Source organism: Pseudomonas sp. ML2-2023-3 (genome assembly GCF_037055275.1).
Taxonomy (GTDB): Bacteria; Pseudomonadota; Gammaproteobacteria; order Pseudomonadales; family Pseudomonadaceae; genus Aquipseudomonas.
In genome coordinates this window covers 1,620,901-1,678,043 of record NZ_CP146343.1, presented here as the reverse complement: position 1 = coordinate 1,678,043, position 57,143 = coordinate 1,620,901, and the positions used below count along the sequence as shown (strand labels likewise).

The following is a 57,143-nucleotide window of genomic DNA, read 5'->3' as shown; positions in this document are numbered from 1 at the left end:
TATACCCTGGACTGGCTGCAAGACGGCGTCAGTGCCCTGCATGCCCTGCGCAGCGAAAGCTTCGATTTGCTGCTGCTCGACCTGGGCTTGCCGCGCCTCGATGGCTTGACGCTGCTGCAACAACTGCGCGCCGAGCAGCACGACATACCGGTGCTGATCCTCACGGCTCGCGACGGTACCGGGGAGCGTATCGCCGGCCTCGATGCAGGCGCAGACGATTACCTGATCAAACCCTTCGACGTTGAAGAGCTGAAGGCCCGTGTCCGCGCCCTGTTGCGCCGCAGCCAGGGTCGGGCACAACCGTTGCTTGAGCACACCGGTATCAGCCTCGACCCGGCGACCCAGCAAGTCAGCTACCTGGGCCACGACATCATCGTCACCCCGATGGAATACCAGTTGCTTCATCAACTGATGGTGCGTCCCGGCAAAGTGATCACCCGCGAACGCTTGTCCCGCGCCCTTTATGGCTGGCAGGACCGGGTCGAAAGCAACACCCTGGAAGTGCTGATTCATAACCTGCGCAAAAAGCTGTCCGTCGAACTGATCCGCACCGTGCGTGGTGTCGGTTATGTGATGGAGCTCAAGCCATGAACTCGGTGCGTGCGCGCATTCTCATCCCGGTGCTGATCCTGATCCTGCTGGGCGATGCCCTGATCAGCTGGCTGGTGCTGCGCGACAGCCACCATGAAATCGAAGAAGTCTATGACGCCCAGCTCGCCCAAACCGCCCGTCTGCTGCAAGGCGTACTGAACCAGCACGAGCCGGGCGAAAACAACTGGGACCGCCTCTACCGGGCTTTTGACGACGCCATGAGTCGGGTAGGCGAGGACGGCCCGGCCCATCCTTACGAAACTCGCCTGACCTTCCAGGTCTGGCGTAGCGACGGCCAACTGCTCGTGCGTTCTGCCCAAGCGCCAGTCCTGGAGTCACCGCCCACCACGCTGGGTTCCCACGACATCATCGAGAACGGCAATGACTGGTGCGCCTTTCTGCTTGCCGACCCGCAACAGGGCTTGCTGATCTGGGTGGGCGAGCGCGATGACATTCGCCAGGACCTGATCCAGCGCATCGTGCGCCACACCCTGTGGCCCACCCTCATTGGCGTTCCCCTGCTGACCATCCTTATCTGGCTGACCATCGGCTGGGGCCTCACCCCACTGCGCGCGATGGCCAGCGCCATTCGAGGACGCAGTACCAACACCTTGCAAGCGCTGAATCTCAAGCCGTTGCCAAGGGACCTGGAGCCGATGCAAACCGCGCTGAACCAGTTGCTGGTGCAGATGGACAACCTGCTGGAGCGAGAACGGCGATTCATTGCCGATGCCGCTCATGAGCTGCGTACACCACTGGCCATACTGCGCATACATGCCCAGAACGCCCAAGGCGCCGCCACCCTGGAACAGCGCCAGGAAGCCCTTGATTTCCTGGTGAGCGGCGTTGACCGGGCCACACGAATTGGCAGCCAGTTGCTGACCATGGCACGCATTGAGCCGAACCTGAACACCACGACTCGCAGTACCGTGCAGTTGACCGTATTGGTGCGCGAAGAGCTGGCAGAACTGACTCCCCTGGCGATGGAAAAAGGCGTTGAGCTGATACTGGAAGGTGATGAGGAGTGCCGGGTTGAAACCGACCCTGTGGCCCTGGCCATTGCGCTGCAGAACCTGGTCACCAATGCGCTGAACTTCTCGCCAGCGGGTAGCGAGGTCAAGGTCCTGGTCTGCGCACAACCCTGCGGGGGCATCCATTTGCGGGTTGAAGATTGCGGCCCGGGTATCGAGGAACAGTGCGTCGAGCGGCTGTTCGAACGCTTTTACAGTCAGGGCCACGCCAACGGCGCAGGTCTGGGGCTGGCCATAGTGGAAATGATTGCCCGCAAAATAGGCGCCAGCCTGCAACTCTATAATCGCCCCCAGGGTGGCCTGTGCGCCGAACTGCGTCTGGAGCCGTGTATCCCGGCTCGGGTGGTGCCCTGTACAATCGCGCCAGCCCACACGCCCCTGATCAAACACTGAACTGACTAAAGGACCCGGACTATGGAATTGACGCTGGAGGCAGTCGCCCTTTTCTCTCTCAAACTGGTGCATGAGACAGACGGTGGCTGCCCGATTTTGCGCGACGATCCGGCCATGAGCGACTACCAGCGGGACGTCTTTGCCTTTGAGCTGAACAAGGGCAACTTCGACGCCATCCAGCTTAAAGTCGAGCGATGCCTGGACCTGGCGCTTGAGGCGCTGGGCGGTGCGCATACGGCCATGGGACGAGAGTTGCTCAAGCTGTCCGGCGATTTCACACAGGCCCAAACCCTGGAACAGATGCACCCCGCGCTGCTGACGCTCAAGGATTACCTGAAAGAGGTGCAGTGATCACTGCCCCTGAGCCCGCGCTCGTGCCCGCCAACCGCCCGATCACGCCATTGAGTTGCGGGCCAAAACCGTTCCGGGCGTTTTCCCCGATGCGGTGACAACCGCCACAGGTATGGCGTTCAAGATTGCGGAACGCGCTCGATATAAGACTTGAAACACTGCCCCTTCACCTTGTTGCTGAACTTTTCTGCAGCAGCCCATTGTTTTTCTTTTGTATCTTCTACCGGGTATGCCTGGGCTTCGCGCAAAAATTGCACGCGCATTTTCTTGGTGATGTCCGAAGGCTCATGGTAGGCATCGTAAACATAATCAACGGGCCTGCCCTCCTGTCGACTCAACATGATTGAGGCCGCATCAAGTGCCCAGCCGTCGCAATAAGACACTTCGCCGTTACTGAACTGGATAACGCCGTCCTTCATGGTCCAGGCCCCGGCTCCGCCCGCTACGAGCAAGCCCATTGCAGCTACCAGGGCTGACGCTGTCTTGCGCATGTTCATCTTCCTTCCCTGAAAAAACCGGAGGGTATCACCGCATCAACATAAATGCTGAAAGCCTCTCGTGCTGCCCCTTGGCTTTTTTTTCGCCAGCACAAAAGCGATGAGCGCCGCCCGGCATTAATGTGGAGGATCTTGTCGATGCAATTGCCACTGGAATCAGTCGCCCTTTATGCATTCAAGCTGGCATACGAGTCCGAAGGTTCGAGCCCGATTTTGCGAGACGACCCGGCCATGAGCGACTATCAGCGCGATGTCTTTGCCTTTGATTTGCGCAAGGGCGATATGGGCGGCGCGCAAACGGTCATGGGCCGCGAACTGCAAACGCTGGCCGCCGGTTTGAGCAGTGCACAGACCCCGGAGCAAATGCACCCGGCGCTGCTGACGCTCAAGGATTACCTCAAGGACGTGCAGTAATCACTGCCCCTGGACGGACTCAATATAGGCCAGCAGGTTGTCGATCTTCTCCTGGTCGCTGATGCCCCAGAAGATCATCCGCGTGCCGCTCACCACTTTTTTCGGGGCTTCAATGTAGGCGGCCAGTTTTTCCCGGCTCCACACCACGCCTGAATTTTTCATGGCGTCGGAGTACAGGTAGCCCTCGCTGGTGCCCGCCTGACGTCCGATCACGCCATTAAGCTGCGGGCCAAAACCATTGCGCGCGTTAAGCCCGATGCTGTGGCAACCGCCACAGGTTTTAGTGAACAGCTTGCCCCCCGCTTCAGCATCCCCCGCGGCTATCGCACCGTTACTCAAAAAAACGGCACAAAAGCTCAGGGTCAACACGGCTGGGTACTTCATCGGCAGCTCCATCAGGTGAGGGTGTTCAGGCTCAGGCGGCAATTATGCCTGTACGGCTGCGCCGACACCTTGCTGGCGGTCAAAATCTGCTCTTACCCAGCAAATCCGCCTTCATCCAGAAACGTGCGCTCCTGCCCGGTGGTTTCGCGCCCAAGCACATCATTGCGATGGGGAAAGCGCCCGAATTGGCGGATGATATCGGCGTGCTCTTGCGCCCATACGCTGGCTTGCGGGCCAAGGCTGTGATGCAGTTGCAACGACAGCTGCTGGTCGGCAGCGTCTTCGGAGTGCTCGAACGGCAAATAACAGAACAGCCGCAAGTCTGCTTCAAGCGCCTTGTCCATGCCGCCATCGATCATGTGCCGGGCGTAAAAGCGTGCCAGCGGGTCGGTGGCAAACATGTGCGCAGTGCCGCGAAATGAGTTTCGCGGATACTGGTCCAGCAACAACAGCAAGGCCAGCGCGCCTTCGGGCTGCGCCATCCAGTGCTCAAGCTCGCGCCTGGCGGCCTGAAAATGAGCCCGGTAGAAGGTCTCGCGAAATACAGCATCGAACGCCTCATCCTTGGCGAACCAGTGCTTTGGCCCTGCCTGCTTCCAGAATTCAATCACCGCACCCGGCGTTGTTTGCCCATTGCTTTCGGTGGTTGCCACGGTCTTATCCTCAGTAGTTGACCAAGCCTCAACTGTAGGTCTGCTCCGCCAGCAACACCACTGCAATCAGAACCATCACCGCGCCGGACACCCGGCTGACGTTTTTCGCAGCAGCAGGCCGGGTCTGCAACACGGCCCGGGCGCTGAACCCGACCATGAGATACACCACCGCGCAACTGACCGCATGCAATGCACCCAGGGCAATGATTTGCGTGGGTATTGGCCAGGTCGACAGCGGGTCGGTAAATTGCGGCAAAAGGGCAAGAAACAACAACAGCACCTTGGGGTTCAGGCCGCTCACGCACAAACCTTTCCAGGCCCAGCGCGACCACGAGTCGGATACTTGCCCCTGCCCCGACTGAGGTGTCGCGGGGTCTCTGAGCATGCAAACCCCCAACCACAACAAATACACGGCCCCGGCAACTGTCAGCCCGGTAAGAATCATCGGATTGCGCGCCACCAGCCCCCCCACACCCGCCGCCACAATCACCGTGGCCAGCAGATGCCCCGACAACATGCCCGCCACCGCAGGCGTCACCAACCGTCCGCGCATGCCCGCAGAAATGGCGTAAGCCCAATCGGCGCCGGGAGTAATGATGAACAAAAATGACACCGCCCAAAAAGCGGCCAAGACGCTGAGAGTCAAAGGGATTTCCTTTCTACGCTGGAATCGTGATGGTTTTTCAGGCGCCGCAGCCCCCTGCCTCTGCCAGCGTTAAATGCGCCAGCGAGTAAAAGAAGAATAAGGAAATGCTGGTAGGATTATCTTTCGTTTATCCCAATCTATAGCCATCACAAGGGAAGGTTCTTCCACGTGGACCGAATAGACAGAAAGATTCTTGCGCAGCTACAAGCCGACGGCCGACTTTCGGTTACCGAACTGGCAGAACGGGTTGGCCTTAGCCTCTCGCCCTGCCATCGCCGCGTGCGGGCGCTGGAAGACTCAGGCGTGATCCTGGGCTATCGGGCCCTGCTGGCGCCCAGCGAGTTGGGCCTGAATTTTTCCGCGATGGTGTTCGTTACCCTGCGTGAAGTGACCCGTCAGGCGATTGCTGACTTTGAAACGGCGGTCATCGAAACCTCACAAATCGTCGATGCCCAACGGCTGTTCGGCGACCCGGATTATCTGCTGCATGTGGTCGCAGCCGACCTGCCAGCCTTCCAGCAGCTTTACGACGAGCGCCTGACCTCGCTGCCCAACGTCCAGCGCCTGACCTCAACGCTGGTGATGAAGCGGGTCATTCAGGACCGCATGCTGCCGCTGTGAGGCTGCATAAAAACATGTGGGAACTGGCTTGCCTGCGATGCAGACGATGCGCTGTCACTGCAAAACCGCAGTGATCCAATCGCGAACAAGCCCGCTCCCACAGGGCGAGTGCAACCCGAACATTAATCCGCCAACGGCATCAACCCTGCTGCCAGGGCATCCAGCAAAACACGGACCTTGGGTAATGCCTGACGGCTTTTTGGCCACACCAGATTGATCGCCAAACCTTCGCTCGCCAGGTGGGGCAGCACTTCGACCAATGAACCCTCGGCCAGATGCTGCTTGATCAGCCAGGTGGGCAACTGGGCGATGCCGCACCCCGCCAGCACCGTCATCACTTGCCCTTCCCCATCGCCTACGATGTACCTGGCGGGCATCACCCGGCGCTCTATGTCTCCGGGGCGGCTGCCTGCGAAGTTCCAGGGGCTGACCGTGCCGTCGGCCCGCCCATAGGCCACACACTGGTGATGCTCCAGATCGCGGTCGGTCAAAGGCGTGCCGTGAATGCTCAGATAGGCTGGCGCGGCACAGAACACATGGCGCTCACGGCCCAGAAAACGGTGTTCCAGCGCAGCAGGCCAGATATCCGGCCCACCCACCCGCACGACGATATCCACACCCTCTTCGACCGGATCGATAAAGCGGTCCGAGAACGAAATGTGCGGCAGCAACAGGGCATGTTTCTGGACACACTGCAAAATGACCGGCAACGCCTGCAACCGCCCAAAGGCTGCAGGCAAGTCGATGCGGATCCTGCCTTGCGGCTCTGCATTATCGGCCTGCATGGCCAGCTCGGCCTCTTCCAGCTCGGCCAGCACCCCGGTGCACGTGCGATAGAATGCCGCCCCGGCATCAGTCAATGCCAAGCGCCGGGTGGAGCGCTGAAACACACGTACCCCAAGCCTGTTTTCCAGGCGTGCGATGGCCTTGCTGATCGCCGAAGCGGTCAGGTTCAAGCGCTCGGCAGCCGCCCTGAAACTGCCTGAATCCGCAACACAGACAAAGACATCGATACCCTTCAAGCGCTCGGAAGAAAACATGCACGCCCCGCCATTAATGAATTCAGTTCATCTCATTCGATAGAATGTATCGCAAATACGCCTGCACTTCCCCAGTAAGCTTGGCGCCAAGCCCTTACCCAAGCATCAGGCACTTTTTATGACCTCGCACAAACCCACCGTTTTAATCACCGGCGCCACGGGCCAGATCGGCGGCGACACCCTGCGCAACCTCATGGCCGACGACACCATCACGCTGGTCGCGGCAGTACGCTCCCCCGCCAAGGCCAAGCCCTTTGAAGACCAGGGCATTCGCACCGTGATCCTGGACTTCGATAAAGAAGAGACCCTGGCCCCGGCGCTGCAAGGCATCGATCGCGCCCTGCTCGTGACCGGCTATACCGTGGACATGCTGCGCCAGAGCAAGGCGTTTCTCGATCAGGCAAAACAAGCCGGGGTGCAGCACATGGTGCATCTGGGCGCCTGCGGGCGTGACGACACCACCATCGGTCATTGGGCCTGGCACCAGTTCGTGGAGCGCTATATTGAATGGTCGGGCTTTTCGTTCACCCACTTGCGGCCCGAGTGTTTCATGCAAAACCTGCTCAGCTACGATGGCACCCAGGCCGTAAAAGCCGGGGTCATCGAGCAATACACCGGTGATACGCAATTCAGTTGGGTAGATGGCGAAGACGTTGCCCGAGTAGCCGCACAAGCACTGCTCAACCCGGCCAAACATGGGGGCCAGACCTACCGCTTGGGCTACGACGTGCAATCCTATGGCGATATCGCGGCCATCATGACCCGGGTGCTGGAGCAGCCGTTCAGCTACAACGCCCAGTCACCGGACGTATTTTTGGACAACATGCGCGCAGCCGGAGCCGAAATGGCCTACATGACGTGCGTAAAAGACAACTTCGCACGCATGGCTGCCGGGCAGATTCCCGGGGCCGACGAGACCTTTGACAACTTCTTCGAAATCACGGGCCGCCAGCCGGTGCGCTGGGAAGACTTTGTGCAAAAGCACCGCAAGGTTTTTGCCTATTGATACAGCCCTTTAGCCGCTGGCACAGGCAGCGGCTAAAGGGTCTGTGATGCAGGCCGCAGGGCGTTACGCCAGTTGCTGACGCATCGCCAGTTCAACCCCGCGAATCTCGGCCAGGCCTTTGAGGCGACCGATCAGCGAATAGCCGGGGTTGCTCTTGCGGTGCTGGTCATCGAGCAACTGGTGGCCGTGGTCCGGGCGTAGTGGCAAGCGCGGACCGCCTTCACGTTCACGGCGCAGGTCCTCAGCAACCAGCGCACCAATCACCCCGACCATGTCCACATCGCCACCCAGGTGATGAGCTTCGTGGAAGCTGCGCGGATCCGCTTCGCGGCGGGTCGAGCGCAGGTGGGTGAAGTAAATGAAGGGCGCAAACTGTTTGGCCATCGCCACCAGATCATTGTCTTCACGCACGCCATAGGAGCCGGTGCAGAAGGTCAGACCGTTGGCCGGGCTTGGCGCAGCATCCAGCAGCCATTGCGCGTCTGCCGCGGTGGACAGGATACGCGGCAGGCCCAGCAGCGCCCGCGGTGGATCGTCCGGGTGAATGGCCATGCGCACTCCCGCCTCTTCCGCGACCGGGATCACTTCACGCAAGAAATGCCCCAGATGCTCGCGCAATTTCGCTTCGTCAATATCGGCGTAGGTGCGCAGCAAGGCGCGGAAATCTTCCAGCGTGTAATGCTCTTCGGCACCCGGCAGGCCCGCAATCAGGGTGTTGACCAGCTTCTCGCTCTGCTCGGGGGTGAGTGTGTCGAAATAGGCCTGGGCCTGCTGGATATCGTCAGTGCTGTACTCGGCCTGTGCTCCCGGGCGCTGGAGGATAAACAGGTCGAAAGCGGCAAAGGCGGTCTGGTCGAAACGCAGCGCCCAGCCACCATCTTCCATCTCCCAGGCCAGGTCGGTACGGGTCCAGTCCAGCACGGGCATAAAGTTGTAGCAGACAATATCGATACCGCAGCTCGCCAGATTGCGCACGCTCTGCTGGTAGTTGGCGATGTACTCGTCACGACGGCCACAACCGCGCTTGATGTCCTCATGCACCGGAATGCTTTCCACCACCGACCAGGTCAGGCCGGCGTCTTCAATCATTTGCTTGCGTGCGGCAATCGCTGCCACTGGCCATACCTGACCATTGGGGATGTCGTGCAATGCAGTGACAATGCCGGTCGCTCCGGTCTGGCGCACATCTGCCAGCGAAATCGGGTCCTGGGGGCCAAACCAGCGCCAAGTCTGTTCCATGTCTATCTCCCTTCTTGTTAGTTGTGTGCTGCAAAGTTTTTTAAGTGGCCAGCCATGCCGGTGTGTTCAATGGCGCTGTAAGCGCGGTGAACCGCATCACGAAAGGCTGGACGCGCCGACAGTTCGGCCGCAAATACCTGCTGCAGATCAAGAAACCCGTCGACTCGCTGAGCACCTTCCAGGCTGCCCGCCACGTCGGCGAAAACGGCGTTTAGCGGGTCATCAACGACGTGCGGCAAAGGCTGCGTGCAGTAGTGGATCCAGGCCGCAATCCCCAATGCGATGCAGTCAATATCACGCCCCGCATCAAGCAGCTGCTGCGCGCCTTGCAACCACCGCTGCGGCAGTTTTTGCGAGCCGTCCATGGCGATCTGGCGCAGGCGATGTTGCAGGCTGTCGTTGGCAAACCTCGCGCAGAGATCACGGGCGTAACCTGCGGTATCAATACCCGCGGGCATGGACAGGGTCGGCGCTGCTTCCTCGCCCATGTAACACTGGATAAACCGCAGTAGATCAGGATCGCTGATCGCGTCGAACACCGTCTCGTACCCCGCAAGCAAGCCGATATAGGCCAGCAACGAGTGACTGCCGTTGAGCATGCGCAGCTTCATGGTTTCGAACGGCCGCACATCAGCGACCATCTGCACGCCCTCCACTTCCCAGTCGGGGCGGCCCAGAGGGAAGTGGTCCTCGATTACCCACTGGCTGAAGCTTTCGCACACCACTGCCGCGGGGTCCTGGCAACCGAGCTGCTGCAGACCGCTGAACGCCTGCGCGTCCATGGCCGGAACGATGCGGTCGACCATGCAACCGGGAAACGCCACCTGCTGCTCGATCCACTGCGCCAGCTCGCTGCCTGGCTCCTCCAGCCCCATAACGGCCTGACGGGTACGCTGACCGTTATCCGGCATGTTGTCGCAACACAGCACGGTAAAAGCCGGGATGCCTGCCGCATGTCGGCGGCGCAAGGCCTCCAGCACAATTCCCGGTGCCGTACGCGGTGTCTGCGGGTGGGCAAGGTCATGGACAATCGCCGGATCCTGCAGGCGCAACTGCCCCGTAGCCGGGTTCAGGCAGTAGCCTTTTTCGGTGACCGTGAGGGTGACAATCCGCGTGCGCGGGTCGGCCATACGCTGCAACAGTTGCTGCAACTCCTCACCGCCATCACCCACATACAGGGCTTCGCGCATTACCCTGATATCGCGCAATGTCACCTGTTCGCGGTCACGGTATTCAGCCACCGTATAGCGGTATTGCTGTTCGCGCAGTTGCTCCACCAGCGTGCGATTGGAGCGCAAATTGGCACTGCACACCCCCCACGGGCTTGCACCGTGGCGATTGAGATGGCGCTGCAAATAGACCGCTTGGTGGGCGCGATGAAACGCCCCCAGGCCCAGGTGCACAATCCCGATATCAGCCGCTGTGGCCACCGAAGGTACTCGTTCAACGACAGGCATCGACCTTCTCCTCACGCCGAAGCAGGCAAGACGCTGCCCGCTGGCGGCAGGGCGTCATCGATGACCGGAAGCGGTTTGACATAGCGCGCCACACACACTGCACCGATGATGGTCAGCAACCCCGCCAGCAGGAAGGCGCTGGTGAACGAGCCGGTGAACTGCACCAGAAAACCGGTCAGGGTCGGGCCGATGATGCCCGAGGTATTGGCCAGGAAGTGCATGAAGCCGCTGACACCACCGACGCGGGCGGCAGGCACCGTGTCCTGGATGATTGCCCAGTAAATGGCACCGGTGAGGTACAGGAAGAACACCGCCAGCGCCACCAGAGCGACCGCCGGATACAGGGTTTTGACGATCCCGGCAAAACCGATGCACACGGCACACGCCAACAGACAGGTCACCAGCACTACCTTGCGCGAAAACATCATGCGCCCGGTTTTCTTGAACACGAAGTCGGAGATAAAGCCGCCCAACGCCAGGCCAAGGAAGCCCAGTACCCAAGGAATAACCGTGGCGATACTCATCTCCTTGACGTTAAGGCCGTGGGCCATGGTCAGGTAGCTGGGAAACCAGGTAAGGAAGAAGAACAGCGTGTAGTTGTACGAGAAGAACGCCAGCGAAGTGAACAGTACTGTCGGTTGCTTGAGGTAGTAGCGCAATGGATGAACCGGCTGGGCTGCCAACTCGCTCTGGCCTTCGCCCTGAGCGATCTCTTCAGCGATTTTGCCGGTTGGCTTGTCCTTGACGAACTTGTACCAGACCGCGGCCCATACCAGGCCAATCAGCATGATGATGATAAACGACACTTTCCAGCCGTAGCTGATGGCGATAAAGCCCACTACCGGCCCGGAAATCGCACCCCCCAAAGGGGTACCGGACATGGACGAGCCTAGTGCCCGCGCCCGCTGCTTGGGGGTGTACCAGTTGTTGACCATCTTGCTGGTGGTCACGCTGAGCGGGCCTTCACCCATGCCGAACAGGATGCGGATAAACACCAGCGACATAAAGCCCACGGTCAGCACCGTAAGGCCACTGAACAGCGACCACAGCACCATGGCCAGCAGCAGCGTGGTTTTTGCGCCGTAGCGGTCGGCCGCCCAGCCGCCGATAAAGTTGAATGCCGCATAACCGACAAAGAAACTACTGAAGATCATGCCCATCTCACCCGTGGTCAGACCGTAGTCTTTCTGGATGAAGGGGGCGGCGACGGACAATGCCGAGCGATCCAGGTAGTTAATGACGCCTGCCAGGAACAGCATGATGATGACTAAGGTACGACCTTGACCAAACATTGGAACCTCCCGCTTGTTGTTTTATTCGGTGAGGGTGCTCGCTGGGAGCACGTGAAACTGTGTGCGGTACGCAAAACTCGTAGCAGTTGCCGAAGACTGCGTCCGGCAGCGAAGCTGTCGTAAGGTCAGGTTCCCCGGTGTATCAGGCAAACCAGGGACCCTGGATTTACGATTGCTGCGCAACCGAACGTAGCCTGCGGCAACTGCTACAAAATCTCCTTGGGGTTGAGTTGCACCAGCACCTTGCGCGTCTGCTCGGGATGGTTCTCGATCAAGGCAATCGCCTGCGGCATTTCATCGAAGTGGATGCGGTGGCTGATCATTTCCTGAACCTGCAATTTGCCGCTGGCGATCAACTCGATCACCCGGGCGAACTTGCGGTTGTTCAGCCGCGAACCCACCAGGGTCAGTTCTTTCTTGATCATTTCCAACTGCACCAGATCGGTTGGCGTGGTGCTGAATCCCAGCAGCCCGATACGCCCCGCCGCTGAGGCAATGCGCACCATTTGCGGCATCAATGCGGGAATGCAAGCGGCGTCGACAATCAGCGGCACACCTTCGCCAGCGGTCAATTCGCGCATCGTCGCTTCGACGTCCACGTCCTTGCCGTTCAGGGTGCGGCTGGCCCCAAAGGCACGGGCGGTTTCAAGGCGTTCGTCAATCACATCGGTCACGGTGATGTCGGTCAGACCCAGTGCCCGCGCCATTTGCACCAGGGTCAGGCCGATCACACCAGCGCCGTAAATCAGCAGGCTGTCACCCGGCTGCGGCTGCATACGGTCAAGCACGTTAAGGGCGATGGAGTACGGCTCCACTAAAGCCGCATGGCTGAGTGACATGCCGTCCGGCAAGCGATGAACATTGCTCGCCGGCACGCAGACCTGCTCACTGAAACCGCCGTCACGGTGTACGCCGATCACTTGCAGCTTGGTACAGACGTTGGGGCGATTGATCCGGCAGGGGTAGCAGGTGCCGCAGCTGATCACCGGGTCGATGCACACGCGATCACCGACCTTGATCTGGGCCACATCCGCACCCACGTCACTGACCACTCCGGAGAACTCATGGCCGGTTACCCGCGGGAAGCGCACAAAAGCGTTCTGGCCGTGGATGATATGCAGGTCAGAGCCGCAGATACCGGCATAGGCCACATCGACCTTGACCTCATTGCGCGCCAGTTGAGGGGCGTCGACCTGGGCCAGGCCGAACTCAAAGGGAGCTCTTACTTGAAACGCTTTCATCGGGTAACTCCTGCCAGGGCATGACGCCCCGTTTTTTATAGTTATTAAACAGTCGAGCAATAAGCTTTTAAGCGGTATTACCAGTGCCAGAGCGTGCCGTCTTCCAGACGATTGACCGGCAGGCTGGCGCGTTTGTAGGGGTATCTGGCCGCCAGTTCTTCGTTGATGTCGACGCCATGGCCCGGTGTTTCACCTGGCGTGAAATGACCGTCCTCAAAGCGATAGGCATGGGGGAAGACTTCATCGGTCAGCGGGTCGTGAGGCATGTGCTCCTGGATGCCGAAATTGGGCACCCAGGTATCGAAATGCAGCGCCGCGCCCATGGTCACCGGCGACAGGTCGGTGGCGCCATGAAAGCCGGTACGCACCTGATACAGCGCGGCAAAATCAGCGATCCGCCGTACATGAGTGATGCCACCCGCGTGAACCAGGGTGGCGCGGATATAGTCGATCAACTGCTCCTGAATCAGCTCGCGGCAGTCGTGGATCGAGTTGAACACCTCGCCCACCGCCAGCGGTGTGGTGGTGTGCTGGCGGATCAAACGGAAGGCTTCCTGGTTCTCGGCCGGCGTACAGTCTTCGAGCCAGAACAGATTGAACGGCTCCACCGCCTTGCCCAAGCGCCCCGCTTCAATCGGCGTGAGGCGATGGTGGACGTCATGCAGGATGTGCAGGTCGTCACCAAAGCGCTCGCGCACGGCGGCAAACAGCTTGGGCACATGGTTGAGGTATTTGGCGGTGTCCCACACATGCTCTGCTGGCAGGTCGCTATCGGCTGGTTCATAGCGTTCGCCGCTGCGCTTGGCTACGCCATAGGTGGTGGCAATGCCGGGTATACCGCATTGCACACGCACCGCCTTGTAGCCCAGTTCAACATGACGGGCGACTTCGTCCAGGCAACCTTCGATGTCCTTGCCGGTGGCATGCCCGTACACCATGACCCGCTCGCGGCTCTTGCCGCCAAGCAACTGGTACAGGGGCATATTGGCGGCCTTGGCCTTGATATCCCACAGCGCCACGTCGACAGCGGCAATCGCGGTCATGGTGACCGGGCCACGGCGCCAGTAGGCACCGCGATACAGGTATTGCCAGATATCTTCGATGCGTTGGGCATCCCGCCCGATCAGCGCAGGCAGCACGTGTTCTTCGAGGTAGGCAACGACTGCCATTTCGCGGCCATTGAGGGTGGCATCGCCGATGCCGTAGACCCCGGAATCGGTGACAATTTTCAGGGTGATCAGGTTGCGACCCGGGCAGGTAACAATCACGCGCGCTTCAACAATCTTCATGGGTTCAGGCCTCGGCGACAGAAGAAAAGACAGGCATGTGCAGGTTCGGCATGGCGCCTGCCGGGATCAGTGCGCCGGGGTGCTGCACCACCTCCGCCGCCAGCTGGTGCCCCCAGCGCGCGGCCAGTTGTGGCGTACCGCCTTGCAAGCGGCAGGCAAGGTAAGCCGCACTGAATGAGTCGCCTGCCGCCGTGGTATCAACGATTCGCTGCACCTTCTCGGCGGGCACCTCGTAACGGCCGGCGGCGCACTGGATCAAGCACGAATCCGGACCACGCTTGAGTGCCACTTCGCCCACCCCAAACTGGGCATAAGCGCGAAACAAGGCCTCGTGATCGGCATAACCGAACAACGCGGCGTCATCTTCCCAGGTGATCAGGGCCAGATCGGTCAGGCGCAGCATGTCGCTGTATGCCTGGCGCGCTGAAGGCGCATCGGACCATAAATGGGGGCGGTAATTGTTGTCGAAGACGATGCGCATGCCGCTCTCGCGGGCCAGACGCAGGGCCAGCATCAGGCGTTCGCGGCCGCCGGGGGTAAGGATCGCCAGGCTGATGCCGCTCAGGTAGACATAGTCGTAATCGGCCAGAGCACGCAGAACGGCATCCGCCTCAGGCCCGTCGAAAACCCGCCGGGCGGCGGCTTCGCCACGCCAGTAGGCAAAACGGCGTTCACCCTGGTCATCGGTCTGAATGAAGTACAGGCCCGGCAGCGCATCCTTGATCACCCGCACATGCTGATCGCCGACACCTTCATCGCGCCACAACTGACGCATGGCCGTGCTGAAAGCGTCCGCGCCAATGGCGGTTACATAGTCGGCAACAATTCCGTTGCCGGCGCCCAGGCGGGACAAGTACACCGCCGCATTGAGCGTATCGCCACCGAAGGTCTGGCTGAACACGGCACCCGGCTGGCCGCGCATCTCAATCATGCACTCGCCCACCAGTGCCACCCGCAGGGGCTGGGTCAAATTGGCCTGTGGGCAATGCCCGAGGGTTACCGTCATCTCTGCGCGCCTTGTTTTTATGGGTCGCTTTGCGTCGACACAGGCACCGGAGAGTGACAGTGCGTCGAGCTGATTATTATTTTTGGAACGGCGTTTCATTTTTTCGCTTGAGGCCGAGTTTAATCAAAATCCGAACACCGTCAAGAAAAATGAAACAGCGTTTCGATTCTCTACGGTATATCCTTGGTTTTTTAAATTGCGTTGGAGCCTTCATGGACAACAGCACCACCCAGAACAACGAACTCGTCTCTGCCGTCGGCCGGACCATGGCTGTGCTTGAAGCCCTGGCCGAACACCCGGAAGAGAGTGGCGTTTCCGAAATTGCACAGAAGCTGGACATGTCAAAGAGCACGGTCTATCGCTTTTTGCAGTCACTCAAGGCGCGTGGTTATGTGGTTCAGGATGCGGAAGACCGCTACCGCCTGAGCGTGCGGCTGTTCGAGTTGGGGGCCCAGGCCCTGCCCCATCTGGATATCGTGCGTGAAGCCGAACCTGGCATGCGCCGCATCAACGAACTGACTGGCGAGACCGTGCATCTGGGCATCCTCGACGAAGGCAGCATCGTCTACGTGCACAAGATCGACTCCAAATACAACTTGCGCATGTACTCGCGCATCGGGCGCCGGGCGCCGTTGTACTGCACCGGCATCGGCAAGGTACTGCTGGCCTGGCTGGAAGAAGACGAACTGCTTGCGCTCCTGCGTGAAGAAAGCTTCGAGCGGCGCACCGCCAACACCCTCACCAGCATCGACGCCTACCTGCAGGAACTGGCGCTGGTTCGCGAGCAGGGTTATGGCGAAGACCATGAAGAATTCGAAGACAACATGCGTTGCCTCGCAGCCCCCATCCGCGACCGTTTCGGCCATGTGATTGGCGGCATGAGCGTGTCGTTCCCGTGCTTTCGCTTTCGCGAAGAACTGAAACAGGACTATGTGAAGCAGCTGATGGTGGCTTCGCAGCAGGTTTCAAGCCAGTTGGGCTGGCATCCGTAAGGGTGAAGCAAGGGGCTGCTGCGCTGCGCAGGAAAGTGCAGCACTTGCCTCTAACGCGAATAAAACCCAACTGCAACAAGCTCCTTGAATGCGATAAACTGCCCGCCGTTTAAAAGTCGGCAAGGACTCTACCCGGCCTGCCTCTCGCACAAGGATCGTCATGTTAAAACCCTCATTCCCCCTCGTCCTTGCCGCCCTCCTGGTGGCTGGCTGCCAATCCAGCACCCGCGCCCCGGACAAACCGTCCAGGCTCACCCCAGCCCAGGAAAAGGAGCAGGCCCTGCAACGCGGGGTTTATGAAAAGCTGATCAGCAAGGTGCTTGCCCGAGAGGCTGATCTGGCTAACGCCCAGGGCCGCAATGGCAGCTTCAACCTGGTAATGACCGTTGACGACAAGAACCGCATCATCGGTTGCGACACTCAACCCAACACGAAACTGGATAACCGGATCTACCCCTACAACCGAACACTGGCGACCGATCTGGTGTCAATCTGCTGGACCGCGGTGTTCCCCGAACTGCCTTCGTCATTGATCAATACCAGGACCAGAACGGCTAAAGTCGTCGCTCCGGTCGCGGTTTATCCCCTCACCGGGCTCAGTGCCGAGGACCGCGAACAACGCGCGGCAGCGTTGCTGGACAAGGCGCAAAACGATTTTCTGTTCAAGCACTTGCTTGCCCCGCTGCCCATCGACAGCATCGGTGTCGCCACGCTCATGATGATGAGCGACAGCACAGGCAAGGTGCTGGAATGTGCGGCCAGTCTGGATCCCCATGCTCTGCGTCCCGCTGAGTTCAAGCAGGACGATACCTTGCTTGCCAGCCTGGTCCAGCGCTGCAAGCAAATGAACCTGAGCACCATGCCGGGCTTTGAACTCAACGCCAGAGGGATAGGCAGCGCATTCCACAGAATCGAGTACTCGCCCTGGAAAGCCGGACTCAAGCCCCATGCGACGTCAGATTCCGAGTGATGCCATCGCGAGCAAAAGGGGCCGTGTGAAGCGCTGTGTTCTCACAGGCTTCTCACACTCACAAACCCGGAGGTCAGCCCGAACACCTCAACCCCTTGGGCAGTGGATTGGCCAATTGTGACCTCGCGCCGCACCACTGGCGCGTCCAGGTTTTCACGGTGCTCTACGAACATGGCATCACCGGCCTGTTCCACGGCTGCGTGGGGGATGATGAAACTGTTCTCGTTGCGGTATGTCACGATGGTCATGTGGACACTCATGCCCAACCGGACATTTTTGAAGTCGCCATCCTCGGGGGCATTTACGGTGATGGTGACCGGGAATCTGGCAGCACTACCTGCGTTGTCATCCTGAACGGCCAACTGACTGATGGCGCTGACGTAACCACTGAGTTGCCGTCCCGAAAAGCCATCGCCGGCTATAGCTACGTCCTGGTTCAGGACAAATTTGTTCACGTCCGACTCCGCCACTTGGGTAACAACCTTGAGACCTTTCAAGTTGCCCAGCTTGATGAGCTGCTGGCCTGTAGCCAAAAGAACGCCCCGGTGCAGCCCCCCGCTTCGCCCGCTGTCGACTGCGGCGCCCCAAGGGACAACACAACACCCGAAAACGGAGCATGGAGCGTCTTGTGTTCCAGTAAGGCGCTTAGCTGTTGATGGGCGATGGATGCATTCTGGTACTCCATATCGGCAATGGTTCTGGCCTCACCCTTGCCGGCTGCCTGCACATGCTTGAGCTCGATTTTGGCAGCCGTCAGCTCAAGCGACTGCAGGTTATGTTGCTGCTTCAAGGCATCGCGCTCGTTACGCGGAACAATACCTTTTTGATACAGCTCCTCGACCTGAGAAAGCTCAAGTTCAAGACTGCCCGCATACAGTTCGGCCACTCTGAGCGCTTGCCTGGCTCGCATCATCTGCTGCCCCGTCGCCCATGCCTCGTAGACTTCAAAGGCCTGCTGCATTTTCAGTTTGTTGGCCAGAGCATCCCTGACCTTGATTTCTAGCAGCGCCGTATCGAGCGACAGTAATGCCTGCCCCTGTTCGACCTGCATACCGGGCCGCAACTCATTGGCCAAGGCAAAACCTTCAAAAGGAGCAGTGATGATGGTTGTCTCAACCGGTTCGATTTTGCCGACCAGGCCGATTTCATGCTCCAGCTTCTGACTACTGACCGCCACCCAGGTAACGGGGCCGTCCGGGGTCGCCGGCAGGAGCAAAACCAGGGCCAAGGTCAGCAGCAGGCCCAAAGCTGCAAAATACTTCCAGCGCCCCGCCAGGGCATTGGACCGATCAAAAACTCTCAAGTGATATCTCCCAGCTCTCCAGCATCACGCCCAGCAGCACATCCAGCTGGGCTCTGGCATCCAGATATGAAATCTTCGCGCTCAAATTGGCATCTTCAGCCGCACGTAAGTCGGCTTCAAAACTGATGATTTGAAAGTTGCTGGATCGGCCAGCATTCAACTTGTCGTTCTCGATGGACAGCTTGCGTCTGGACAGGTCCATGACCCGCTGGGAAATTTCAAGCTGACGCCAAAGAGTGTTCAGGCCCCGAACGGAATCGGTGATCTGACGCTTCAAATCGATAAGCGCCTCCTCCTGATACAACTGCTGCTGCTCAACCAGAGTCTGGGCATTGACCTTGGCCTGGCGGATGCTGATATCTCCAATAGGAATCTCCAGCTTCAGACCTGTGTAACTGTCCCACGTCCGATTGGAGCCATTGATGCTGTGATTGTCCCGTTGCTGATTGACGCCTGCCACCAACGACACATCCCAACGCCCCCGGTCTTGCGCGACCAACAGGTTGATCGATGCCTGTTCGCTCTGTAACAGTGTCGCCAGGTATTGCGGCTGCCTGGCCTGCGCCACTTTCAGCGCAGTCGCCTGATCAATATCAAGCCGAGTCACTTGCAGGGTGTCACTGGCACGCACAGGCGTCTCCAGATCGAGTGCCAACAGCTTGAGCATCACTAATCGACTCGCCTCCAACTGATTTTTCGCCTCTTCTACCGCCAACTCCTGTGTCGCGATATCCGCCTCGATCTGGACAACGTCAAACTCCGCTACTCGACCCGCACCAATCAGCTGTTTGTTGATATTGAGCAACGAGACGGCCCGACCAAGCGCCTCCATAGCAAGCGTTACCTGAGTCTGGGATTTCATCAGCGTACGGTAGGCCGCGATGATGTCGTACACGGTTTTGGATACGCTCGCCTTCACATTCAACTGGTTGACTTGCTCGGTCAATTTGGCCAGGCGCAAGGGTGCCGTCGTGACTTCTTTACCTGCCCCCCTGAGCAACGGTTGAGTCAACGTCAGCCCCAGGCCATCACTGCTCATGTCACCCGAATTTTTCGTGGCATTGAGCTGCTGGTTCCAGCTCAGATCAATGTTGGTCCCATACTCACCCAGCAGGCTCACCTTGGGCGTAATGCCAGTAGAGCGACTGCTGTCGACGCTGCCCCTGGATAGCCGGTGAGTACCACTGAGCTTGAGTTTTGGGTTGAACAGGTCATCTGCCACGAGCAAATCGAACTTCTCCCGCAAACGCTGGAGCTTGAGGCTGCGGATGCTGTAGTTGCGGCGCAGGCCCAACGAAACAGCTTCAGCCAGGGACAGATCGATGGAGTGCTGACTCAACAAGTCACTGCGCAACTCGCTCTGGTGCGGCACGCCGGCGTCGACTCGAGCCGGGGCGGCTGCCAGCTGTTTCGACAGGATCAAAACACAGCACGCAGCGCTTGTAACAACCGCTAATTTAATAATCACGGAGCGCCTCTACAGGCGTAAGGCGCGAAGCCGCAATTGCAGGTTTCAACCCAAAGAAAACGCCGACCAGTAACGTGCTTAAAACGCCCAACGGGATGGACAGCATCGCCAACTCAAATGCCCACCCCGATATCACGGCATACAGCCAGGCCAGCGCTATACCCACGCCCGCACCCAACACAGCACCCAGCGTACTGAGCGCGAGCGCTTCGATTAGAAACAGATTGCGTATGTCCTGGCGGCGAGCGCCAATAGCCATCCGCAAACCGATTTCAACACGTCGCTCGGAAACGTTCATATACATAACATTCATAACAGCCACACCGCCGCCCACCAGAGCAATAGCACCGAGTGCTATCAACAGATAATGGAACGTTCTATTTTGGCGATTCATACCCTCGATTATCTGTTGTGGAACCATTATTTGAACTGAACGAAATTCAAAAGCACGGGCCAACTGATCATGTAACCGCAGGGCAGCGATTTCAATATTGAGCGGGGGAGGAACACGGACAATCAGATCACGCAGCGCGGTCTGGCTTTCTACTCGGGAAATAGCATGCAACGATATAAAGACCGAATCGTCGACAACAACAGGACTGACGATCGAGTTCGTCTTCGATTTCAAAATACCCACAACCTTAAACAAGTAGTTATTGATATTAAGCCAATCACCTACCTGGATTCTAGAACCGGCCTCACTCAACGAGACGGCGACTTGATGACCGAGAACAACAACGTTTTCTTCACGATCAAACTCATGCAGGAATCGCCCCTTAAGTAACGATAGCGTGATCACATCAAACAAAGAAGACTCGGTACCGACAAGGCGGGCATTGACTGAACGATTATTAAATACCAGGCTGATGGAGGCGAATACTGTCGGTGTTATCTGCAGCCCAGGGAGATCCAACCCCTCGATTTTCGCAGCATCTATGGAGAGCAACGACACCTGCGCATCCTCTTTATCCGGCAACTGTGCGACTAACGTATCGGTCCCCATACCCTGAAATATAGAGGCAGCATCGAGTCCCGCGTTGTGCCCGATATTGATGATCGCAACAATGGAGGCGCTGCCTATTACGATACCCAAAAGCGCCAAGGCCGAACGTCTGGACAATGTACGAAAACTGTCAAGTGCATCTTCAACAGCCTGATTCAATGGGAGCATTATTAACGTACTCAAAGGACGGATGCTCCCATCTCCTCAACCCTGCCACCACGCACCCTGATTTTTTTTTGCATCAAATGCGCAACTTGATTGTCGTGGGTCACAATCAACAACGTGACCCGTTGTTCTTTTTGTATCGACAACAATAACTCAAGTATTTCACGGGCAGTTTCACTGTCCAGGCTACCCGTCGGTTCATCGGCAAGAATCAAGGAGGGTTGACCTATGAGCGCGCGTGCAATCGCCACTCGTTGCTTTTGTCCCCCTGACAAATCGGCAGGTTTGAAGCGGGCACGATCCGCCATACCAACCCTGTCTAATATCTGCATGGCTTGTTCTAGAGCGCGCGCACGATCAACCCCCCTATAGCGGAGCGGTAAGGCCACATTCTCCAGAACACTCAAGCGGGCAATTAAATTATAATTCTGAAAAACAAATCCTATTTCTGACTTTCTAAGCATTGCCAGCTCATCACTCTGAGCATTTGCAACTGAATGCCCCAGCAGTAGATAGTCGCCCTCATCAGGAAAATCCAGCAAACCGATAATACTCAGAAGCGTACTTTTACCTGAGCCAGACGGCCCAACAATAGCGCATGTTTCTCCCACACCCACCTGAAAATCGACATGTTTGATAACCTGAAGGGTCTTTGCGTCATGACGGTAACTTTTACTGATACCTTTCATAGAAATACATATCAAATTATCCATGACAACCCTTAACCCTTTAAAAACAGTGACTCATTGTTAGCCCAGGAGAGGGAGAGCACGCGAACACGACAACTGCATGACAGGAGAACGCAATCACTACGCTTCAAACATAAAGCCATTTCTTTAGATACACATAACAACAGCGAGGAATTTTACTTTTCAAACCGCGCGCACCTGCTTGTGACGTCACACCGACAAGAGCGCGCGGCCACTACACTATCCGCAGGCAGCCATCAACACTGTCCGCACAGACATAAATAACTTACAGAGCAAGTACTGTAGAAGCCTTACACTTCGGATCTTTCCCAGACTTATCAAAAACAAACTCAATACCCACACTAATCGGATAGCCTGGAACCTGAGGCAACCACCGGCTCAAAGACACCTCACGCCAATAGTCGTCCTGCTTCAAGTTATCCGCCGAGTAAACAGTCATAGCCGTGGAAGTACTCGAATGGCTCATGCCCATATTAAGATTGGCTTTATTACCACCGCTCTGATTCTTAAACTTGAAAATTTTGTACTTTTGTATATGCGCCGAAACGGTACGCGTTTTCGGGCCTATAGTATAGACACCCATCGCACGCCCACCAAAATCACCACCGTTACAACCAATCACAAACTCTTTGGTTATCAAATTAGAGTTAGCACTCGCAGAAACACTTACAAACATAGCGCTGCTCGCAAGCGTACAAGCCACCAAGGCCAACCTAAAAGATCGATCAATCATCATGCGCACCTTAATTTATAGTTGTAATTAACTTAGTTCATAGACTGAAACTAAGAACGTCAATTTGATCATCTCACCGCATGGATATATGCAAGTAAAATCTGACCGATATGTAGGGCAAAAAACCACGGCAAGTCCACGGAGAAAGCGGGCGCAGCCCCCAGGATCGGAAGACCCGCTATTTCACCGTGGTGGTTTGCTCGCCAAATGACAGCTCGACGATCGTCGAGGCTTCAGCGGGTCTTTTCGGCGCAGCCTATACCGGAACAAACGCTGGCAGCGTTGCAGGCACTCCTGAACAACCTGGGCTTTGAACGACTTGGGAGATGAGCTTCGTTGGCGCATTTAAGGGCTATCGCGTCCGCTTAAAATGGACTGCCCCCGTTTCGTATTGCGCAGGGTGGGCCGCTATCGCCCAGGCGATACGCTCCAGCTTATTGGCCAAGGCTCACGCCACTTAATTGGAGTGATTAGCCGTTTTGGTGCGCTCGTGCACCAGCGTCTCGCGCCTACGGTGCAGCACGGAGAGGGTTTGCCGGGATTCGGTTTGGGGCGCAACCAAAAGCATCGAGGAACGCGAGGCCTCCATCACCACGACGCAGCGCGGCATGTTGCCGAAAAATTGCATCATCTGCGCTCGGGAGCATTTTTTGCGAAACACCTCGCGGCCCGACTTGTCCTGGCCGTGAAGGCGCACAGTATGTTTGCCCAGATCGATACCGATCAGTGCGGACTCGCTCATGATGATGGCCACCGAAAACAAAACACCCTGTGAAAGCGAAGCCTTCACAGGGTGTTGGGGGTGACCACCTGATTAACCCGCGCTCCTCTCGAAGGCGGGTTTTTTCAGTCTGGCTATCTTAGTGCGCGTAAGTCAGCAGCAACTCGGCGGGCGCTTTGAAATCCAGGGACATCATGACGCTCAGTGCGGTAATGGTGAAGATCGAGAACACGAACAGCTTGCGTGCCCAGACCTTGTCGTCGACAGCCTTGTAGCCCGTCCACGCCATGTACAGCCAGTACATGCCCATCGCAGCAGCCACGGCCATGTAGCTCATGCCGGCGTAACCGCCGAGGGTGAGCATCAGGGTCGCGATCAGGAACGCGAGGATGTAGAGCAGGATGTGCTTCTTGGCAACTTTGATCCCGCGCTTCACTGGCAACACCGGAATCGATGCAGCCAGGTAATCGTTGAAGCGGAAGATCGCAATGGCGTAGGAATGCGGCATCTGCCACAGGCTGAACATCACCAGCAGGGTCAGTGCGGCCATGTCGAAGCTGTTGCTCACTGCGACGTAGCCGATAACCGGTGGCATCGCACCCGACAGACTGCCAATCAGCGTGCCGTGAACCGACTTGCGCTTGAAGTACAAGCTGTACAGACCGACGTAGATCACAAAGCCGATCGCTGCGAACAGAGCCGCCAGCGGGTTGGCTACGCGATACAGCAGGGCAAGGCCGGCGACCCCCAGCAAGGTGGCGTAAACCAGTGCCACCTTGAGGGAGATCAGACCCTGGACCAATACGCGGTTCTTGGTGCGGTCCATCTTGATGTCAATGTCGCGGTCGATGCAGTTGTTGAACACACAACCGGACGCTACCACCAGGGAGGTGCCGATTACCGCGGCCAGGAAGAGGGCAAGATCGAAATGCCCCTTCGAGGCCAGGAAAAACCCGCCTGCCACAGAAAGCACGTTACCGAAAATGATCCCCGGTTTGGTGATTTGGATAAAGTGCTTAAAGGACATCGGGTCTTACCTCACTTCGCCATCATTTCAGTGTGGATGCTGAACATGATCCACAGGGACAAGCCCACCAGCAGCACAATAACCAGGGCCGCGAATACCAGCGCCGTGACGTTGTTGCGTTGAGCAGGCGAGCGGTCCAGGTGCAGGAAGTACACCAGGTGAACAACTACTTGCACCACGGCGAACAACAGTACGATCGCCAGCGTGGTGAATTTTGGCAGCGATGGATACATCACCAGCCCAAACGGAATAACGGTCAGGATCACCGACAGGATGAAGCCGATTGCATAGGACTTCACGCTGCCATGATTGGCGCCGTCGGAATGTGCGTTAGCCATTACAAAGTCCCCATCAGGTAAACAACGGTGAATACGCAGATCCAGACCACGTCCAGGAAGTGCCAGAACAGGCTCAGGCAGCTCAGACGGGTCTTGTTGGTCGAAGTCAGGCCATTTTTCTGCACCTGATACATCATGATCGCCATCCAGATCAGACCGCTGGTCACGTGCAGACCGTGGGTACCTACCAGGGTGAAGAACCCGGACAGGAAGCCCGAACGGCTAGGGCCGTAGCCTTCGGAGATCAACAGGTGGAACTCGTTGATTTCCATGGCGATGAAGCCTGCACCGAGCAGGAAGGTCATGCCCAGCCAGAACAGCACTTGCTGCTTCTTGCCCTTGAACAACGCCAGCATGGCGAAGCCGTAGGTGATCGAGCTGAACAGCAACAGGGCGGTTTCACCCAGTACGTATGGCAGCTCGAAGATGTCGTGGCCCGACGGGCCGCCCGCTACGTTGTTAACCAGAACTGCATATACCGCGAAGATCGACGCGAACAAAATGCAGTCGGTCATCAGGTAGAGCCAGAAACCAAATATGGTTGTCTCGCCCGCGTCGTGGTGTTCCTCGTGCTCATGGTCGTGACCATGAGCGTGTCCAGCAGTGGTCGCTAAGTTCGACATGGTTTAAGCCTGTTCCAACTTGGTTTCAACACGGGAAGCCGGGATTGCTTTGGCGGCTACCAGACGCTTGTGCTGCTCAGCCTCGATACGCTCGATGGTCTCAACCGGCACCATGTAGCCTTGGTCATCACGGGCAGCGTGGGCAACGAAGACCACGACAGTGCCGACCAGGCCAACGATAGCCAACCACCAGATGTGCCAGATCATTGCGAAACCGAACACGGTCAGCAAAGCACCCATGTACACACCAGTTGCGGTGTTGTTAGGCATGTGGATGGGCGAGTACTTGGCCGGGGCCTTGTACGCAGTACCGTTTTCCTTGGCTTCGGTGAACGCGTCGATGGTGTCGACTCGTGGCACTACAGCGAAGTTGTAGAACGGAGGTGGCGACGAAGTCGACCATTCCAGGGTGTGGCCATTCCACGGATCGCCGTGCTCGCAGGCGTTCTCTGGCAGCTTGCGGTCACGCACGCTGACGTACAGCTGGATCAGCTGGCAGGCAATACCGATAGCGATCAGTGCTGCGCCGAACAGAGCAACGTACAGGTAAGGCACCCACTCAGGGTTGGTGCTGGCGTTCAGACGACGGGTCATGCCCATGAAGCCCAGCGCGTAGAGCGGCATGAAGGCTACGAAGAAGCCGACGCACCAGAACCAGAACGCTGCCTTGCCCCACTTCTCGTTCAGTTTGAAGCCGAACGCTTTAGGGAAGTAGAAGCTGAAGCCTGCGATGTAACCGAATACCGCGCCGCCGATGATCACGTTATGGAAGTGAGCAATTACGAACAGGCTGTTGTGCAGTACGAAGTCAGCACCCGGGATGGCCAGCAGTACGCCGGTCATGCCGCCGATAGCGAAGGTCACCATAAAGCCCAGGGTCCACAGAACCTGGCTGGTGAAGCGCAGACGGCCCTGGTAGATGGTGAACAGCCAGTTGAATAGCTTGACCCCTGTAGGGATCGAAATCAGCATCGTCGCCAGACCGAAGAAGGCGTTGACGCTTGCACCCGACCCCATGGTGAAGAAGTGGTGCAGCCAAACCATGAAGCCCAGTACCGAGATCGCGCCGGAGGCGTAGACCATCGAGTGGTGACCGAACAGACGCTTGCCGGTGAACGTGGAGATCACTTCGGAGAAGATACCGAACGCCGGCAGAATGAGGATGTATACCTCAGGGTGACCCCACGCCCAGAACAGGTTGACGTACATCATTGGATTGCCACCAAGTTCATTGGTGAAAATGTGGAAATCCATGTAGCGGTCAAGTGTCAGCAGCGCCAGGGTAGCGGTCAGGATCGGGAACGAAGCCACGATCAGAACGTTTGCCCAGGTGCAGGTCCAGGTGAAGATCGGCATGTCCATCAGCTTCATGCCAGGAGCGCGCATTTTCAGTACGGTCGCCAGGAAGTTAACCCCGGTTAACGTCGTACCTAGCCCCGACAGCTGGAGAGCCCAGATGTAGTAGTCCATCCCCACGCCAGGGCTGTACTGCAAGCCCGACAGCGGCGGATAAGCAACCCAGCCGGTCTTGGCGAATTCGCCGACGCCCAGGGACAGGTTGACCAGAACAACGCCGGACACCAGCAGCCAGAAGCTCAGGGAGTTCAGGAACGGGTAGGCCACGTCACGGGCGCCGATCTGCAGCGGCACTGCAAGGTTCATCAGGCCGGTGAAGAATGGCATCGCCATGAAGATGATCATGATCACACCGTGAGCGGTGAAGATCTGGTCATAGTGCTCAGGTGGCAGGTAGCCAGGCGAACCCTCGGTGGCCATGGCCAGCTGGGTACGCATCATGACGGCGTCGGCAAAGCCGCGCAGCAGCATGATCATGGCAACGATGATGTACATCACGCCGATTTTCTTGTGGTCGACTGACGTTAGCCATTCGGTCCACAGGTAAGTCCACTTCTTGAAGTAGGTGATTGCCGCAAACAGCGCCAGACCACCGAGCGCGATCATGGCAATGGTGACCATGACAATCGGCTCGTGGAACGGGACCGCTTCCCAACTTAATTTACCAAACATCGTTTACTCCTCTGCCCCGGCAGCTGAATGCGAACTTGTGTCCACGCCATCGATCACGGCTACTTCTTTCTTCTCGTGCTTGACCGGCTTGCCTGGCGTCATACCTTCGTACTTGTCGACGATTTTCTGAAACAGGTTCGGTGTGTACGAGGAGAACAGCTCAACCGGGTTGTTCTGGCTTGGTTTGCTCAAGGCTTCGTATTCAGCTTGGTCAAGCTGTTTAGGTGATGCTTTGACTTCACTGACCCAGGCATCAAAGTCAGCCTGAGTAGTCGCGATCGCTTTGAATTTCATGCCGGTGAAACCAGCGCCGCTGTAGTTGGCAGAGATGCCTTCCATTTCAGCGTTGCGGTTGGCAATCAGATGCAACTTGGTCGTCATACCGGCCATGGCGTAGATCTGACCGCCCAGGCCCGGAATGAAGAACGAGTTCATGACCGTGTCAGAGGTGATACGGAAATTGACCGGGGTATTGGCCGGGAACACGATCTTGTTGACGGTGGCGATACCCTGTTCCGGGTAGATGAACATCCACTTCCAGTCCATTGCCACCACTTCGATGGTAATCGGCTTGACGTCAGATTCGAGCGGACGATACGGGTCCAGCGCGTGGGTCGATTTGTAGGTGATCACGCCCAGGGCGATGATGATCAAAATCGGCACGGTCCAGATCACAACTTCGATCTTGGTGGAGTGCGACCACTTCGGTGTGTAGGTAGCGCTGGTGTTCGACGCACGGTATTTCCATGCGAAAACCAGGGTCATAATGATGACCGGCACTACGACCAGAAGCATCAGCAATGTTGCAGTGATGATCAGATTACGCTCTTCGACCCCGACCTGCCCCACCGGATCCAGTAGTGTCCATTTGCAACCTCCCAGCAGCAACATGCCGAAAAGTGGCAAAAAGCCAAGGAGTCTGGGGTACCTTTTTTTAGTCATCTCACGACCTCTAAAACAGCTTGCACAATGCAGTTGGTTTTTTTCGCCAACACTTCGCCCTGCCAAGGGTTGGCTCTTTTCCGGAATTGAATAAAAGCCTGCTCTATCACCATCAGGCGAACGGGCAAATTCCGGGTTAGCAGTGATTTCTTATTCGATACGTGGTCAATGGCCTTGTCGACCAATTCCATTTGGTGCGGAACTTAGAAGGGTTGCCAGTACCTGGGAGTCGCATGGGACGCCTGTATTGAACAACCCAGTCGGCCTTCAACTTCCCGCTTTGGCTCAGGGATGAGCAGGCTGGACGTTCAGTGCGGGCGATTGTAGTTAGGTAGCTCTCTATAAACCATGTCTCATCCGGAAATAATTCATCTCGGCACCGGTAACAATCCCTACCTATTATTACGCCCCGCGCTTTGACACCCCCCTTACTCGTGGCTGTAGCACGCCATTACCCCTCGATTTCAACGCCCCTTTTTAGCGCACGACAACTACCCCCCTACCCCTCCTGAACGCCCAAATAAAAAGGGCTACAGCCGATTTGCGTTGAGTCTCGCCACGTACTTTTCAACCCCGTCATCAGCGTCAAAAAGCCTCAGAGCCGTTACACGAAGTCATACGTTTAAAAGACCGTCTGTCAGACGAAGACACGCCCTGCGACAAACTCTCCGTGACAATATGTCGCAGTGCTGCGCACCCATTTTCGACGCCCGGATAACACCCTCTTTACATTTGTGCGCGGACAAAAAAACGCCCCGCACATCCAGAGGAAGAACGAGGCGCCTCATGCCAAATTTAACGCTTTGCTTAGCTGGCTTTTTGACGGTTGCGGTAAATGCCCAGAGGCACCAGCACGGCAGTCATCACAAAGGCCACTAGCGCCCACTGCGCCAGCGACAGGCCGAGCACGGGCGGGTAAGGGGTTGAGCAAAAGCCGTCCACCTGAAACCCCAGCGGGAAGATCGCCGCCAGCGGCAAGCCATCGACAATCGGCTGCAACGCGTCAAGACCGCAGCTGACTGCCGGGTTGGCCAGGATATAGACGTGACGTCCGGCAGCGGCGATTCCACCAATGGCGCTCAGCACCACCAGCACTTCCAGCACCGTAAGGCTGCGCCGGGTAGGCATCGCGGCGCCGATAAAGGCAAAGATCGCGATCAGCAGCAGGGCATAGCGCTGCAGGATACACAGCGGGCAAGGCGCCTCGCCGAGCACGATCTGCATATAGAGGGCGCCGCCGATCAGCGCCAGGCAAATCAGCCCGAGCAGAACCAGGAAGCGCTTCTCCCGGCCCAGTTGCAACATGTCATTCGTCATCCCGCGTCCCTTAGCCTGATTGTGTGTAAGCCGCGCAGTTTACACCCAGACCTGATGCCTGGATGTATCTGAACGTTACCGGAAAGGTCGCGCAAGGGGATTAATGGGGGATTAAGGTTACTTCAGCTCTGCCGCCGGGCCGAAGAACTCGTAGCGACTTTGCTCCTCAGGCACACCCAGTGCTTTGAGGTGACGCTTGACAGCCCCCATGAAGCCTTTGGGCCCCAGGAAATATGCATCCACGTCGCGCTCTTGCGGTAACCATTGCGCCAGCACTTCCTCAGTCAAAAGCCCTACATGATTTGCAGATTCGCCCTGCTCGTCGTAGCAGTAAAAACGCTGCAATTGAGGGTGCTGATCGGCCAGTTCATCTACCCAGGTGCGGAAGGCGTGCACATCGGCATTGCGGGCACAGTGGATAAAGTGAATCGCACGCTTAGTCGCCAACGCAGCCTCAAGCATCGTCAGGGTCGGCGTAATACCCACGCCACCGCTGATCAGCACCAGCGGTTTTTCGCTGTCGGTCAGGGTGAAGTCGCCCGCAGGCGGGAACAGTTCCAGGGTGTCGCCTACGTTCATCCGGTCATGCAGAAAGCTGGAGACGACCCCGCCGCTCTCGCGCTTGACGCTGATGCGGTAGCGACCGACCTGGGCCAGCGCAGAAAGTGAGTAATTGCGGCGCACTTCCTGACCATCAATCATCAGCTTGAGGCCGATGTACTGACCCGGAGCAAATTCAAGGATTGGCTGCTGATCGACCGGACGGAAGTAAAACGAGGTGATCTCAGCGCTTTCCTGGATCTTGGCCGCCAGCTTGAACGCTCGCCCGCCGCGCCAGCCGCCGGGGGCAGCCGCTTTTTCGTCGTAAATGGCGGCTTCGGCACCGATCAGGATATCGGCCAGCTGGTTATAGGCCGCGCCCCAGGCACTCAATACTTGAGGGGTCGCGATATCGCTGCCCAGAACTTCCTCAATCGCCCGCAGCAAGCAGCTGCCGACAATCGGGTAATGCTCAGGAAGGATTTGCAGCGCAACATGCTTGTTGATGATCTTGGCCACCAGATCGCCCAACTGGTCGAGCTGGTCGATGTGCCGTGCATACATCAATACGCCGTTGGCCAATGCACGGGGCTGGTCGCCACTGGCCTGGTTGGCCTGGTTGAACAGCGAGCGCACCTGCGGGTACTCCGACAGCATCATGCGATAGAAATGAGTGATCAGCCCCTCACCGCCGCTTTCCAGCAATGGCACGGTGGATTTAACGATGGCACGATCCTGAGCAGTAAGCATAAGGTAACTCCTGGGCACGTAGGCTTTAACAATTACCCTTTACCTATCAGCTTTCGTGCCAACATTTAAACCGTTAAAAATCAATGACTTAAAACATATATAGTCATTTTGACTCAATCTAATTTATAGTCATAACGACTATACGAGGTCAAAATGACTGCAAAACTGCTACTCACCACCTTGCTGCCGCTTGTGGCGGACTTGTCCCGCGATCTGCCCGAAAGCGAACGCTATCGACGCCTGCTACAAGCCTTGCGCGCCCTGCTTCCCTGCGATGCGGCGGCACTGCTGCGCCTGGACGGTGAATGGCTGGTGCCGCTGGCGGTCGACGGCTTGAGCCTGGATACCCTGGGGCGACGCTTTAAAGTCAGCGAGCACCCGCGTTTTGAAGCATTGCTCGCCAGCCCCGGCCCGACACGTTTCCCCAGTAATTGCGAACTGCCAGACCCCTATGACGGGCTGGTAGACGGGTTGGCGGAGCACCTGGAGGTTCACGACTGCATGGGTTGCCCGCTATTCGTGGACGAGCGTCCCTGGGGGCTGCTGACGCTTGATGCCCTGGACCCAAAACGCTTTGAGCCGATCGAGCTGGACGATCTGCAGGCCTTTGCCAGTCTGGCCGCAGCCACGGTCAACGTGGCTCAACGCATCGAGCGCCTGGCATTGCGGGTGGAAGATGAACAACAGAAAGCCGAACTCTATCGACAGGCCAACGGTTCGCCCAATAAAGAACTGATCGGCCAGAGCAAGATTCACAAACGCCTGCTTGAAGAAATCGCCCTGGTGGGCGGCAGTGACCTGACGGTGCTGATCACCGGCGAAACCGGTGTCGGCAAGGAGCTGGTGGCACAGGCCATTCACGCCGCCTCGCCACGGGCGGATAAACCGCTGATCAGCCTGAACTGCGCCGCCCTGCCCGACACCCTGGTTGAAAGCGAACTGTTCGGTCATGTGCGCGGCGCCTTCACCGGGGCAACCAATGACCGGCGCGGAAAATTCGAACTGGCCAACGGTGGCACCCTGTTTCTGGATGAAGTGGGCGAGCTGTCACTGACCGTGCAGGCCAAGTTGCTGCGGGTGCTGCAAAGCGGGCAGTTGCAGCGCCTGGGCTCGGATCAGGAGCATCAGGTCGACGTGCGGCTGATCGCGGCAACCAACCGAGACCTGGCCGAAGAAGTGCGCAGCGGGCGCCTGCGGGCGGACTTTTATCACCGCCTGAGTGTTTACCCGATCAGGGTGCCGGCATTGCGTGAGCGCGGGCGGGATGTGCTGTTGTTGAGCGGTTTTTTCCTTGAACAAAACCGTTCGCGCATGGGCCTTGGCAGCCTGCGCCTGAGCCCGGACGCGCAAGCTGCACTGGTGCAGTATTCCTGGCCTGGCAATGTGCGCGAACTGGAGCACTTGATTGGCCGCAGCGCCCTTAAAGCCCTGGGCAGTTGCAGCACGCGACCACGCATTTTGACCCTGACCGCCGCCGACCTGGACTTGCCAACGACCCCGCCAAGCGCTGCGGTGATTGAGCCTCAGGGCGCACCGCAGACCATTGGCGACTTGCGCCTGGCGACAGAGGACTACCAGCGCCAGCTGATCAGCGCCTGCCTTGAACGCCATCAACACAACTGGGCCAGTGCTGCGCGGGAGTTGGGCCTGGACCGGGCGAATCTGGGGCGCATGGCCAAACGACTGGGCCTCAAACCCTGATCCCGTAGCAGCTGCGGAGCCTGCGAGGCTGCGTCCGGCGGCGAAGCCGTCGTGAAATCAGACTCTGTGGTGTGCCAGTTAAAACCGGCTCTCAGGGTTTACGACGGCTTCGCCGCCGGACGCAGCCTCGCAGGCTCGGCAGCTGCTACAGGGGGATTTGTGCCTGCCCGCTAAAGCCCGTCCGGTTAAGGTCGATAACCCTGTATCGCTCCCACCACAGAAGGTTTTTATGTCATCGAACAATGCCCGCGCAGACTCACTTTCCCTTCTGCTCTTCACTCTGCGCAGCGGCAAGTTGTTGGCGATCAACCTGCTCAAGGTCAGTGAAATCATTCCCTGCCCGCCGCTGACCAAAATGCCCGAGTCGCACCCCAACGTGAAAGGCATTGCGGTGTTGCGTGGCACGGCGTTGTCGGTGATTGATCTAAGCCGGGCCATCGGCGAGCAACCGCTGCTCGACCCGGATGGCGGCTGCCTGATCGTGACCGATGTCAGCCGCTCCAAGCAGGGCCTGCATGTGCAAGCCGTGAGCAAAATCGTGCATTGCCTGAGCACGGACATTCGTCCACCGCCCTACGGCTCCGGCAAACGTTCGTACATCACCGGTGTCACCCAGGTCGACGGCGTGCTGGTGCAGGTGCTGGATATCGAAAAGGTGATCCACGGCATCGCTCCGGCAAAAGTCGAAGGCGCCGACCAGGACCTCAGCAAGGAAGACTCCAGACTGCTGGCCAACGCCCGGATCCTGGTCGTCGATGACAGTCAGGTGGCCTTGCAACAATCGGTCATTACCCTGCGCAATCTTGGCCTGCATTGCCACACGGCGCGCAGCGCCAAGGAAGCCATCGAACGCCTGCTGGAATTGCAAGGCACACCGGACCAGATCAATGTGCTGGTGTCCGATATCGAGATGTCGGAAATGGACGGTTATGCCTTTACCCGCACCGTGCGCGACACCCCGGACTTTGCACACCTTTATGTGCTGCTGCACACCTCGCTCAACAGCTCGATGAACAGCGAAAAAGCCCGTCTGGCCGGGGCCAATGCGGTGCTGACCAAGTTCTCGTCACCCGAGTTGACACAGTGCCTGATCCTGGCGGCGCGCACCGTTGCCGAGCAAGGTTACTGAGGGACATGAGCGATTACTGCCTGCTGTTGCGCAAAGACCTGACCCGCCCGCTGGCAGCCGTGCACTGGCCTGAAGATGTAAGCCTTGTGCCCCTGAGCGATGACCTGTTGCAACCGGTGCATGCCTTGCTTAGCCAGGGCTACAGCGACGGCAGTGGCCATATTGATTCGTTCGGGGAGTGGAGCCACAGCCTGCTGCACGACGCCGAATTCGACCCGCAGCTGTGCTTGATCGCACTGCGTTCAGGCGTTGTGGTGGGGGTTGCGCAAGGCTGGACCAGCGCTTATCTGAAGGATTTGGTGGTGCATGCCCGGCATCAAGGGCAAGGCATTGGCCAGGCGCTGCTGGCGAAGGTGTTTGCGGTGTACGCACAACGCGGTGAGCCCTGGGTTGACCTGAAGGTCATGGAGGGCAACACCAGGGCCCGCCGTTTGTACGAACGGGCCGGGATGATTCAGGTACAGCGCATCGAGCTATAAATCAGCGCTTGCCCATGGTTTTACGTGTGCCGTGTGGCGGTGCGCCCGGGGTTGTGTCGTGGCCGCCGAGGCCGCTCTTCTGGTAGTACGCCTTGCCCTGGGACTTGGCCTTGGCAAACTCGGAAGGCTTGAACGGGAAAGTGAACGCCGGGATGACCGGTTTTTTCGGGGTCTCCACAGTGGTTTCATTCTCAACCAGTTCAGCGTCCAAGGCATCAGGAGCCGTCGATTGTGTAGGAGTAGTCATGAAAGCTCCGAAATGCGGTAAAAAGTCAGGCCAAGTGGCGCAATGCCGCGCAGTATACCTGCGCGCCCCCTGTGCGTTGCACTCACTGGCCGTAAAAATCATCAATCTGCTCCCACCAAAATGACCAGCAGGGTGTTTTACCCAGGGCTAACTGTCAGCACTGTCAGTTTGCCGTCACCGTGCTGACCGGGTCGACGCGCTATAACTGATTGATCAGCCCCCACTCCACGCACATGGCGTCTATCCGGCATGCCGACCACAACTAGAAAAATCTTGCTGGGCACCCTCGTTGCAGCCCTGATCGGTGCTTCACTCTTTTGGCTCAACCGCCCCGCACCCGGCAAGTCCGCGGGCGCAGCTCCAGTGCCGGTACGGGTTGTTCAAGTGCTGCAACAAGACGTACCGCGCTATATCAGCGGGATTGGCGCGGTGTTGTCACTGCACAGCGTGATGATCCGCCCGCAAATCGACGGCATTCTCACCGAGATACGGGTCAAGGAAGGCCAGGAGGTCAAGGCTGGCGATCTTCTGGCAACCCTGGATGACCGCTCGATCAAGGCCAGCCTCGACCAGGCCAGGGCCCAACTGGGACAGAATCAGGCGCAGCTGCAAGTGGCACTGGTCGACCTCAAGCGCTACCAGTTGTTGAGCGTGGACAACGGCGTATCCAGGCAAACCCTCGATCAGCAACAAGCGCTGGTCAACCAGCTCAAGGCCTCGGCGCAAGGTAATCAGGCGGCTATTACGGCGGCGCAGGTGCAGTTGTCGTACACGCAAATTCAATCACCCGTCACCGGCCGCGTGGGGATTCGAACAGTAGACGCGGGCAACTTCCTGCGGGTCAGCGATTCTCTGGGGCTGTTTTCCGTCACCCAGATCGACCCCATTGCCGTAGAGTTTTCGCTGCCCCAACAACAGCTCCCCCTGTTGCACGACTTGCTCACGGCCAAAGACCCGGCCCGGGTCAAAGCCTTTATCGGCAACGCCGACAGCAGCGGCACGCCGCTGGGTGAGGGCCGCTTGAGCCTGATCGACAATCAGGTCTCGGCAACCACTGGCACGATCAAGGTCAAAGCCCAGTTCGACAACCCCAAACAAACCCTGTGGCCCGGCCAGCTGGTCAATGTCCAGATCCAGTCAGGGCTGGCAAAGAATGCGCTGGTGGTCCCGCCTCAGGTGGTGCAGCGCGGGCTGGACAACTACTTCGTGTACAGGGTCCAGGCCGACAAGGTCGAAACGGTGCCTGTGCTGCTGGTCTATCAAGACACCGAGCAGAGCATCATCACCGGCGTCAATCCCGGGGACACACTGGTCAGCGATGGCCAGTCGCGGCTCAAGCCAGGCTCGCGGGTTGAAATATTGAGTGAGCCAACGCCCGCTCAGGTGCAGCCATGACCAACAGCCGCTCGCTGTCCGCCTGGTGCGTCGACCACCCCGTCGCCACGGTGCTGCTGACGTTTGCACTGGTGCTCGTGGGGCTGATTGCCTTTCCACGCCTGCCAATCGCGCCATTGCCCGAAGCCGAGTTCCCGACCATTCAGGTGTCGGCACAGCTGCCGGGCGCCAGCCCGGACACGATGGCGTCGTCCGTGGCCACGCCGCTGGAAGTGCAGTTCAGCGCCATCCCCGGCATGACCCAGATGACCTCCAGCAGCGCGCTGGGCTCGACCACCCTGACCCTGCAATTCACCCTCGACAAAAGCATCGACACCGCCGCGCAAGAGGTTCAGGCGGCCATCAACACCGCGTCCGGCAAGTTACCCAAGGACATGCCGACCCTGCCGACTTGGAAGAAGGTCAACCCGGCCGACAGCCCGGTGCTGATACTGAGCATCAGTTCATTGCACATGCCCGGCACAGAACTCAGCGATTACGTCGAAACCCTGCTGGCACGCCAGATCAGCCAGATTGATGGCGTGGGCCTGATCAACATCACCGGCCAGCAACGCCCGGCGATCCGGGTCCAGGCCTCGGCCGACAAGCTGGCTGCCATTGGCCTGACCCTGGCCGATATTCGCCTGGCTATCCAGCAAACCAGCCTCAATCTGGCCAAGGGCGCGCTGTACGGCCCGTCGAGCATCTCCACCCTGTCGACCAACGATCAGTTGTTTGATGCGGACGAATACGGCCAATTGATCGTCTCGTACAAGGACGGCGCGCCCGTGCAACTGCGTGACGTGGCGCGAGTGGTCAACGGTGCAGAAAACGATTACGTACAAGCCTGGTCCGGGCACCAGCCGGGTCTGAATCTGGTGATCTCCCGCCAGCCGGGGGCGAACATCGTTGAAACCGTAGACCGCATCCAGGCCGCCCTGCCCGGCCTGCAAGCCATGCTCCCCGCCTCCGTCGAAGTGACCGTGCTGAGTGACCGCACCAAGACCATTCGCGCGTCCTTGCATGAGGTTGAAATCACCCTGCTGATTGCCGTGCTGCTGGTGGTTGCGGTGATGGCGCTGTTTTTGCGCCAGTGGTCCGCCACCCTGATTGTGTCGGCGGTGCTCGGGGTTTCGCTGATCGCAAGCTTTGCCCTGATGTATGTGCTGGACTTCAGTCTCAACAACCTGACACTGGTGGCGATTGTGGTCGCCGTGGGGTTTGTGGTCGACGATGCGATCGTGGTGGTGGAGAACATTCACCGCCATCTGGAAGCAGGCGAAAGCATGCGCGACGCCGCGATCAAGGGCTCCAGCGAGATTGGTTTTACCGTGGTCTCCATCAGCTTTTCGCTGGTGGCCGCGTTTATTCCATTGCTGTTTATGGGCGGCGTGGTCGGGCGGCTGTTCAAGGAGTTCGCCCTGACAGCGACCTCGACCATCCTGATTTCGGTACTGGTGTCACTGACCCTCGCCCCGACGCTGGCGGCCCTGTTTATGCGCTCGCCGGTGCACAAGCCAGATGCCAGGCCGGGCTTTGGCGAACGCTTGCTGGCGGGGTACGAAAAGATCTTGAAGCGCGCCCTGGCGCACCAGCGGTTGATGCTCGGCATTTTTGGCGTGACGCTGGCCATGGCCATCGCCGGGTATGTGCTGATCCCCAAGGGTTTCTTCCCGGTACAGGACACCGGCTTCGTGCTCGGCACCAGCGAAGCGGCGTCCGACATTTCGTTCCCTGACATGACACAAAAGCATCTGGCGCTGGCCAACATCATCAGCAACGACCCTGCGGTCCAGGCTTTTTCCCACTCCGTGGGCGTCACCGGCAGCAACCAGACCATCGCCAACGGCCGCTTCTGGATTGCCCTCAAGGACCGGAGCCAGCGCGATGTGTCGGCCAGCGAATTTATCGACCGGATTCGCCCGCAACTGGCCAAGGTGCCGGGCATCGTGCTGTATCTGCGCGCAGGCCAGGACATCAACCTCAGCTCGGGGCCAAGCCGCAGCCAGTATCAATACGTGCTCAAAAGCAACGACGGCCCGACGCTCACCACCTGGACCCAGCGCCTGACCGAAAAACTGCGCGCCAACCCGGCCTTTCGCGACTTGTCCAACGACCTGCAACTGGGCGGCAGCATCACCCACATCAGCATCGACCGGAACGCTGCAGCCCGCTTCGGCCTGACCGCCACCGATGTCGATGAAGCGCTGTATGACGCGTTCGGCCAGCGCCAGGTCAATGAATTCCAGACCGAGACCAACCAGTACAACGTCATTCTGGAGGTGGACGCGCAGCAGCGAGGCAAAGCCGAAAGCCTGGGCTACTTCTACCTGCGCTCGCCGCTGACCGGGGACATGGTGCCCCTGTCAGCCGTGGCCAAGGTAGACGCGCCTGCCAGCGGGCCGCTTTCGATCAGTCATGACGGCATGTTCCCGGCAGCCAACCTGTCGTTCAACCTCGCGCCCGGCGTGGCCTTGGGCGATGCCGTGCTGATGCTCAATCAGGCGAAAAACGAAATCGGCATGCCGAGTACCATAAGCGGCAACTTCCAGGGCGCCGCGCAGGCGTTCCAGAGCTCGCTGGCCAGCCAGCCGTGGCTGATCCTGGCGGCGCTGGTGGCGGTGTACATCATTCTGGGGGTGCTCTATGAAAGCTTTGTACACCCGTTGACGATCATTTCGACCCTGCCATCAGCCGGGCTCGGTGCGCTGCTGATGCTGTGGATATGCGGGCAGGACTTTTCAATCATGGCGTTGATCGGGCTGGTGCTGCTGATCGGTATCGTCAAGAAAAACGGCATTCTGATGATCGACTTTGCCCTGGATGCCCAGCGCAATCGCGGCCTGAGCCCGGAAGATGCCATCTATGAAGCCTGTATCACCCGGTTCCGGCCGATCATCATGACCACCATCGCCGCCCTCCTCGGCGCCTTGCCGCTGATGCTCGGCTATGGCACCGGCGCAGAACTGCGCCAGCCCCTGGGGATTGCCGTGGCTGGCGGGCTGCTGGTGAGCCAGGCCCTGACCCTGTTTACCACGCCGGTCATATACTTGTGGCTTGAGCGACTGTTCCATCGTTCCAAACCGATCACTGAGGCAGGTTATGCGCGTTCTGATCGTTGAAGATGAAGAGAAAACCGCCGACTACCTGCACCGCGGGCTGACCGAGCAAGGTTATACGGTGGATGTTGCCCGCGACGGCATCGAAGGCCTGCACCTGGCGATGGAGAGCGATTACGCGGTGATCGTGCTCGATGTCATGCTGCCCGGCCTCGATGGCTTCGGGGTACTGAGGGCCCTGCGCGGGCGCAAGCAAACCCCGGTGATCATGCTGACGGCACGGGAGCGGGTCGAAGACCGGATTCGCGGATTGCGTGAAGGCGCCGACGACTATCTGGGCAAACCGTTTTCATTTCTGGAACTGGTGGCCCGCCTGCAAGCCCTGACCCGTCGCAGCGGTGGTGGTCACGAACCGGTGCAGGTCACTGTCGACGACCTGTGGATAGATCTGATCAGCCGCAAGGCCAGTCGCGCCGGAACCCGCCTGGACCTGACCGCCAAGGAGTTTTCGTTGCTTAGCGTACTGGCGCGGCGCCAGGGTGAAATCCTGTCCAAGACGGCCATTGCCGAGATGGTCTGGGACATCAATTTCGACAGCGATGCCAACGTGGTCGAAGTGGCGATCAAGCGCTTGCGCGCCAAGCTCGACGGACCGTTCGAGCACAAGTTGCTGCACACCATCCGTGGCATGGGTTATGTGCTGGAGCGGCGCGGTGATTAAGCGGATCAAGGCCCTGGACTCCATCGCCATGCGCTTGAGTGCGATGTTCGCCCTCGTCGCACTGCTGGTGTTTGTGTTGATTGGCGGAGCGCTTTACCAGCAGGTCGACAAAAGCATCGGGCGCCTGCCCGAAGCGGAACTGGATGCGCGATACAGCGTGCTGGAATCGTCCATCAATCGTTACGGCACGCCCGAACACTGGGCCAAGATCAGCGCCAAGCTCAAGCTGCTCAGCGAAGAGGACAAACGCATCCGGTTCTGGGCCATCAGCGCTGACCCGTCCTATGAATACGGCAACCCCGAGGCCACAGTGCGCGAATTCGCCCAAGGCCCGGTCGGCGTGCGGGACTTGCGGCTGCCTGGCCAGGCTGACCCGTTCAAGGTACTCATCAGCGAGATTGCAGCCAAGGAACAGCGCCCGGCACTGCGCTTTTTGATTGCCATCGATACGCACACCTTTCGCCAGACCCAGCACCACCTGCTGATCGCGCTGGTCAGCCTGGCGGCTGTTGGCGTGCTTCTGGCCTCGCTGCTCGGCTATTGGGTAGCGCGCATTGGTCTCAAACCGTTGAACGATTTATCCCAGGAAGCGCAAAAACTGGCTCCGCCGCGCTTGTCCGGGCGCTTGCACCTTGCGCCGCTGGCGCCGGAGCTGGACCAACTGGTGAGTGCCTTCAATGCGACCCTGGACCGGGTCGAGCAGGCCTACACCCGCCTGGAGTCATTCAATGCCGACGTGGCCCATGAACTGCGCTCCCCGCTGACCAACCTGATTGGCCAGACCCAGGTCGCACTGACGCGGGGACGTTCGGCCGAGCACTACTTCGAGGTGCTGCAATCCAACCTCGAGGAACTGGAGCGCCTGCGCAGCATCATCAATGACATGCTGTTTCTGGCCAGCGCCGACCAAGGGAGCAAAGCGAACAAACTGATCCACGCCTCCCTGGCAGACGAAGTGGCCACGACCCTGGATTACCTGGAGTTCATTCTTGAGGACGCGCAGGTTGAGGTGAAGGTCAGCGGCGATGCCCAGGTCAATATCGAAAAAGCCCACCTGCGTCGGGCGCTGATCAACTTACTGAACAATGCCGTGCAACATACCGAAGCTGGGCAATCGATTGACGTTCAGATCAGCCACACGGCGGATCAGGTGACCATCAGTGTCAGCAATCCTGGGGAGCCGATTGCGCCAGAGCATTTACCACGGCTGTTCGAGCGTTTTTATCGGGTGGATGCGGCCCGCTATAACAGTGGTGCCAACCACGGCCTGGGGCTGGCCATCGTCAAAGCCATTGCGCAAATGCACGGTGGCGAAGTGTTTGTACGCAGCGGTGGTGGACGCAATACGTTCGGGATTTATCTACCGATTTAACCTTGTGGGAGGGGGCTTGCTCGCGATGCAGACGCCTCGGTCGACCAGGTCAATCAAGGTGAAGCCATCGCGAGCAAGCCCCCTCCAACAGTGGCAAAGCGTCTAGCCCGCACTCCTCACATTTGTTACCTAAAACGCAAAAGTCCTTGTCTAAAACAAGGCTTTTTCGACCCCGCCTGCCACTATAGATTTAGCCCATCACACAGCACTTGCTAAGCAAGAAGGTCTTTGAAATGTCCAGCAGTATGGGTATGGCCAGCGTTTTCGTTTTGTCGTCTTTGTTGTTGTCGCCTTTGGCCATGGCGGAAGAATCACCGGCATTCGTCGCACAAAATGCGGCACGCGCAGCTTCTTTTGAACAGAACCAGGCAGAGCTGACGGCACGTCATCAAAACGACGCCGACCACTCGCAAACACAAGCCAAAGCCAGCGTTTCGGATGAAGCCAAAGACAGCTGATCCCCCCCCTCCAGACTTCCCGACCCAGTCAGTCATTTGCCAAGCATGTGACTGATTGTTTCAAAAGCCGCTACCATAGCGGCTTTTTTTTGTTTTAAAAAAAAGCACTGCCTCTCTGGAGTGCGATCAGGGACAACCTGTTTTTTTGATCAAAATAACAACTGCCGCCACTTTCAAGGAGCAACTCACTGGTGAAGTACTCACTCAAACTCAGTCCGTTATTCATTGCCCTGGCTGCAACGATCCCCCCTTTCGCCCATGCAGGTGACGACGCCGCAAAAGAAGGTTTTATCGAAGGCTCAAGCCTGAAAATCAACACTCGCAACTACTACATGAACCACGATATCCGCAGCCCACATGCTGAAGACAGCAAGGAATGGGGCCAAGGTTTTGTAGGCAAATTTGAGTCGGGCTTCACCCAGGGCACGGTCGGTTTCGGCCTGGATGCCTACGCCCTGCTTGGGCTCAAGCTCGATGGCGGTGGCGGAACGGATGGCAGCAGCATCCTGCCGGTCAGTGATGGCAACGGCAAAGCGCCCACCTCTTTCTCGTCTGCCGGAGCGGCACTGAAAATTCGTGCCTTTGATACCGAGCTCAAGGCAGGCGATCTGTTTTTGACCAACCCGGTGATTGCCGGCGGCGAAACCCGCATGCTGCCCCAGACCTTTCGCGGTGTCAGCCTGACCAACAACAGTATCGATGGCTGGATGTTCGAAGGCGGCCAGGTCAGTTTTGAAAAGCCCTACAACCAGAGCGGCATGCGCCGCCTGACTACCACCTACGGCAACCTTGGCGATCAGAGCAGCAAGCACATCACCTGGGCCGGTACTTCCTGGAGCGGCGTGCCCGGCGTTACCAGCAATTTATATGCGGCGCAGTTGCAGGACATCTGGAACCAGTACTACTACGACCTGGATTACACCTATGCACTGACCGAGAGCATCAGCCTCAATCCCGGCCTGCACTTCTATCACACCCAGGACACCGGCAAGGCGCTGCTGGGTGATATCGACAACAACACCTTCAGCCTGCACTTTGCGGTCGCAGTAGACGGACACAAGGTGACGGCGGTCTACCAGCGGGTCAACGGCAACACACCTTTTGACTATCTCTATCAAGGTGACAGCGTTTACCTCGACAACTCGCAGCAGTACTCGGACTTCAACGGCCCGAACGAGCGCTCCTGGAAGCTGCAATACGAATATGACTTCGCCGGGCTTGGCATTGCCGGGCTGACGGCCAGCGCCTCGTACTCTCGCGGCGAACTGGATTTGACCAAGGCTGACGCCAACAGCATCGGCTACAGCAACTGGTACAACCCCGAAGGCAAGAATGCCCACCACTGGGAGCGTGACCTGGGGCTCAAGTATGTGATTCAGGAAGGCAAGGCCAAGGATCTGGCAGTGAGCCTGCGCTGGGCAACCAACCGCGGCAACACGGCTTACCAGAGCGTCGACAATGATGTCGATGAGTACCGGGTAATCATCGACTATCCTATTGATGTGTTTTAATCCTTGACCATAAGGCCAGCTTTTTAGCTGGCCTTATCTCTGTAAGGCATACCCTTACGGCAGGGCAAAAATCGTATCTGTGAGGGTAAGCCCATTCCATTTTCCCCGCGTTCACACATCATCACCCGACGCATGCTGGTCGGGGCCAGCGCCCTCTCGGTGCTGGCCATCCTCAGCATCGTTGGCTATTTGCTGGTCAGGGAGTACCGCAACACCGAGCAAGACGCTGCACGCGCTGCGCTGAACATTGTGCAACTGATCAGCCGGGATATTCGCAACACGCTCTCGATCTACGACACCTCCCTGAGCAACCTGATCAACTTGATGCAAAGCCAGGCACTGGCCCCTCTTTCGCCACAGACTCAAAAGTCGGTGCTCTTCGACAGGGCTATTGAGGCGCCCTCCAACGCCGGGTTCTTTGTACTCGATGCCGAAGGCAAACTGATTGCCAGCTCTCGCCCTCCGGTGGCCTCGCTGGACGACGCCCGCCAACAGCCCTGGTTCAAGGTCCACCTCACTGCAAAAAATGATGAGCTCTACATCAGCCGCCCCCTGCTTGTCAGCGAGAGCCCCAATGACTGGAACCTGATTTTGAGCCGCAGAATTACAGCCTCCGACGGGCGTTTTGGCGGCGTTGCCGTCGCCCAGATGAAAATAAGCTACTTTCAGAATCTGTTTCGCGGGCTGGACCTTGGACCGACAGGAAACATCAGCCTGATCAGCACGGACGGCATCCTGCTGAGCCAGTCTCCGGCGACAACCAAGTTTTACACTGGCCAGGACCTGAGCCAGTCGCCAACCTTTCTGCGTTTTCTCACCGAACGCTACGGCAGCTTTACTGCCATGTCCGGTGCCTACAACCTGAAACGCCTGTACAACTTCGCGCAGGTCAACGAACTGCCCATGGTGGTCGTGGTTGCCTTGTCGACCGAGCACATTTTCAGTAACTGGCAGCACACGGCCCTGTTGATCGGCAGCGCCACCCTGCTGCTCTGCATGGGCCTGCTATGGCTCACCTGGCTCCTGGTCCGCGAACTGCGCCTGCGCCAACGCGCCGAGCTGGAGCTTGCAACCCTGGCCTCCACCGACCCGCTAACCGGGCTGGCCAATCGGCGCATGCTGGACAAAACACTGGATATGGAATGGCGACGGGCGCAACGCACGGGCGCGCCGTTGTCACTGATCATGATTGATATCGATCATTTCAAAGCCTTCAACGACAGCTATGGTCATCAGGCCGGTGATGAGGCCCTGCGCCAGGTCGCACAGGCAATCAAGGCCCACGTGCGCCGCCCCGCCGATCTGGCTGCCCGCTATGGCGGCGAGGAATTTGCAGTTGTCCTGACCGAGACCGACGCCGCGGGTACTCGCCTGCTGGCTGAAAAGATTCGCAGCGCGGTGGAACACATGGAACCTGCCAACCTGGCAACCCACACGCTCACTGTCAGCCTGGGTGCCTGCACCCGCTACGCAAAACCGGGTGACGCTCAGGACCAACTGATCAGCACTGCCGATAAAGCCCTCTATCAAGCCAAGAAGCGCGGCAGAAACCGGGTCATGGATATCAATGAAACCGGGCTCAATGCTCTGAAGCCTAAAACCACGGAATAACACCGGTACACGACGTAATCGCAACCAAAAAAAAGGCCACCCGAGGGTGGCCTTCAAAAACTAGAGAAAGAAGTTTTACTTAAACTGCCGCAACCGGACGCATGTACGAGATCGGTGCAGTGCTGGCATCTTCAAAGGTCACGACTTCCCACGCATCGGTCTGCTCAAGCAGCTTGCGAATCAGCTGGTTGTTCAGTGCATGGCCAGACTTGAAGCCCTTGAATTCACCGATCAGGCTGTTGCCCAACAGGTAAAGGTCGCCAATGGCGTCGAGGATCTTGTGCTTCACGAATTCGTCTTCATAGCGAAGGCCGTCTTCGTTCAGTACACCATCCGCGTCGACCACGATCGCGTTTTCTACGCTACCGCCGAGTGCGAGGTTGTGCTTGCGCAGGTACTCGATGTCACTCATGAAACCAAAGGTACGTGCGCGGCTGACTTCTTTTACAAACGAAGTACTTGAGAAATCCACGGTTGCACTTTGGGTGCGGTTACGGAAAACCGGGTGATCGAAATCGATCTCGAAGCTCACCTTGAACCCTTCGAAAGGGACGAAAGTGGCGCGCTTGTCGCCATCTTCCACTGTCACTTCACGCAGGATACGGATGAACTTCTTCGGCGCGTCCTGTTCTTCCAGGCCGGCAGATTGAATCAGAAACACGAAAGGCCCGGCGCTACCGTCCATAATCGGGACTTCAGACGCGGAGAGTTCGACGTAGGCGTTATCGATCCCCAGGCCAGCCATGGCCGAGAGCAAGTGCTCTACCGTGTCTACTTTTACATCGCCGTTGACCAACGTGGTCGACATCGTCGTCTCGCCGACGTTTTCCGCGCGCGCAGGGATCTGCACAACAGGGTCAAGGTCTGCACGACAAAACACGATGCCGGTATCCACAGGCGCAGGCTTGAGGGTCAGGTAGACCTTCTCACCGGAGTGCAGGCCGACACCTGTGGCACGGATAATATTTTTCAGGGTGCGTTGTTTAATCATGGCATTGGCCGCTTCAGCGCAAATTGCGAACTGGTATCAACAAAGGCTGGCGATAATAGCAGACCGAGCCTTTGCTGAACACCAATCACCTTAATAGCCCTGATTGATTTCATTAATCAGCCTGTCGACGCAGGAAAGCCGGGATGTCCAGGTAATCCAGATCGTCTTGAGGATTGAGCTTGGCAGCGGTCGTCGCGCCTTGCTGTGCCTGGTTACGCATCACGGTCGGACGGTCCAGGTCACGGTAGTTGACCACCGGCTGTTCCTGACGCTCGGTACGCGCTTCCTGACGAGCAGGTGCGTTGTGTGCCGCAGAAGCTGCGTACGAGGCTTGAACGCTGTTGTCGATGACCTTGACCGGCTTCTCGATTTTTGCGCCCAGACCGGTAGCAACCACGGTCACATGCAGTTCGTCGCGCATGTCCGGATCGATAACGGTACCGACCTTCACCATCGCGTGCTCGGAAGCAAAGGCTTCGATGATGCTACCCACGTCGGAGTACTCACCCAGGGACAGGTCAGGACCGGCGGTGATGTTGACCAGGATGCCGCGAGCGCCTTCCAGGTTTACGTCTTCAAGCAACGGGTTGCGGATAGCCGCTTCGGTCGCTTCACGTGCACGGTTCGGACCGCTGGCGCAGCCAGTGCCCATCATTGCCATGCCCATTTCGCTCATCACGGTACGCACGTCGGCAAAGTCGACGTTGATCATGCCCGGACGCTTGATGATGTCGGAGATACCGCGCACGGCACCGGCCAACACGTCATCGGCCTTGGCGAAAGCCGACAGCAGGCTTGCGTCCTTGCCCAGGATGGTGAGCAGTTTTTCGTTCGGAATCGTGATCAACGAATCGACGCTTTCGGACAGTAGACGAATACCTTCGTCAGCGATCTGCATGCGCTTGCGACCTTCGAACGGGAACGGACGAGTCACCACCGCAACGGTGAGAATGCCCATTTCCTTGGCCACTTCGGCAATGATCGGCGCAGCACCGGTACCGGTACCACCGCCCATGCCCGTGGTGATGAACACCATGTTGGTGCCCTGCAACACTTCAGCGATGCGCTCACGGTCTTCCAGAGCGGCCTGACGACCGACCTCCGGATTCGCGCCGGCACCCAGGCCCTTGGTCACGCCAGTGCCCAGTTGCAGGATGGTACGAGCGCCAATGCTTTTCAGCGCTTGCGCGTCAGTGTTGGCGCAGATGAATTCCACGCCTTCGATGTTGCTCTTAACCATATGGTTAACAGCATTGCCACCGCCACCACCAACACCGATAACCTTGATTACCGGGCTTTGCGGGATGTTGTCTACGAGTTCGAACATGGTCCCTCTCCTTTCAGTTCTCTAGTTTTTTTCGCCTACTTCTACCGCTTTGAATCTTTTTACAGCTCAAGCTTTAAAAGTTGCCCTGCACCCAGCGCTTCAGGCGCTCAAGCACAGGGGCTTTTTGTTCGTCACTGCTGTAGTTGTCGCGGTTGCTGATACCCGATATGGAAATACCGTCTGACTGCTTTTGCAGTCCGTACAGCAACAAGCCCACAGCGGTGGAGTAAATCGGATTGCGCACAACGTCGGTCAAGCCCTTGAAGCTGTGCGGCACGCCCAGGCGAACCGGCATGTGGAAGATCTCTTCGGCCAGTTCGACCGCGCCTTCCATCTTTGAAGTACCACCGGTCAAAACGATGCCTGCAGGGATCAGGTCTTCGTAGCCGCTGCGACGCAGCTCCGCCTGGATCAGGGTGAACAGTTCGTCGTAACGCGGTTCGACCACCTCGGCCAACGCCTGACGCGACAGCTCGCGCGGTGGACGATCGCCTACGCTCGGCACCTTGATGGTTTCGCCGGCGCCAGCCAGCTTGGCCAGTGCACAGGCGTAACGAATCTTGATTTCTTCGGCATATTGGGTCGGCGTACGCAGCGCCATCGCGATGTCGTTGGTCACCTGATCACCCGCAATCGGGATCACTGCCGTGTGGCGAATCGCGCCTTCGGTGAAGATCGCGATGTCGGTAGTACCGCCACCGATATCGACCAGGCAAACGCCCAGTTCTTTTTCGTCATCGGTCAGCACCGAGTAAGCCGACGCCAATTGCTCGAGGATGATGTCGTCCACCTCAAGGCCACAGCGGCGCACGCACTTCTCGATGTTCTGTGCGGCATTCACGGCGCACGTCACTACGTGAACCTTGGCTTCCAGACGTACGCCCGACATGCCCAGTGGCTCACGAACGCCTTCCTGGTTGTCGATCACGTAGTCCTGCGCCAGGGTATGCAGCACGCGCTGGTCAGCCGGGATCGCGACGGCCTGGGCAGCGTCGAGCACGCGCTCAAGGTCGGCCGAGCTGACTTCGCGATCCCGAATCGCCACGATGCCGTGGGAGTTCAGGCTGCGGATGTGGTTGCCGGCAACGCCGACAAACGCCGAGTGAATCCGGCAACCGGCCATCAGCTGCGCTTCTTCGATGGCGCGCTGGATCGATTGCACGGTGGACTCGATGTTCACCACCACGCCTTTCTTCAGGCCCCGGGACGGATGCGTGCCAATACCGACGATTTCGATCGTGCCGTCTTCACCGACCTCGCCCACCAGCGCCACCACCTTGGAGGTGCCGATATCGAGACCGACGATCATTTTTCCGCTTTGCACGTTTGCCATGGGTCCTGCCTCTTCTTAATTCTTCGCGACAGCGGGTTGGGCTATCGTGGGTGCCACAGGTTCCCGCCAGCCGACGGCCAATCCGTTGGCATAACGCAAATCGATGCGCGCTATGTTTGTAATCTGTTCTTTCAGCGTTTTTTCATAGATGGCTATGAAGCGACGCATTTTTTCTACCAGATGATCGCGCCCCAACAGCAACTCGATCCCTGGCCCTGCACTGCCGGCTCCGGTGGTCAGGAACCAGCTACCGCGCTCACGCAATTCCAGCCGGGCAATTGAAAAACCCATCGGACGCAGCATCTGGCTCAACACCTGATACTGCTGCATCACTTGCTGCTGAGCCCGTTGTGGACCAAACAGCTGCGGCAAATGCTCATAGTTGGCCAGCTCACGCGGAGTGAACGCCTGGCCCTGGTTGTTGAGCAGTGCTTCATCACCCCAGCGGGCGACCGGCAGTTGCTCTTCAAGGCGAATCACCACCTGGTCGGGCCATACACGACGAACTTCGGCGTGGGCGATCCAGGGCATTTGCTCAAGCTCGGTGCGCATGCCTGCCAGGTCTACTGTGAAGAAGCTCGCCGCCACATACGGAGCGATACGCTGCTGCACGGCTTGCTGGCTGATATAAGTCAAATCACCCTGCACGTTGACATTGGTGATCGGCCGATCTGCATACGGCATCAAACGCTGTGCACCTTCGTAGGTGCCATAACCCAGCGCCACCAGCAGTACCGGCCAGAACAAGGCTTTCAAAAAGCCAAAATTGGCTTTTGGCAAACGCACCGACATCGGCTCTTTCGCCACCATCCGGCTGGCGCCACGCGGCACCGGCTTGCGGCCGGGAGCAGGTGGTTGATGACGAAGCGATGCACCTTGCATGGACTTAACCCCGCGCCTCTAAGCTTGCCGCCAGAATCGACAGCACCAACTGTTGAAAGTCCAGACCCGCCGCCTTGGCCGCCATCGGCACCAGGCTGTGATCGGTCATGCCCGGCGCGGTGTTGACTTCCAGCAGCCAGAATTGGCCTGCGGTGTCCTGCATCACGTCCAGGCGGCCCCAACCGGCAATACCGATCGCCTCGCAGGCTTTCGCCGTGAGGTCCATGAGCTCTTGTTCCTTGGCACTGTCGAGGCCGCACGGGATTCGATACTGGGTATCGTTGGCCACGTACTTGGCGTCGTAGTCGTAAAAGGTGTGGGGCGTACCCAGGGCAATAGGAGGCAACACCTGGTCACGCAGGGTGGCGATGGTGAACTCAGGACCCGAGATCCATTGTTCAACCAACACTTGCGAGTCGTACTTGCTGGCATCAGCCCAGGCGACGATCAACTCGTCAACATTATTCACCTTGGCCATACCGATACTTGAACCTTCATGTGCCGGTTTGACGATCAAAGGGAAGCTCAGTTCCTTGGCTGCACAAATACAGTCGGCTTCGCTGCTCAACACGGCGTGACGCGGCGTTGGAATACCCAGGCTATGCCACACCTGCTTGGTACGCAGCTTGTCCATGGCCAGGGCCGACGCGAGGATGCCACTGCCGGTGTAGGGGATGCCCAGGCACTCCAGCAGGCCTTGCATGCTGCCGTCTTCACCGCCACGGCCGTGAAGGATGATGAACGCACGGTCGATCTTTTCGTGGGTGATGCGGGTGATGAAGTCATCGCCCACATCGATACCGAAGGCATCCACACCGGCGCTTTGCAGCGCACCCAGTACGGCATTGCCCGATTTCAACGAGACTTCACGCTCAGCGCTTTTGCCGCCGAACAACACCGCCACACGGCCAAAATCGGCAGGGGCAATGGTCGAGAACAGGTTGGCGTAGGCTGCAGTCATTTCAACTTTCCTTCACTGGTAGCAACAACAGCACCGGCGAACAGCGGGCTCTTGATAAGTTGCGGTGCCAGACGGCCGATATCGCCCGCCCCTTGGCACAACAGGATGTCGCCGGCGCGCAGCAGCGGCTTGACGATCGGCGCCAGCTCAACGCCGCGCTCGATGTAGATCGGGTCCAGCTGACCGCGCTGGCGGATGCTGTGGCACAGCTGGCGGCTGTCAGCGCCCGGAATCGGCTCTTCACCGGCCGGGTAGACTTCCATCAACAGCAATACGTTGGCATCGGCCAGCACCTGGACGAAATCGTCGTACAGGTCACGGGTACGGCTGAAACGGTGCGGCTGGTAAACCATCACCAGACGGCGCTCCGGCCAGCCACCGCGTACGGCCTTGATGACCGCTGCGACTTCCGTCGGGTGATGACCGTAATCATCGACCAGCATCACGCTGCCGCCTTCAACAGGCAGCTCGCCGTACACCTGGAAGCGACGACCCACACCCTCAAAACCCGACAAGCCCTGAACGATGGCTTCATCGCTGATGCCTTCATCGCTGGCAATGCAGATGGTTGCCAGGGCATTGAGTACGTTGTGGTTACCCGGCATGTTCACCGACACGTCCAGCGGCTCGCGGTCCGGGCGCAGCACAGTGAAGAACGTCTGCATGCCTTGCTGGCGAACATTGATCGCGCGCACGTCAGCCGCTTCACTGAAGCCGTAGGTGACGGTCGGACGCTTGACCAGCGGCAGGATTTCACGCACCACCGGATCGTCCAGGCACAGCACGGCCAAACCGTAGAACGGCAGGTTGTGCAGGAACTCTACGAAGGTCTTCTTCAGCTTGTTGAAGTCACCTTCATAGGTCGCCATGTGGTCGGCGTCGATGTTGGTGACCACTGCAACCATTGGCTGCAGGTGCAGGAAGCTGGCATCGCTCTCGTCAGCTTCGGCAATCAGGTAACGGCTGGTGCCCAGCTGTGCATTGGTGCCAGCTGCATTCAGGCGACCACCGATCACGAACGTCGGGTCCAGGCCACCGGCCGCGAACACCGAAGCCAGCAGGCTGGTCGTGGTGGTTTTACCGTGTGTACCGGCAACGGCGATGCCGTGGCGATAGCGCATCAGCTCAGCCAGCATCTCGGCCCGAGGCACTACCGGAATACGGCGCTCCAGGGCAGTCGCGACCTCAGGGTTGGAGGTATTAACAGCACTCGACACCACCAGCACATCGGCGTTGGCGGCGTTTTCGGCGCGGTGACCGATAAAGATGTGCGCGCCGAACGACTCAAGACGCTCGGTCACAGGTGATGCATTCAAGTCCGAACCCGACACGTCATAACCCAGGTTCAGCAACACCTCGGCAATGCCGCACATGCCCACACCGCCGATACCGACAAAGTGGATACGACGGATGCGACGCATCTCGGGTTGTGGCATAGCTTTTTGATTCTCAACCATTGGCCACCTCCAGGCAGATATCTACTACGTTGCGGGTCGCATCAGGTTTGGCCAGGCGGCGGGCATTGGCCGCCATGCTGTTCAGTCGTTCCGGTTGCATCAAAACCTCTGTCAGGCGTGCAGCCAGTTCGGCTGCGCCAGTTGTCGCTTGCGGCATCAGGAAGGCTGCGCCCTCGCGTGCCAAAAAGTCGGCATTACGGCTCTGATGGTCGTCAATCGCGTGGGGCAAAGGCACCAGCAGCGAAGGCAGACCGGCCGCAGCCAGTTCACTGACGGTCAGCGCGCCTGCGCGACAAACCACCAAGTCGGCCCAGCCATAGGCATGGGCCATGTCTTTGATAAAAGGCTGCACGTCAGCCTCGACACCGACCGCGGTGTAGCGCTCGGCTGTAATCTGGTCATGCTGTTTGCCTGCCTGATGAAACACGTCAGGCCGAACGTCAGCCGGCACCTTGGCCAAGGCTTCAGGCAACAATTTGTTCAGCGGTTCAGCGCCCAGGCTGCCACCCAGCACCAGCAGGCGCGCCTTTCGCCCTTCCAGTGCGGCCCGTGGCGCAAGGGTGAACAGTTCAGGGCGTACCGGGTTGCCGGTGGTACGCAGTTTGTCGCAGGCCGCGAAGGTTTCAGGGAAGGCTTCGCACACGCGACGGGTCATGGGCACAAGCAGACGATTGGCCGTGCCGGCAACCGCGTTCTGCTCGTGAATGATCACCGGCACACCGCAGATTTTGGCTGCCAGACCGCCAGGTCCGGTCACGTAGCCACCAAAGCCCAGCACACACACCGGCTTGAGCTGGCGAATGATCTTGCGCGCCTGAAACAGCGCATTGAGCAGCACAAAGGGCGCTTTGATCAGCGACAGTTTGCTCTTGCCCCGCAAGCCCGCGACATTGATCAGGTGCAGTTTGAAACCAGCAGGTTCAACCAGTTCGTTCTCGATACCACGGGGAGTACCGAGCCAGTGCACGGTGTAGCCCCGAGCTTCGAACTCGCGGGCGCAGGCCAGCGCCGGGAACACGTGGCCGCCGGTGCCGCCCGCCATGATCAGCACATTAGCGCCCATGGGTCGGCTCCTCATCGAAGTCGCTTTCTTTGAAATCGGTCTCTTCGCTGCCCAGGTGGGTTCGACTCTCCCACTCGATGCGCAGCAACAAGCCCATGCACACACAGCAAATCACCAGCGAGCTGCCGCCATAACTGAGGAATGGCAGGGTCAGGCCCTTGGTGGGCAGCAAACCGACGTTTACCCCGATATTGATCAGGAACTGGCCGATCCACAGGAACGACAAGCCATACGCCATATAGGCCGCGAAATACTGTTTGGCGCGCTCGGCCCACAAGCCGATGTACATGCCGCGAACACAGACGAATACAAACAGGCCCACGGTCAGCAACGAGCCGACTACGCCCAGTTCTTCAGCCAGCACCGAGAACACGAAGTCGGTGTGCGCTTCAGGCAGGTAGAACTGTTTTTGCACGCTGTTACCCAAACCGACGCCAAGCCACTCCCCGCGACCGAACGCGATCAGGGCCTGGGTCAGTTGGTAGCCGGAACCGAACTGGTCGGACCACGGGTCGGTGAACGTGATCAAGCGCGCCATCCGGTAAGGCTGCGCCTGGACCAGAACAAACACCGCACCCACCGCCAGCGCCACCATCAGGGCGAAGCGGAACAGGCCGACACCACCCAGGAACAACATGGCAGCCGCCGCGCCCATCATTACAACGGTGGCACCGAAGTCCGGCTCCATGAGCAGCAGGCCAGCCATAGGCAGTAAAACAATGAAAGGCTTGAAGAAACCCATCCAGCTCTCGCGAACTTCCTTCTGCTGGCGCACCAGGTAGCCCGCGAGGTAGATCACCACGAACACCTTGGCGATTTCGGAAGGCTGCACGTTAAAGAAGCTGAACCCGATCCAGCGCATGGAGCCGTTCACTTCACGCCCGATACCTGGAATCAGCACCATCACCAGCAAGCCAAACGCACCGATCAGCAACAACCAGCCCAGGCGTTGCCAGGTCGCAATCGGCACCATCATGGTCATGATGCACGCGCCCAGACCGAGGACGATATAAAACAGGTGGCGGATCATGTGGTACAGCGTGTTGCCCGACTGCAAGGCGGCAACTTCGGACGATGCCGAAGTAATCATCACCAGCCCAAGGCCCAGCAGTGCCAGGCAACCGGCCAGCAACGGGAAGTCGAGATCGATGCCACGGCCCGTGATCAGCGGTGAAGGATAAGGCTTGAGGATGCCGAAAATCATGCCAGCACCTCCACGGCACGGGCAAACAACTGGCCGCGCTCTTCATAGTTCTTGAACATGTCAAAACTGGCGCAGGCAGGCGACAGCAGTACCGCATCGCCAGGCTGGGCCAGCGCACGGCTTTGCTCGATCGCTTCGTCGAGCGAACTAACCCGCACTTGTGGCACCGAGTCGCCCACCGCCTCTGCGATCAAGTCGGCATCACGACCCATCAGCACGACGGCACGGCAGTATTTGGCGACCGAATCACGCAGGCCGCTGAAGTCGGCACCCTTGCCGTCACCGCCAGCGATCAGGATCAGCTTGCCGTCCATGTCCATGCCCAAGCCATCGATGGCAGCCAGTGCTGCACCGACGTTGGTGGCTTTGGAGTCGTTGTAGTAGCTCACGCCATCGAGCTCGCGGATCCACTGGCAGCGGTGTTCAAGGCCGGTGAAATTGCGCAGGCTTTCCAGCATGGCATCGAACGGCAAGCCCACGGCATGACCCAGTGCCAATGCCGCGAGTGCATTGGCCTGGTTGTGAGCGCCACGCACCTTCAGTTCGCGAACTGGCATCAGGTTCTGAAATTCAAAGGCGAGGTATTTTTCGCCGTTTTCTTCACGCAGGCCAAAAGCCTTGAAATCCGGCGCACTGAGGCCGAAGGTCCAGCACGGCTGACCTTCACTCATCAGTGGGCGCGTCAACGCGTCCTGACGATTGACAACCACTTGCCTGGCACCACGGAAAATCCGGTGCTTGGCCAGGTGATAGGCAGGCAGGCCGCTGTAGCGGTCCATGTGGTCTTCGCTGACGTTGAGCACGGTGGCCACTTCAGCGCCCAGCTGGTTGGTGGTTTCCAGCTGGAAGCTCGACAGCTCCATCACGTACAGCTCGATGTCATCGCTCAGAAGATCCAGGGCCGGCGTGCCGAGGTTGCCACCGACCGCCACGCGCTTGCCGGCTGCCGCAGCCATCTCACCGACCAGCGTGGTCACAGTGCTTTTGGCGTTGGAACCGCTTATTGCAACGATCGGCGCCTTTGCGTTACGCGCGAACAGGTCGATGTCACCCGACAGTTTCACGCCACGGGCCGCCGCTGCCTGCAGGGCCGGGGTCGCCAGTGCCAGGCCGGGGCTCACGTAAAGCTCGTCGGCACGGCACAGGAATTCGACATCCAGTTCGCCACAACGCACTTCCACTTGCGGGTAGTCACGGCGCAGCGTGGCCAGCTCCGGTGGATTTTCCCGCGTGTCAGCTACGGCAAACGACACGCCCCGCTGCGCTAGAAAGCGCACCAGGGACATGCCGCTCTTGCCGAGGCCGACAACGATGCGGAAGTGGTCAGAAGCGATCAGAGACACAGGTTCTACCTCAGCTTCAACGTGGCAAGACCGATCAACACGAGGATCACGGTGATAATCCAGAAGCGGACGATCACGCGAGGCTCGGGCCAGCCCTTGAGTTCAAAGTGGTGATGAATCGGCGCCATGCGGAACACCCGCTTGCCGGTCAACTTGAAGGACGCTACCTGGATCACCACGGACAGGGTTTCCATCACGAACACACCGCCCATGATGAACAGCACGATTTCCTGACGCACGATCACCGCGATGGTGCCCAGGGCCGCGCCCAGCGCCAGTGCGCCGACGTCACCCATGAACACTTGTGCCGGGTAGGTGTTGAACCACAGAAATCCGAGACCGGCGCCAATCAGCGCACCGCAGAATACGATCAACTCACCGGCGCCCGGGACATACGGGATCAGCAGGTAGTCGGCAAATTTCACGTTGCCCGACAGGTAGCAGAAGATACCCAGCGCACCGCCCACCATCACGGTCGGCATGATCGCCAGGCCATCCAGGCCGTCAGTCAGGTTGACCGCGTTGCTGGACCCCACGATCACGAAATAGGTCAGTACAACAAAGCCGATACCCAGCGGGATACTGGCGTCCTTGAGGATAGGCAGGATCAGGGTGGTTTCGACTGCGCTTGGTGCCGTCACGTACAAGAAGATCGCTGCACCCAGACCAAACACCGACTGCCAGAAATACTTCCAGCGGCTCGGAAGGCCCCGGGAGTTTTTCTCGATGACCTTGCGATAGTCATCGACCCAGCCAATGGCGCCGAACAGCAGGGTCACGATCATCACGACCCACACATAACGGTTGCTCAGGTCAGCCCACAGCAGGGTACTGACAGTGATCGCAGACAGAATCAACGCGCCACCCATGGTCGGGGTGCCGGATTTGGACAAATGGGATTGCGGGCCGTCGTTACGGACCGATTGGCCGATCTGACGGTTTTGCAGGGTGCGGATCATCCACGGCCCCAGGCACAGCGACAAGGTCAGCGCGGTCAGCACCCCGAAAATCCCCCGCAGGGACAGGTACTGGAAGACCGCGAAGCCTTTGTAGAACTGTTGCAGATACTCCGCTAGCAGCAGCAGCATTAATGTTTCTCCCCGCTGGAACCGCACAAAGCCGCAACGACGTTTTCCATCGCAGCGCTGCGCGAGCCCTTGATCAAAATAGTGGTGTTTGTTTCGTGCTCAGCGCGAAGCGCCTTGATCAGGTCAGCCTGATTGGCGAAGTGACGAGCCTGGTGTCCAAATGCTGTGACGGCATGAGCCATCATGGGTCCCACCGCATAGAGCGCTGAAACTTTGTCGGCGGCATAAGCGCCTACTTCACGATGTCCTTGCTCCGCCCACTCACCCAGTTCGCCAATATCTCCGAGCACCAGGACGGTGCGACCGGAAAAGGCGGCGAGTATATCAACGGCAGCGCACATTGAGGTGGGGTTTGCGTTGTAAGTGTCATCAATAATTCGCAGGCCATCAGCGGTCAGTTGCGCAACCGCGCGACCTTTGACCGGCAACACGGCTTCAAGGCCGGTTTTGATGCCAAACAACGAGACACCCAGGGCATGGGCAGCCGCTGCGGCCGCCAATGCGTTGGCCACGTTATGGTTGCCCAGCAGGTTGAGTTGAACCGGTTCGACACCCAGCGGACTGTGCAACTTGAAGCCCGGGCACCCCCGTGGGTCACGGGTCAGATCGCTGGCATGGAAGTCGGCCTGGGGGTTTTCCAGGGCAAAGCTCAGCACTTTGCGCCCCGCTGCACGGTTCTTCCAGATGGCGAATGCCTTGTCATCCAGGTTCAGAACAGCGATGCCGTCAGCATCCAGGCCTTCAATGATCTCGCCCTTGGCTTCAACGATTTTTTCCGGACCGCCAAACTCGCCCACATGGGCTGTGCCGGCATTGTTGAGCACGGCGACATGAGGTTTGGTCAAGGCCACGCTGTAGGCGATTTCGCCAACACGCGAAGCGCCCAGCTCAATGACTGCAGCCGTATGTTCGGTGCTCAGTTCAAGCAGCGTCAGCGGCACGCCCAGATCGTTGTTCAGGTTACCTTTGGTCGCCAGTACCGGACCACGGGTACGCAGAATGCAGGCGAGCATTTCCTTAACGGTGGTCTTGCCACTGGAGCCGGTAATGG

General features: G+C 58.5%; 55 protein-coding genes and 2 pseudogenes (2 of these 57 only partly in view). 18 read left to right on the top strand and 39 right to left on the bottom strand.

Going from position 1 to position 57,143, the window contains the following annotated elements:
- The 3 genes in view from V6P94_RS07780 to V6P94_RS07770 are tightly spaced (at most 21 nt apart) and all read left to right on the top strand, a layout consistent with a single transcriptional unit that may run on beyond the window.
- On the top strand, window positions 1–591 hold the 3' portion of the coding sequence (locus tag V6P94_RS07780) for a response regulator (RefSeq protein WP_326398430.1). It extends 72 nt beyond the left edge of the window; 591 of the gene's 663 nt are visible here — the last part of the coding sequence; its start codon lies off the left edge, out of view; it ends in the stop codon at window positions 589–591.
- A complete protein-coding gene (locus V6P94_RS07775) occupies window positions 588–2,015 on the top strand; it encodes an ATP-binding protein (RefSeq protein ID WP_326398431.1) in 1,428 nt (475 codons plus the stop codon). The genes V6P94_RS07780 and V6P94_RS07775 overlap by 4 nt, the downstream gene beginning before the upstream one ends.
- Window positions 2,016–2,036: 21 nt before the next feature.
- Window positions 2,037–2,366: a hypothetical protein gene (locus V6P94_RS07770; protein ID WP_326398432.1), complete on the top strand. Its 330-nt coding sequence runs from the start codon at window positions 2,037–2,039 to the stop codon at window positions 2,364–2,366.
- A 16-nt stretch (window positions 2,367–2,382) separates the two neighbouring features.
- Here V6P94_RS07770 and V6P94_RS07765 read toward each other — a convergent pair.
- Window positions 2,383–2,478 (bottom strand): annotated as a pseudogene (locus V6P94_RS07765) (c-type cytochrome); the annotation flags it as partial.
- Window positions 2,479–2,485: 7 nt separating this feature from the next.
- Window positions 2,486–2,857 (bottom strand): hypothetical protein, encoded by a 372-nt coding sequence (locus V6P94_RS07760; protein WP_326398433.1) that lies wholly within the window; start codon window positions 2,855–2,857, stop codon window positions 2,486–2,488.
- A gap of 144 nt (window positions 2,858–3,001) precedes the next feature.
- Between V6P94_RS07760 and V6P94_RS07755 the strand changes: the two genes are divergently transcribed.
- Window positions 3,002–3,277 (top strand): hypothetical protein, encoded by a 276-nt coding sequence (locus V6P94_RS07755; protein WP_326398434.1) that lies wholly within the window; start codon window positions 3,002–3,004, stop codon window positions 3,275–3,277.
- Here the strand turns inward: V6P94_RS07755 and V6P94_RS07750 are convergent, their stop codons facing one another.
- The 3 genes from V6P94_RS07750 to V6P94_RS07740 form a co-directional block, all read right to left on the bottom strand.
- A complete protein-coding gene (locus V6P94_RS07750) occupies window positions 3,278–3,661 on the bottom strand; it encodes a cytochrome c family protein (protein WP_326398435.1) in 384 nt (127 codons plus the stop codon).
- Between the two features lie 92 nt (window positions 3,662–3,753).
- Entirely contained in the window at window positions 3,754–4,314 is a 561-nt protein-coding gene (locus V6P94_RS07745) for a DUF924 family protein (protein WP_133079530.1), read from the bottom strand.
- A gap of 28 nt (window positions 4,315–4,342) precedes the next feature.
- Entirely contained in the window at window positions 4,343–4,960 is a 618-nt protein-coding gene (locus V6P94_RS07740; RefSeq protein ID WP_219260885.1) for a LysE family translocator, read from the bottom strand.
- A 168-nt stretch (window positions 4,961–5,128) separates the two neighbouring features.
- Between V6P94_RS07740 and V6P94_RS07735 the strand changes: the two genes are divergently transcribed.
- A complete protein-coding gene (locus V6P94_RS07735) occupies window positions 5,129–5,581 on the top strand; it encodes an Lrp/AsnC family transcriptional regulator (protein WP_133079528.1) in 453 nt (150 codons plus the stop codon).
- 122 nt (window positions 5,582–5,703) lie between these two features.
- On the opposite strand, the gene V6P94_RS07730 is transcribed toward V6P94_RS07735, so the two are convergent.
- Window positions 5,704–6,621, bottom strand: coding sequence for a LysR family transcriptional regulator (locus V6P94_RS07730; RefSeq protein ID WP_326398436.1), 918 nt, complete (start codon window positions 6,619–6,621; stop codon window positions 5,704–5,706).
- 118 nt (window positions 6,622–6,739) lie between these two features.
- Here V6P94_RS07730 and V6P94_RS07725 point away from each other — a divergent pair, with 118 nt between their 5' ends.
- Entirely contained in the window at window positions 6,740–7,627 is an 888-nt protein-coding gene (locus tag V6P94_RS07725; RefSeq protein ID WP_326398437.1) for an SDR family oxidoreductase, read from the top strand.
- Between the two features lie 63 nt (window positions 7,628–7,690).
- Here the strand turns inward: V6P94_RS07725 and uxuA are convergent, their stop codons facing one another.
- The 6 genes from uxuA to V6P94_RS07695 form a co-directional block, all read right to left on the bottom strand.
- The gene (gene uxuA / locus V6P94_RS07720; protein ID WP_326398438.1) at window positions 7,691–8,866 is read right to left on the bottom strand and encodes a mannonate dehydratase; all 1,176 of its coding nucleotides are present in this window, start codon (window positions 8,864–8,866) and stop codon (window positions 7,691–7,693) included.
- 17 nt (window positions 8,867–8,883) lie between these two features.
- Window positions 8,884–10,323, bottom strand: coding sequence for a mannitol dehydrogenase family protein (locus V6P94_RS07715; protein ID WP_326398439.1), 1,440 nt, complete (start codon window positions 10,321–10,323; stop codon window positions 8,884–8,886).
- An 11-nt stretch (window positions 10,324–10,334) separates the two neighbouring features.
- Complete coding sequence (locus V6P94_RS07710) at window positions 10,335–11,615, bottom strand: MFS transporter (protein ID WP_326398440.1); 1,281 nt, start codon at window positions 11,613–11,615, stop codon at window positions 10,335–10,337.
- Between the two features lie 206 nt (window positions 11,616–11,821).
- On the bottom strand, window positions 11,822–12,856 hold the full coding sequence (locus tag V6P94_RS07705) for a Zn-dependent oxidoreductase (RefSeq protein ID WP_133079523.1): 1,035 nt from the start codon (window positions 12,854–12,856) through the stop codon (window positions 11,822–11,824).
- A gap of 77 nt (window positions 12,857–12,933) precedes the next feature.
- Window positions 12,934–14,145: a D-mannonate dehydratase ManD gene (gene manD / locus V6P94_RS07700; protein ID WP_133079522.1), complete on the bottom strand. Its 1,212-nt coding sequence runs from the start codon at window positions 14,143–14,145 to the stop codon at window positions 12,934–12,936.
- 4 nt (window positions 14,146–14,149) lie between these two features.
- Complete coding sequence (locus V6P94_RS07695) at window positions 14,150–15,151, bottom strand: sugar kinase (RefSeq protein WP_326398441.1); 1,002 nt, start codon at window positions 15,149–15,151, stop codon at window positions 14,150–14,152.
- Between the two features lie 212 nt (window positions 15,152–15,363).
- Here V6P94_RS07695 and kdgR point away from each other — a divergent pair, with 212 nt between their 5' ends.
- On the top strand, window positions 15,364–16,143 hold the full coding sequence (gene kdgR, locus V6P94_RS07690) for a DNA-binding transcriptional regulator KdgR (RefSeq protein ID WP_019823736.1): 780 nt from the start codon (window positions 15,364–15,366) through the stop codon (window positions 16,141–16,143).
- Window positions 16,144–16,303: 160 nt separating this feature from the next.
- Window positions 16,304–17,113, top strand: coding sequence for a hypothetical protein (locus V6P94_RS07685; protein ID WP_338649196.1), 810 nt, complete (start codon window positions 16,304–16,306; stop codon window positions 17,111–17,113).
- A gap of 41 nt (window positions 17,114–17,154) precedes the next feature.
- Here the strand turns inward: V6P94_RS07685 and V6P94_RS07680 are convergent, their stop codons facing one another.
- From V6P94_RS07680 to hmpA, 15 genes and pseudogenes are all read right to left on the bottom strand, one after another.
- Window positions 17,155–17,610 (bottom strand): hypothetical protein, encoded by a 456-nt coding sequence (locus tag V6P94_RS07680; protein ID WP_338649195.1) that lies wholly within the window; start codon window positions 17,608–17,610, stop codon window positions 17,155–17,157.
- Complete coding sequence (locus tag V6P94_RS07675) at window positions 17,607–18,416, bottom strand: hypothetical protein (protein WP_326398444.1); 810 nt, start codon at window positions 18,414–18,416, stop codon at window positions 17,607–17,609. The genes V6P94_RS07680 and V6P94_RS07675 overlap by 4 nt, the downstream gene beginning before the upstream one ends.
- A complete protein-coding gene (locus V6P94_RS07670; protein WP_326398445.1) occupies window positions 18,403–19,884 on the bottom strand; it encodes a TolC family protein in 1,482 nt (493 codons plus the stop codon). Before V6P94_RS07670 ends, V6P94_RS07675 begins: the two co-directional genes overlap by 14 nt.
- On the bottom strand, window positions 19,874–21,070 hold the full coding sequence (locus V6P94_RS07665) for an ABC transporter permease (protein WP_405046740.1): 1,197 nt from the start codon (window positions 21,068–21,070) through the stop codon (window positions 19,874–19,876). Before V6P94_RS07665 ends, V6P94_RS07670 begins: the two co-directional genes overlap by 11 nt.
- A complete protein-coding gene (locus V6P94_RS07660) occupies window positions 21,067–21,765 on the bottom strand; it encodes an ABC transporter ATP-binding protein (RefSeq protein WP_326398447.1) in 699 nt (232 codons plus the stop codon). Before V6P94_RS07660 ends, V6P94_RS07665 begins: the two co-directional genes overlap by 4 nt.
- Window positions 21,766–22,027: 262 nt before the next feature.
- Window positions 22,028–22,495: a hypothetical protein gene (locus tag V6P94_RS07655; RefSeq protein ID WP_326398448.1), complete on the bottom strand. Its 468-nt coding sequence runs from the start codon at window positions 22,493–22,495 to the stop codon at window positions 22,028–22,030.
- Between the two features lie 469 nt (window positions 22,496–22,964).
- A pseudogene (locus tag V6P94_RS07650) lies at window positions 22,965–23,237 on the bottom strand (IS110 family transposase); the annotation flags it as partial.
- 118 nt (window positions 23,238–23,355) lie between these two features.
- Window positions 23,356–24,243: a heme o synthase gene (gene cyoE, locus V6P94_RS07645; protein ID WP_133078939.1), complete on the bottom strand. Its 888-nt coding sequence runs from the start codon at window positions 24,241–24,243 to the stop codon at window positions 23,356–23,358.
- Between the two features lie 11 nt (window positions 24,244–24,254).
- Window positions 24,255–24,581 carry a cytochrome o ubiquinol oxidase subunit IV gene (gene cyoD, locus V6P94_RS07640; RefSeq protein ID WP_016779556.1) on the bottom strand — a complete coding sequence of 109 codons (327 nt, stop codon included), beginning with the start codon at window positions 24,579–24,581 and terminating at the stop codon, window positions 24,255–24,257.
- Complete coding sequence (locus tag V6P94_RS07635) at window positions 24,581–25,204, bottom strand: cytochrome o ubiquinol oxidase subunit III (RefSeq protein WP_037031938.1); 624 nt, start codon at window positions 25,202–25,204, stop codon at window positions 24,581–24,583. Before V6P94_RS07635 ends, cyoD begins: the two co-directional genes overlap by 1 nt.
- A gap of 3 nt (window positions 25,205–25,207) precedes the next feature.
- Window positions 25,208–27,232: a cytochrome o ubiquinol oxidase subunit I gene (gene cyoB / locus V6P94_RS07630; protein ID WP_019823753.1), complete on the bottom strand. Its 2,025-nt coding sequence runs from the start codon at window positions 27,230–27,232 to the stop codon at window positions 25,208–25,210.
- Window positions 27,233–27,235: 3 nt separating this feature from the next.
- Window positions 27,236–28,174 carry a ubiquinol oxidase subunit II gene (cyoA, locus tag V6P94_RS07625; protein WP_133078937.1) on the bottom strand — a complete coding sequence of 313 codons (939 nt, stop codon included), beginning with the start codon at window positions 28,172–28,174 and terminating at the stop codon, window positions 27,236–27,238.
- Window positions 28,171–28,365, bottom strand: coding sequence for a hypothetical protein (locus V6P94_RS07620; RefSeq protein ID WP_019823758.1), 195 nt, complete (start codon window positions 28,363–28,365; stop codon window positions 28,171–28,173). The genes cyoA and V6P94_RS07620 overlap by 4 nt, the downstream gene beginning before the upstream one ends.
- A 616-nt stretch (window positions 28,366–28,981) precedes the next feature.
- Window positions 28,982–29,491 carry a disulfide bond formation protein B gene (locus tag V6P94_RS07615; protein ID WP_046808694.1) on the bottom strand — a complete coding sequence of 170 codons (510 nt, stop codon included), beginning with the start codon at window positions 29,489–29,491 and terminating at the stop codon, window positions 28,982–28,984.
- 117 nt (window positions 29,492–29,608) lie between these two features.
- Window positions 29,609–30,781, bottom strand: a complete 1,173-nt coding sequence (hmpA, locus tag V6P94_RS07610) for an NO-inducible flavohemoprotein (RefSeq protein WP_326398451.1) — start codon at window positions 30,779–30,781, stop codon at window positions 29,609–29,611.
- A gap of 153 nt (window positions 30,782–30,934) precedes the next feature.
- Here hmpA and norR point away from each other — a divergent pair, with 153 nt between their 5' ends.
- The 3 genes from norR to V6P94_RS07595 all read left to right on the top strand — a co-directional run bounded on the left by norR (window position 30,935) and on the right by V6P94_RS07595 (window position 34,090).
- A complete protein-coding gene (gene norR / locus V6P94_RS07605) occupies window positions 30,935–32,482 on the top strand; it encodes a nitric oxide reductase transcriptional regulator NorR (protein WP_326398452.1) in 1,548 nt (515 codons plus the stop codon).
- Between the two features lie 229 nt (window positions 32,483–32,711).
- Window positions 32,712–33,611 carry a chemotaxis protein gene (locus V6P94_RS07600; RefSeq protein WP_133078934.1) on the top strand — a complete coding sequence of 300 codons (900 nt, stop codon included), beginning with the start codon at window positions 32,712–32,714 and terminating at the stop codon, window positions 33,609–33,611.
- Between the two features lie 5 nt (window positions 33,612–33,616).
- Entirely contained in the window at window positions 33,617–34,090 is a 474-nt protein-coding gene (locus V6P94_RS07595; RefSeq protein WP_326398453.1) for a GNAT family N-acetyltransferase, read from the top strand.
- 1 nt (window position 34,091) lies between these two features.
- On the opposite strand, the gene V6P94_RS07590 is transcribed toward V6P94_RS07595, so the two are convergent.
- A complete protein-coding gene (locus tag V6P94_RS07590) occupies window positions 34,092–34,337 on the bottom strand; it encodes a hypothetical protein (protein WP_219260904.1) in 246 nt (81 codons plus the stop codon).
- Between the two features lie 249 nt (window positions 34,338–34,586).
- Here V6P94_RS07590 and V6P94_RS07585 point away from each other — a divergent pair, with 249 nt between their 5' ends.
- The 7 genes from V6P94_RS07585 (at window position 34,587) to V6P94_RS07555 (ending at window position 44,443) form a co-directional block, all read left to right on the top strand.
- Window positions 34,587–35,732: an efflux RND transporter periplasmic adaptor subunit gene (locus tag V6P94_RS07585; RefSeq protein ID WP_326398454.1), complete on the top strand. Its 1,146-nt coding sequence runs from the start codon at window positions 34,587–34,589 to the stop codon at window positions 35,730–35,732.
- Entirely contained in the window at window positions 35,729–38,833 is a 3,105-nt protein-coding gene (locus V6P94_RS07580; protein WP_338649193.1) for a multidrug efflux RND transporter permease subunit, read from the top strand. The genes V6P94_RS07585 and V6P94_RS07580 overlap by 4 nt, the downstream gene beginning before the upstream one ends.
- Window positions 38,814–39,491: a heavy metal response regulator transcription factor gene (locus V6P94_RS07575; RefSeq protein ID WP_133078930.1), complete on the top strand. Its 678-nt coding sequence runs from the start codon at window positions 38,814–38,816 to the stop codon at window positions 39,489–39,491. Before V6P94_RS07580 ends, V6P94_RS07575 begins: the two co-directional genes overlap by 20 nt.
- 28 nt (window positions 39,492–39,519) lie before the next feature.
- Window positions 39,520–40,863: a heavy metal sensor histidine kinase gene (locus V6P94_RS07570; RefSeq protein ID WP_326399131.1), complete on the top strand. Its 1,344-nt coding sequence runs from the start codon at window positions 39,520–39,522 to the stop codon at window positions 40,861–40,863.
- A 233-nt stretch (window positions 40,864–41,096) separates the two neighbouring features.
- Window positions 41,097–41,321: a hypothetical protein gene (locus V6P94_RS07565; RefSeq protein ID WP_338649192.1), complete on the top strand. Its 225-nt coding sequence runs from the start codon at window positions 41,097–41,099 to the stop codon at window positions 41,319–41,321.
- A 191-nt stretch (window positions 41,322–41,512) separates the two neighbouring features.
- The gene (locus V6P94_RS07560) at window positions 41,513–42,832 is read left to right on the top strand and encodes an OprD family porin (RefSeq protein WP_326398457.1); all 1,320 of its coding nucleotides are present in this window, start codon (window positions 41,513–41,515) and stop codon (window positions 42,830–42,832) included.
- A gap of 132 nt (window positions 42,833–42,964) precedes the next feature.
- Complete coding sequence (locus tag V6P94_RS07555; RefSeq protein ID WP_326398458.1) at window positions 42,965–44,443, top strand: sensor domain-containing diguanylate cyclase; 1,479 nt, start codon at window positions 42,965–42,967, stop codon at window positions 44,441–44,443.
- A gap of 79 nt (window positions 44,444–44,522) precedes the next feature.
- Here the strand turns inward: V6P94_RS07555 and lpxC are convergent, their stop codons facing one another.
- From lpxC to murF, 11 genes are all read right to left on the bottom strand, one after another.
- Window positions 44,523–45,434, bottom strand: coding sequence for a UDP-3-O-acyl-N-acetylglucosamine deacetylase (lpxC, locus tag V6P94_RS07550; protein WP_019823785.1), 912 nt, complete (start codon window positions 45,432–45,434; stop codon window positions 44,523–44,525).
- Between the two features lie 112 nt (window positions 45,435–45,546).
- Entirely contained in the window at window positions 45,547–46,761 is a 1,215-nt protein-coding gene (gene ftsZ, locus V6P94_RS07545; RefSeq protein ID WP_019823786.1) for a cell division protein FtsZ, read from the bottom strand.
- A 73-nt stretch (window positions 46,762–46,834) separates the two neighbouring features.
- The gene (ftsA, locus tag V6P94_RS07540; RefSeq protein WP_326398459.1) at window positions 46,835–48,094 is read right to left on the bottom strand and encodes a cell division protein FtsA; all 1,260 of its coding nucleotides are present in this window, start codon (window positions 48,092–48,094) and stop codon (window positions 46,835–46,837) included.
- A 15-nt stretch (window positions 48,095–48,109) separates the two neighbouring features.
- The gene (locus tag V6P94_RS07535; protein ID WP_019823789.1) at window positions 48,110–48,976 is read right to left on the bottom strand and encodes a cell division protein FtsQ/DivIB; all 867 of its coding nucleotides are present in this window, start codon (window positions 48,974–48,976) and stop codon (window positions 48,110–48,112) included.
- Window positions 48,977–48,980: 4 nt separating this feature from the next.
- Window positions 48,981–49,937 (bottom strand): D-alanine--D-alanine ligase, encoded by a 957-nt coding sequence (locus V6P94_RS07530; protein WP_133078925.1) that lies wholly within the window; start codon window positions 49,935–49,937, stop codon window positions 48,981–48,983.
- On the bottom strand, window positions 49,934–51,394 hold the full coding sequence (murC, locus tag V6P94_RS07525; protein WP_326398460.1) for a UDP-N-acetylmuramate--L-alanine ligase: 1,461 nt from the start codon (window positions 51,392–51,394) through the stop codon (window positions 49,934–49,936). Before murC ends, V6P94_RS07530 begins: the two co-directional genes overlap by 4 nt.
- Window positions 51,387–52,457, bottom strand: coding sequence for an undecaprenyldiphospho-muramoylpentapeptide beta-N-acetylglucosaminyltransferase (murG, locus tag V6P94_RS07520; RefSeq protein ID WP_326398461.1), 1,071 nt, complete (start codon window positions 52,455–52,457; stop codon window positions 51,387–51,389). The genes murC and murG overlap by 8 nt, the downstream gene beginning before the upstream one ends.
- Window positions 52,447–53,661 (bottom strand): putative lipid II flippase FtsW, encoded by a 1,215-nt coding sequence (gene ftsW / locus V6P94_RS07515; protein WP_405046739.1) that lies wholly within the window; start codon window positions 53,659–53,661, stop codon window positions 52,447–52,449. Before ftsW ends, murG begins: the two co-directional genes overlap by 11 nt.
- Window positions 53,658–55,004: a UDP-N-acetylmuramoyl-L-alanine--D-glutamate ligase gene (gene murD, locus V6P94_RS07510; RefSeq protein ID WP_326398462.1), complete on the bottom strand. Its 1,347-nt coding sequence runs from the start codon at window positions 55,002–55,004 to the stop codon at window positions 53,658–53,660. The genes ftsW and murD overlap by 4 nt, the downstream gene beginning before the upstream one ends.
- A 5-nt stretch (window positions 55,005–55,009) precedes the next feature.
- Window positions 55,010–56,092 (bottom strand): phospho-N-acetylmuramoyl-pentapeptide-transferase, encoded by a 1,083-nt coding sequence (mraY, locus tag V6P94_RS07505; protein ID WP_133078920.1) that lies wholly within the window; start codon window positions 56,090–56,092, stop codon window positions 55,010–55,012.
- A protein-coding gene (gene murF, locus V6P94_RS07500; protein ID WP_326398463.1) for a UDP-N-acetylmuramoyl-tripeptide--D-alanyl-D-alanine ligase crosses the window boundary here: on the bottom strand, window positions 56,092–57,143 show its 3' portion. The gene runs 316 nt beyond the window's last position; 1,052 of the gene's 1,368 nt are visible here — the last part of the coding sequence; the start codon falls outside the window, past its right edge; its stop codon occupies window positions 56,092–56,094. The genes mraY and murF overlap by 1 nt, the downstream gene beginning before the upstream one ends.

Coding starts and splice junctions, on each gene's coding strand:
- V6P94_RS07570 (WP_326399131.1), top strand. CDS start 39,520: ATGCGCTTGAGTGCGATGTTCGCCCTCGTCGCACTGCTGGTGTTTGTG.
- mraY (WP_133078920.1), bottom strand. CDS start 56,092: ATGCTGCTGCTGCTAGCGGAGTATCTGCAACAGTTCTACAAAGGCTTC.
- V6P94_RS07580 (WP_338649193.1), top strand. CDS start 35,729: ATGACCAACAGCCGCTCGCTGTCCGCCTGGTGCGTCGACCACCCCGTC.
- murC (WP_326398460.1), bottom strand. CDS start 51,394: ATGGTTGAGAATCAAAAAGCTATGCCACAACCCGAGATGCGTCGCATC.
- norR (WP_326398452.1), top strand. CDS start 30,935: ATGACTGCAAAACTGCTACTCACCACCTTGCTGCCGCTTGTGGCGGAC.
- V6P94_RS07635 (WP_037031938.1), bottom strand. CDS start 25,204: ATGTCGAACTTAGCGACCACTGCTGGACACGCTCATGGTCACGACCAT.
- kdgR (WP_019823736.1), top strand. CDS start 15,364: ATGGACAACAGCACCACCCAGAACAACGAACTCGTCTCTGCCGTCGGC.
- uxuA (WP_326398438.1), bottom strand. CDS start 8,866: ATGGAACAGACTTGGCGCTGGTTTGGCCCCCAGGACCCGATTTCGCTG.
- ftsW (WP_405046739.1), bottom strand. CDS start 53,661: ATGATTTTCGGCATCCTCAAGCCTTATCCTTCACCGCTGATCACGGGC.
- ftsA (WP_326398459.1), bottom strand. CDS start 48,094: ATGGCAAACGTGCAAAGCGGAAAAATGATCGTCGGTCTCGATATCGGC.
- V6P94_RS07585 (WP_326398454.1), top strand. CDS start 34,587: ATGCCGACCACAACTAGAAAAATCTTGCTGGGCACCCTCGTTGCAGCC.
- cyoA (WP_133078937.1), bottom strand. CDS start 28,174: ATGACTAAAAAAAGGTACCCCAGACTCCTTGGCTTTTTGCCACTTTTC.
- V6P94_RS07660 (WP_326398447.1), bottom strand. CDS start 21,765: ATGGATAATTTGATATGTATTTCTATGAAAGGTATCAGTAAAAGTTAC.
- V6P94_RS07715 (WP_326398439.1), bottom strand. CDS start 10,323: ATGCCTGTCGTTGAACGAGTACCTTCGGTGGCCACAGCGGCTGATATC.
- V6P94_RS07615 (WP_046808694.1), bottom strand. CDS start 29,491: ATGACGAATGACATGTTGCAACTGGGCCGGGAGAAGCGCTTCCTGGTT.
- V6P94_RS07655 (WP_326398448.1), bottom strand. CDS start 22,495: ATGATTGATCGATCTTTTAGGTTGGCCTTGGTGGCTTGTACGCTTGCG.
- V6P94_RS07565 (WP_338649192.1), top strand. CDS start 41,097: ATGTCCAGCAGTATGGGTATGGCCAGCGTTTTCGTTTTGTCGTCTTTG.
- V6P94_RS07750 (WP_326398435.1), bottom strand. CDS start 3,661: ATGAAGTACCCAGCCGTGTTGACCCTGAGCTTTTGTGCCGTTTTTTTG.
- manD (WP_133079522.1), bottom strand. CDS start 14,145: ATGAAGATTGTTGAAGCGCGCGTGATTGTTACCTGCCCGGGTCGCAAC.
- V6P94_RS07575 (WP_133078930.1), top strand. CDS start 38,814: ATGCGCGTTCTGATCGTTGAAGATGAAGAGAAAACCGCCGACTACCTG.
- V6P94_RS07600 (WP_133078934.1), top strand. CDS start 32,712: ATGTCATCGAACAATGCCCGCGCAGACTCACTTTCCCTTCTGCTCTTC.
- V6P94_RS07755 (WP_326398434.1), top strand. CDS start 3,002: ATGCAATTGCCACTGGAATCAGTCGCCCTTTATGCATTCAAGCTGGCA.
- lpxC (WP_019823785.1), bottom strand. CDS start 45,434: ATGATTAAACAACGCACCCTGAAAAATATTATCCGTGCCACAGGTGTC.
- V6P94_RS07590 (WP_219260904.1), bottom strand. CDS start 34,337: ATGACTACTCCTACACAATCGACGGCTCCTGATGCCTTGGACGCTGAA.
- V6P94_RS07760 (WP_326398433.1), bottom strand. CDS start 2,857: ATGCGCAAGACAGCGTCAGCCCTGGTAGCTGCAATGGGCTTGCTCGTA.
- V6P94_RS07555 (WP_326398458.1), top strand. CDS start 42,965: ATGCTGGTCGGGGCCAGCGCCCTCTCGGTGCTGGCCATCCTCAGCATC.
- hmpA (WP_326398451.1), bottom strand. CDS start 30,781: ATGCTTACTGCTCAGGATCGTGCCATCGTTAAATCCACCGTGCCATTG.
- cyoE (WP_133078939.1), bottom strand. CDS start 24,243: ATGTCCTTTAAGCACTTTATCCAAATCACCAAACCGGGGATCATTTTC.
- cyoB (WP_019823753.1), bottom strand. CDS start 27,232: ATGTTTGGTAAATTAAGTTGGGAAGCGGTCCCGTTCCACGAGCCGATT.
- V6P94_RS07695 (WP_326398441.1), bottom strand. CDS start 15,151: ATGACGGTAACCCTCGGGCATTGCCCACAGGCCAATTTGACCCAGCCC.
- V6P94_RS07725 (WP_326398437.1), top strand. CDS start 6,740: ATGACCTCGCACAAACCCACCGTTTTAATCACCGGCGCCACGGGCCAG.
- murG (WP_326398461.1), bottom strand. CDS start 52,457: ATGGGCGCTAATGTGCTGATCATGGCGGGCGGCACCGGCGGCCACGTG.
- cyoD (WP_016779556.1), bottom strand. CDS start 24,581: ATGGCTAACGCACATTCCGACGGCGCCAATCATGGCAGCGTGAAGTCC.
- V6P94_RS07730 (WP_326398436.1), bottom strand. CDS start 6,621: ATGTTTTCTTCCGAGCGCTTGAAGGGTATCGATGTCTTTGTCTGTGTT.
- V6P94_RS07710 (WP_326398440.1), bottom strand. CDS start 11,615: ATGTTTGGTCAAGGTCGTACCTTAGTCATCATCATGCTGTTCCTGGCA.
- V6P94_RS07685 (WP_338649196.1), top strand. CDS start 16,304: ATGTTAAAACCCTCATTCCCCCTCGTCCTTGCCGCCCTCCTGGTGGCT.
- V6P94_RS07535 (WP_019823789.1), bottom strand. CDS start 48,976: ATGCAAGGTGCATCGCTTCGTCATCAACCACCTGCTCCCGGCCGCAAG.
- V6P94_RS07595 (WP_326398453.1), top strand. CDS start 33,617: ATGAGCGATTACTGCCTGCTGTTGCGCAAAGACCTGACCCGCCCGCTG.
- V6P94_RS07705 (WP_133079523.1), bottom strand. CDS start 12,856: ATGAAAGCGTTTCAAGTAAGAGCTCCCTTTGAGTTCGGCCTGGCCCAG.
- V6P94_RS07770 (WP_326398432.1), top strand. CDS start 2,037: ATGGAATTGACGCTGGAGGCAGTCGCCCTTTTCTCTCTCAAACTGGTG.
- V6P94_RS07620 (WP_019823758.1), bottom strand. CDS start 28,365: ATGGAATTGGTCGACAAGGCCATTGACCACGTATCGAATAAGAAATCA.
- V6P94_RS07775 (WP_326398431.1), top strand. CDS start 588: ATGAACTCGGTGCGTGCGCGCATTCTCATCCCGGTGCTGATCCTGATC.
- ftsZ (WP_019823786.1), bottom strand. CDS start 46,761: ATGTTCGAACTCGTAGACAACATCCCGCAAAGCCCGGTAATCAAGGTT.
- V6P94_RS07530 (WP_133078925.1), bottom strand. CDS start 49,937: ATGACTGCAGCCTACGCCAACCTGTTCTCGACCATTGCCCCTGCCGAT.